Annotated in this window: 45 protein-coding genes (1 of these 45 only partly in view); 26 read left to right on the forward strand and 19 right to left on the reverse strand. The window is 68.9% G+C overall.

All coding sequences use genetic code 11. From position 1 onward, the window contains the following. Positions 1-151 precede the first annotated feature (151 nt). The 8 genes from dxs to ngcE form a co-directional block, all read right to left on the reverse strand. Positions 152-2,080, reverse strand: coding sequence for a 1-deoxy-D-xylulose-5-phosphate synthase (gene dxs / locus IEZ21_RS34220; protein WP_189325710.1), 1,929 nt, complete (start codon positions 2,078-2,080; stop codon positions 152-154). Positions 2,081-2,309: 229 nt separating this feature from the next. Next, positions 2,310-3,611, reverse strand: a complete 1,302-nt coding sequence (locus tag IEZ21_RS34225) for a sugar ABC transporter permease (RefSeq protein ID WP_189325711.1) — start codon at positions 3,609-3,611, stop codon at positions 2,310-2,312. Beyond that, positions 3,608-4,399: an ATP-binding cassette domain-containing protein gene (locus tag IEZ21_RS34230; RefSeq protein WP_189325712.1), complete on the reverse strand. Its 792-nt coding sequence runs from the start codon at positions 4,397-4,399 to the stop codon at positions 3,608-3,610. Before IEZ21_RS34230 ends, IEZ21_RS34225 begins: the two co-directional genes overlap by 4 nt. 217 nt (positions 4,400-4,616) lie before the next feature. Continuing rightward, entirely contained in the window at positions 4,617-5,720 is a 1,104-nt protein-coding gene (locus IEZ21_RS34235; RefSeq protein WP_189325757.1) for an ABC transporter substrate-binding protein, read from the reverse strand. Between the two features lie 133 nt (positions 5,721-5,853). Continuing rightward, complete coding sequence (locus tag IEZ21_RS34240; RefSeq protein ID WP_033325846.1) at positions 5,854-7,053, reverse strand: ROK family transcriptional regulator; 1,200 nt, start codon at positions 7,051-7,053, stop codon at positions 5,854-5,856. A gap of 196 nt (positions 7,054-7,249) precedes the next feature. Beyond that, positions 7,250-8,173 carry a carbohydrate ABC transporter permease gene (locus IEZ21_RS34245; protein ID WP_033325848.1) on the reverse strand — a complete coding sequence of 308 codons (924 nt, stop codon included), beginning with the start codon at positions 8,171-8,173 and terminating at the stop codon, positions 7,250-7,252. A 3-nt stretch (positions 8,174-8,176) separates the two neighbouring features. Then, positions 8,177-9,133, reverse strand: a complete 957-nt coding sequence (locus tag IEZ21_RS34250) for a carbohydrate ABC transporter permease (protein ID WP_189325713.1) — start codon at positions 9,131-9,133, stop codon at positions 8,177-8,179. A gap of 95 nt (positions 9,134-9,228) precedes the next feature. Continuing rightward, positions 9,229-10,680 carry an N-acetylglucosamine/diacetylchitobiose ABC transporter substrate-binding protein gene (gene ngcE / locus IEZ21_RS34255; protein ID WP_189325714.1) on the reverse strand — a complete coding sequence of 484 codons (1,452 nt, stop codon included), beginning with the start codon at positions 10,678-10,680 and terminating at the stop codon, positions 9,229-9,231. Positions 10,681-11,215: 535 nt separating this feature from the next. Here ngcE and IEZ21_RS34260 point away from each other — a divergent pair. Together IEZ21_RS34260 and IEZ21_RS34265 are read left to right on the forward strand one after the other, a co-directional pair. Beyond that, complete coding sequence (locus tag IEZ21_RS34260; RefSeq protein ID WP_189325715.1) at positions 11,216-15,025, forward strand: GH92 family glycosyl hydrolase; 3,810 nt, start codon at positions 11,216-11,218, stop codon at positions 15,023-15,025. Between the two features lie 159 nt (positions 15,026-15,184). Next, on the forward strand, positions 15,185-15,799 hold the full coding sequence (locus tag IEZ21_RS34265) for a Uma2 family endonuclease (RefSeq protein ID WP_189325716.1): 615 nt from the start codon (positions 15,185-15,187) through the stop codon (positions 15,797-15,799). Positions 15,800-15,858: 59 nt separating this feature from the next. Here the strand turns inward: IEZ21_RS34265 and IEZ21_RS34270 are convergent, their stop codons facing one another. Beyond that, positions 15,859-16,932, reverse strand: coding sequence for a lytic polysaccharide monooxygenase auxiliary activity family 9 protein (locus IEZ21_RS34270; protein ID WP_189325717.1), 1,074 nt, complete (start codon positions 16,930-16,932; stop codon positions 15,859-15,861). A gap of 422 nt (positions 16,933-17,354) precedes the next feature. Between IEZ21_RS34270 and IEZ21_RS34275 the strand changes: the two genes are divergently transcribed. The 4 genes from IEZ21_RS34275 to IEZ21_RS34290 all read left to right on the forward strand — a co-directional run bounded on the left by IEZ21_RS34275 (position 17,355) and on the right by IEZ21_RS34290 (position 27,106). Next, positions 17,355-21,041 carry a S8 family peptidase gene (locus tag IEZ21_RS34275; protein WP_189325718.1) on the forward strand — a complete coding sequence of 1,229 codons (3,687 nt, stop codon included), beginning with the start codon at positions 17,355-17,357 and terminating at the stop codon, positions 21,039-21,041. 71 nt (positions 21,042-21,112) lie between these two features. Next, complete coding sequence (locus tag IEZ21_RS34280) at positions 21,113-22,114, forward strand: response regulator transcription factor (RefSeq protein ID WP_189325719.1); 1,002 nt, start codon at positions 21,113-21,115, stop codon at positions 22,112-22,114. Between the two features lie 231 nt (positions 22,115-22,345). Further along, entirely contained in the window at positions 22,346-26,044 is a 3,699-nt protein-coding gene (locus IEZ21_RS34285; protein ID WP_189325720.1) for a S8 family serine peptidase, read from the forward strand. A 57-nt stretch (positions 26,045-26,101) separates the two neighbouring features. Beyond that, entirely contained in the window at positions 26,102-27,106 is a 1,005-nt protein-coding gene (locus IEZ21_RS34290; protein WP_189325721.1) for a response regulator transcription factor, read from the forward strand. Positions 27,107-27,174: 68 nt separating this feature from the next. Here IEZ21_RS34290 and acnA read toward each other — a convergent pair whose 3' ends face one another. Continuing rightward, on the reverse strand, positions 27,175-29,892 hold the full coding sequence (gene acnA, locus IEZ21_RS34295; protein WP_189325722.1) for an aconitate hydratase AcnA: 2,718 nt from the start codon (positions 29,890-29,892) through the stop codon (positions 27,175-27,177). Positions 29,893-30,310: 418 nt separating this feature from the next. Between acnA and IEZ21_RS34300 the strand changes: the two genes are divergently transcribed. The 7 genes from IEZ21_RS34300 to IEZ21_RS34330 all read left to right on the forward strand — a co-directional run bounded on the left by IEZ21_RS34300 (position 30,311) and on the right by IEZ21_RS34330 (position 36,007). Then, on the forward strand, positions 30,311-30,745 hold the full coding sequence (locus IEZ21_RS34300; RefSeq protein ID WP_189325723.1) for a VOC family protein: 435 nt from the start codon (positions 30,311-30,313) through the stop codon (positions 30,743-30,745). A gap of 423 nt (positions 30,746-31,168) precedes the next feature. Continuing rightward, complete coding sequence (locus tag IEZ21_RS34305; RefSeq protein WP_246568443.1) at positions 31,169-31,681, forward strand: hypothetical protein; 513 nt, start codon at positions 31,169-31,171, stop codon at positions 31,679-31,681. Beyond that, on the forward strand, positions 31,678-32,067 hold the full coding sequence (locus tag IEZ21_RS34310; RefSeq protein WP_246568435.1) for a transcriptional regulator: 390 nt from the start codon (positions 31,678-31,680) through the stop codon (positions 32,065-32,067). Before IEZ21_RS34305 ends, IEZ21_RS34310 begins: the two co-directional genes overlap by 4 nt. Then, the gene (locus IEZ21_RS34315) at positions 32,064-32,984 is read left to right on the forward strand and encodes an ABC transporter ATP-binding protein (RefSeq protein ID WP_189325724.1); all 921 of its coding nucleotides are present in this window, start codon (positions 32,064-32,066) and stop codon (positions 32,982-32,984) included. Before IEZ21_RS34310 ends, IEZ21_RS34315 begins: the two co-directional genes overlap by 4 nt. 11 nt (positions 32,985-32,995) lie before the next feature. Continuing rightward, a complete protein-coding gene (locus tag IEZ21_RS34320; protein ID WP_246568437.1) occupies positions 32,996-33,925 on the forward strand; it encodes an ABC transporter permease in 930 nt (309 codons plus the stop codon). A gap of 239 nt (positions 33,926-34,164) precedes the next feature. Further along, complete coding sequence (locus IEZ21_RS34325) at positions 34,165-34,404, forward strand: DUF4236 domain-containing protein (protein ID WP_189325725.1); 240 nt, start codon at positions 34,165-34,167, stop codon at positions 34,402-34,404. Positions 34,405-34,477: 73 nt separating this feature from the next. After that, positions 34,478-36,007, forward strand: coding sequence for a helix-turn-helix domain-containing protein (locus tag IEZ21_RS34330; RefSeq protein WP_189325726.1), 1,530 nt, complete (start codon positions 34,478-34,480; stop codon positions 36,005-36,007). A 7-nt stretch (positions 36,008-36,014) separates the two neighbouring features. On the opposite strand, the gene IEZ21_RS34335 is transcribed toward IEZ21_RS34330, so the two are convergent. Beyond that, a complete protein-coding gene (locus IEZ21_RS34335) occupies positions 36,015-37,463 on the reverse strand; it encodes a sensor histidine kinase (protein ID WP_189325727.1) in 1,449 nt (482 codons plus the stop codon). Further along, complete coding sequence (locus IEZ21_RS34340; RefSeq protein WP_033326239.1) at positions 37,460-38,128, reverse strand: response regulator transcription factor; 669 nt, start codon at positions 38,126-38,128, stop codon at positions 37,460-37,462. The genes IEZ21_RS34335 and IEZ21_RS34340 overlap by 4 nt, the downstream gene beginning before the upstream one ends. Positions 38,129-38,300: 172 nt before the next feature. Here IEZ21_RS34340 and IEZ21_RS34345 point away from each other — a divergent pair, with 172 nt between their 5' ends. Continuing rightward, complete coding sequence (locus tag IEZ21_RS34345; RefSeq protein WP_189325728.1) at positions 38,301-38,993, forward strand: PepSY domain-containing protein; 693 nt, start codon at positions 38,301-38,303, stop codon at positions 38,991-38,993. 224 nt (positions 38,994-39,217) lie between these two features. Here IEZ21_RS34345 and IEZ21_RS34350 read toward each other — a convergent pair whose 3' ends face one another. Continuing rightward, positions 39,218-40,699 carry an aldehyde dehydrogenase family protein gene (locus IEZ21_RS34350; protein WP_189325729.1) on the reverse strand — a complete coding sequence of 494 codons (1,482 nt, stop codon included), beginning with the start codon at positions 40,697-40,699 and terminating at the stop codon, positions 39,218-39,220. Positions 40,700-41,282: 583 nt separating this feature from the next. Here IEZ21_RS34350 and IEZ21_RS48025 point away from each other — a divergent pair. Continuing rightward, positions 41,283-41,516 carry an IclR family transcriptional regulator domain-containing protein gene (locus IEZ21_RS48025; RefSeq protein ID WP_246568439.1) on the forward strand — a complete coding sequence of 78 codons (234 nt, stop codon included), beginning with the start codon at positions 41,283-41,285 and terminating at the stop codon, positions 41,514-41,516. Positions 41,517-41,743: 227 nt separating this feature from the next. On the opposite strand, the gene IEZ21_RS34360 is transcribed toward IEZ21_RS48025, so the two are convergent. Together IEZ21_RS34360 and IEZ21_RS34365 are read right to left on the reverse strand one after the other, a co-directional pair. Then, positions 41,744-42,391, reverse strand: coding sequence for a response regulator (locus tag IEZ21_RS34360; protein ID WP_189325760.1), 648 nt, complete (start codon positions 42,389-42,391; stop codon positions 41,744-41,746). After that, entirely contained in the window at positions 42,379-44,046 is a 1,668-nt protein-coding gene (locus IEZ21_RS34365; protein ID WP_189325730.1) for a sensor histidine kinase, read from the reverse strand. The genes IEZ21_RS34360 and IEZ21_RS34365 overlap by 13 nt, the downstream gene beginning before the upstream one ends. A gap of 369 nt (positions 44,047-44,415) precedes the next feature. On the opposite strand from IEZ21_RS34365, the gene IEZ21_RS34370 reads away from it, so the two are divergent. The 8 genes from IEZ21_RS34370 to IEZ21_RS34405 all read left to right on the forward strand — a co-directional run bounded on the left by IEZ21_RS34370 (position 44,416) and on the right by IEZ21_RS34405 (position 50,942). Next, the gene (locus IEZ21_RS34370; RefSeq protein ID WP_189325731.1) at positions 44,416-46,056 is read left to right on the forward strand and encodes an AMP-binding protein; all 1,641 of its coding nucleotides are present in this window, start codon (positions 44,416-44,418) and stop codon (positions 46,054-46,056) included. Next, positions 46,053-46,391 carry a hypothetical protein gene (locus IEZ21_RS34375; RefSeq protein ID WP_189325732.1) on the forward strand — a complete coding sequence of 113 codons (339 nt, stop codon included), beginning with the start codon at positions 46,053-46,055 and terminating at the stop codon, positions 46,389-46,391. The genes IEZ21_RS34370 and IEZ21_RS34375 overlap by 4 nt, the downstream gene beginning before the upstream one ends. 142 nt (positions 46,392-46,533) lie before the next feature. Beyond that, on the forward strand, positions 46,534-47,586 hold the full coding sequence (locus IEZ21_RS34380; RefSeq protein ID WP_246568441.1) for a PDR/VanB family oxidoreductase: 1,053 nt from the start codon (positions 46,534-46,536) through the stop codon (positions 47,584-47,586). A 53-nt stretch (positions 47,587-47,639) separates the two neighbouring features. Next, positions 47,640-48,686 (forward strand): Rieske 2Fe-2S domain-containing protein, encoded by a 1,047-nt coding sequence (locus IEZ21_RS34385; protein WP_189325733.1) that lies wholly within the window; start codon positions 47,640-47,642, stop codon positions 48,684-48,686. After that, positions 48,683-49,399 carry an alpha/beta fold hydrolase gene (locus tag IEZ21_RS34390; RefSeq protein ID WP_189325734.1) on the forward strand — a complete coding sequence of 239 codons (717 nt, stop codon included), beginning with the start codon at positions 48,683-48,685 and terminating at the stop codon, positions 49,397-49,399. Before IEZ21_RS34385 ends, IEZ21_RS34390 begins: the two co-directional genes overlap by 4 nt. Before the next feature lie 35 nt (positions 49,400-49,434). After that, positions 49,435-49,716 carry a muconolactone Delta-isomerase family protein gene (locus tag IEZ21_RS34395; RefSeq protein ID WP_033326227.1) on the forward strand — a complete coding sequence of 94 codons (282 nt, stop codon included), beginning with the start codon at positions 49,435-49,437 and terminating at the stop codon, positions 49,714-49,716. Between the two features lie 28 nt (positions 49,717-49,744). Beyond that, a complete protein-coding gene (gene ligA / locus IEZ21_RS34400) occupies positions 49,745-50,101 on the forward strand; it encodes a protocatechuate 4,5-dioxygenase subunit alpha (RefSeq protein ID WP_189325735.1) in 357 nt (118 codons plus the stop codon). Between the two features lies 1 nt (position 50,102). Beyond that, a complete protein-coding gene (locus tag IEZ21_RS34405) occupies positions 50,103-50,942 on the forward strand; it encodes a class III extradiol dioxygenase subunit beta (protein ID WP_213089392.1) in 840 nt (279 codons plus the stop codon). Between the two features lie 7 nt (positions 50,943-50,949). Here IEZ21_RS34405 and IEZ21_RS34410 read toward each other — a convergent pair whose 3' ends face one another. Beyond that, positions 50,950-51,825, reverse strand: coding sequence for an LLM class F420-dependent oxidoreductase (locus IEZ21_RS34410; protein WP_189325737.1), 876 nt, complete (start codon positions 51,823-51,825; stop codon positions 50,950-50,952). A 12-nt stretch (positions 51,826-51,837) separates the two neighbouring features. Further along, the gene (locus tag IEZ21_RS34415) at positions 51,838-52,389 is read right to left on the reverse strand and encodes a TetR/AcrR family transcriptional regulator (RefSeq protein WP_189325762.1); all 552 of its coding nucleotides are present in this window, start codon (positions 52,387-52,389) and stop codon (positions 51,838-51,840) included. Between the two features lie 166 nt (positions 52,390-52,555). On the opposite strand from IEZ21_RS34415, the gene IEZ21_RS34420 reads away from it, so the two are divergent. The 3 genes from IEZ21_RS34420 (at position 52,556) to IEZ21_RS34430 (ending at position 55,210) form a co-directional block, all read left to right on the forward strand. Further along, positions 52,556-53,371 (forward strand): SDR family oxidoreductase, encoded by an 816-nt coding sequence (locus tag IEZ21_RS34420; protein ID WP_189325738.1) that lies wholly within the window; start codon positions 52,556-52,558, stop codon positions 53,369-53,371. 115 nt (positions 53,372-53,486) lie between these two features. Next, the gene (locus IEZ21_RS34425; RefSeq protein ID WP_189325739.1) at positions 53,487-54,212 is read left to right on the forward strand and encodes a YceI family protein; all 726 of its coding nucleotides are present in this window, start codon (positions 53,487-53,489) and stop codon (positions 54,210-54,212) included. Positions 54,213-54,262: 50 nt separating this feature from the next. Continuing rightward, positions 54,263-55,210, forward strand: a complete 948-nt coding sequence (locus tag IEZ21_RS34430) for a nuclear transport factor 2 family protein (RefSeq protein ID WP_189325740.1) — start codon at positions 54,263-54,265, stop codon at positions 55,208-55,210. An 89-nt stretch (positions 55,211-55,299) separates the two neighbouring features. Here IEZ21_RS34430 and IEZ21_RS34435 read toward each other — a convergent pair whose 3' ends face one another. Both IEZ21_RS34435 and IEZ21_RS34440 read right to left on the reverse strand, forming a co-directional pair. Beyond that, positions 55,300-56,790, reverse strand: coding sequence for a gamma-aminobutyraldehyde dehydrogenase (locus tag IEZ21_RS34435; RefSeq protein WP_189325741.1), 1,491 nt, complete (start codon positions 56,788-56,790; stop codon positions 55,300-55,302). Between the two features lie 110 nt (positions 56,791-56,900). Beyond that, positions 56,901-57,671, reverse strand: partial view of a YfhO family protein gene (locus IEZ21_RS34440; RefSeq protein WP_189325742.1) — the 3' end only. It continues 1,968 nt past the right edge of the window; the window shows 771 of its 2,739 coding nt (coding positions 1,969-2,739); the start codon falls outside the window, past its right edge; it ends in the stop codon at positions 56,901-56,903.

The following is a 57,671-nucleotide window of genomic DNA, read 5'->3' on the forward strand; positions in this document are numbered from 1 at the left end:
ATTCGCGCAGCCGCAGTGGCGCGCCGGTGTCGAGAGGTCGAGCGCGCGGAGGCCCGAAGGGGTGAGCACGGTCGGGCTCTCGACACCGGCTGGAGCGCCCCGGAGGCGAAGCAAAGAGTAAGAGCGCCGTCATACAGCCGTCATGCAGCCGTCAGTCGCGGGCCGGCTCCGCCGCGTCGATGCCGGCGGTCGGGCGCTCGGTGGGCCCGTCGAGCTTGGCGACCAGGCCGGTGACCTGGCGGGCGATGTCCGGGGCGGTCAGGCCGATCTCCGTCAGGACCTCCTTGCGGGAGGCGTGGTCGAGGAAACGTGGCGGGATACCGAAGTCGCGCAGCGGGATGTCGACGCCCGCGTCGCGCAGGGCCTGCGCGATCGCCGAACCGACGCCGCCGACGCGGGAGTTGTCCTCGACGGTGACGACCACCCGGTGCTGCTCGGCGAGCGGGGCCATGGCCTCGTCGACGGGCTTGACCCAGCGCGGGTCGACGACGGTCGTGGAGATGCCCTGCTTGTCGAGCAGGTCGGCGATCTCCAGGCACATGGGCGCGAGCGCGCCGACGGAGACGAGCAGGACGTCCGGGGCGTCAGTGCCGGGCGCGCGCAGTACGTCCATGCCGCCGATACGGCCCACGGCGGGTACGGCGGGACCCACCGCGCCCTTGGAGAAGCGGACCACGGTCGGCGCGTCGTCGACGTCGACGGCCTCGCGCAGCTGGGCACGGACCTGGTCGGCGTCGCGGGGCGCGGCGAGCCTGAGGCCGGGGACGACCTGGAGGATCGACATGTCCCACATGCCGTTGTGGGAGGCGCCGTCGGTGCCGGTGATGCCGGCCCGGTCGAGGACGAAGGTGACGCCGCACTTGTGCAGGGCCACGTCCATCAGGACCTGGTCGAAGGCACGGTTGAGGAACGTCGCGTACACGGCGAAGACGGGGTGCAGGCCACCGGTCGCCAGGCCCGCGGCGGAGACGGCGCCGTGCTGCTCGGCGATGCCGACGTCGTAGACGCGGTCGGGGTACGTCTTGGCGAACTTGTCGAGGCCGACCGGCTGGAGCATGGCGGCCGTGATCGCGACGATGTCCTCGCGCTCCTTGCCGAGCTTGACCATCTCCTCGCCGAAGACGGAGGTCCAGTCGGCGCCGGAGGAGGCGATCGGCAGGCCCGTGTCGGGGTGGATCTTGCCGACGGCGTGGAAGCGGTCGGCCTCGTCCTGGAGGGCGGGCTGGTAGCCGCGGCCCTTCTCGGTGAGGCAGTGCACGATGACCGGGCCGCCGAAGCGTTTGGCGCGGGCCAGCGCGGACTCCAGTGCCTCGATGTCGTGGCCGTCGATGGGGCCGACGTACTTCAGGCCGAGGTCCTCGAACATGCCCTGCGGGGCGATGAAGTCCTTGAGGCCCTTCTTGGCGCCGTGCAGGGTCTCGTAGAGGGGCCTGCCGACGACGGGCGTGCGCTCCAGCAGGTCCTTCCCGCGGGCCAGGAAGCGCTCGTAGCCGTCCGTGGTGCGCAGGGTGGCGAGGTGGTTGGCGAGGCCGCCGATGGTGGGGGCGTACGAGCGCTCGTTGTCGTTGACGACGATGACCAGGGGGCGGTCCCTGGCGTCGGCGATGTTGTTGAGCGCCTCCCAGGCCATGCCGCCGGTGAGGGCGCCGTCGCCGATGACCGCGACGACGTGGTCGTCCTTCTTCAGGACCTGGTTCGCCTTCGCGAGGCCGTCGGCCCAGCCGAGGACCGTGGAGGCGTGCGAGTTCTCGATGATGTCGTGCTCGGACTCGGCCTGTGAGGGGTAGCCGGACAGGCCGCCCTTCATCTTCAGCCTGGAGAAGTCCTGACGGCCGGTGAGCAGCTTGTGGACGTAGGACTGGTGGCCCGTGTCCCACAGCACCTTGTCCTTCGGGGATTCGAAGACGCGGTGCAGAGCGATGGTGAGCTCGACGACGCCGAGGTTGGGGCCGAGGTGGCCGCCGGTCTTGGAGACCGCGTCGACGAGGAAGGTCCGGATCTCCTCGGCCAGCTGGTCCAGCTGCTCCAGGTTGAGCCGGTCCAGATCGCGCGGTCCCGTGATACGGGTCAGCAGCGGCACCCGTGCCTCCTTGCATTAGAGCTGTTCGAGCTTTCGCCGGGCTCGTCGAGTCTAATGTCGCCCCCCGCACAGGGAAGAGCCCGGCACCGCCGTTGGTACCGGGCTCTTGTCCAGAGGAGACCGCGCCGACCCGCGCCCGTAAGGGGCGCGGGGAACTGCGCGATCAGCCACAAACAACCCGCAGCCGCCGAACTACGCGTCCAACCGAGCTATTGGGCGAACCCTGTTCCTACGCGCGGCCAGCGGTCCGCTGCGTCTTGCGTGTGACGGAGTCGATCACGACCGTGGCCAGCAGGACGCTGCCCGTGATCATGTACTGGATCGGCGTGGCGATGCCCTCGAGGGCGAGCCCGTACTGGATCGAGGTGATCACCATGACACCGAGCAGCGCGTTCCACGTACGGCCGCGACCGCCGAAGAGGCTGGTGCCGCCGATGACGGCCGCCGCGATGACGTTCATCAGCAGGTCACCGGCGCCCGCGCTCTGGTTGGCCGCGGCGATCTTCGAGGCCCAGAACAGACCGCCCACCGCCGCGAAGAACCCGGCGATGGCGAAGACCGAGATCCGTACCGCCGTGACGTTGATGCCCGCACGCCGGGAGGCCTCGACGCTGCCGCCGAGTGCGAAGATCTTGCGGCCGTAGCCCGTGCGGCGCAGCACGAAGTCCGTCAGCACCAGGACCACGAGGAACAGCAGCAGCGCCAGCGGCAGGCCCTTGTACTGGTTGAACATGATCGCGGCGGCGTACGCGACGATCGCCAGCAGTCCCGTGCGCAGCACGAGGTCGACGAGCGGCCGGGACGGGATGCCCGCGGCCTCGCGACGGCGGCTGTCCAGGAAGGACGTGACGAAGAAGACGGCGACCGCGATCGTGGCGAGCCCGTAGGCCGCCGCGACGTCCGAGAAGTAGTACGTCGTCAGCTTGCCGATCACACCGTCGCCGTCGAGGTTGATCGTGCCGTTCTCGCCCAGGAGCTGGAGCATGAAGCCGAGCCAGAACAGCAGGCCGGCCAGGGTGACCGCGAACGCGGGCGCGCCGATCCTCGCGAAGAAGAAGCCGTGGATGGCGCCCGCGACCGCTCCGCCGCCGAGGGCCATGAGCACGGCCAGCCATTCGTTCACGCCGTTCGTGACGCTCATAACGGCCGCGATGGCACCCGCGACACCGCTGACGGAGCCGACCGAGAGGTCGATCTCGCCGAGCAGCAGCACGAAGATGATGCCGACGGACATCATGCCGGTGGCGACCATCGCGACGGCGATGTTGTTGAGGTTCTCGGCGGACAGGAAGTTCGAGTTCAGGCTCTGGAAGATGATCGCGATGGCGATCAGGCCGATGACGACCGGGAGCGAGCCCAGGTCACCACCGCGGATCTTGCGCTTGAACTCGATGACGTAGCCGGCGAAGCCGCGTTCACGCACCAGCAGCCGTGGGTCGACGGCGACGTCCGCGCCGGCGGCGGCCTCCGGGTTCTCGACCGCTGTGCCGGTGGTCTTCGGGGCGGTGTCCTGTGTCTTGTCGATACTCACTTCTGCACCCCTCCGTTGCCGCGCGCCGCACGGCGGGTCACGGCGTTGTCCGTGGCGCCCGTGATGGCGGAGATGATCTCCTCCTGCGAGGTCGACTTGACCTCGAACACGCCGTTGTTGCGGCCGAGGCGCAGCACGGCGACCTTGTCGGCGACGGCCTTCACATCGGCCATGTTGTGGCTGATGAGGAGGACCGCGTGGCCGCGCTCGCGCAGCCGCTCCACCAGGTCGAGGACCTGCGCGGTCTGCTCGACACCGAGGGCCGCGGTGGGCTCGTCGAGGATGACCAGCTTGGGCTCGCCGAGCATGGAGCGGGCGATGGCCACGGTCTGCCGCTGGCCACCGGAGAGCGAGGCGATCGGGATGCGCACGCTGGGGATGCGGATCGACAGCGTCTGCAGCAGCTCGCGGGAGCGGCGCTCCATCTCGACCTCGTCGAGCACGCCGCGCCTCTTCAGCTCGCGGCCCAGATAGAGGTTGCCCACGACGTCGATGTTGTCGCACAGCGCGAGGTCCTGGTAGACGGTCGCGATGCCCAGGTTCTGGGCGTCGTGCGGCTTGTTGATCTGGACGGACCGGCCGTCCCACTCGATGACGCCCTCATCGATGGGGTGCACGCCGGCGATCGTCTTGACCAGCGTGGATTTTCCGGCGCCGTTGTCGCCGACCAGGGCGACCACCTCACCGGCGTGGACCTCGAGCTCTACGTCGGTGAGCGCCTGGACGGCACCGAACCGCTTGGAGACCCCGCGCAACGCCAGCACAGGCGTAGCGGACACGTAAACCATCTCCTTAGCCGCCTGACCCGGCGGAGAGGTAGTACAGAAGTTTTCGGGAGCTGTTCCGTCCGGCGCCCCGCGCGAGCTTGCGGGGCTGTTTGGTGGCGGGGCGCCGGAGGAGCTTTGAGTACGCGAGTCCCGTACGGGAATTCACCGGTCCCGTACGGGATTCGACGTAGCGAATTCCCGTACGCGGAAAGGGACTCGTGCGTACGTGATCGAGGACTTACTTGACGCCGATCTGGTCGCAGGCAGCCTTGAACTTGGCCGTGCAGATCTCGTCGACCGTGTAGATGCCGTCCTTGATGACAGTGTCGTTGATGTTGTCCTTGGTCAGCGAGACGACCGGGACGAGGACCGACGGGACGGCCTTGGTGGTCGGGCTGTCGACCTTCGTCTTGGCGACGGAGTCGAGCTTCTCGCCCTTGGCGAGCGCGACGGCCATCTCCGCGGCGATGTCCGCCTCCTGCGGGTAGGGCTTGTACACGCTCATGTACTGCTCACCCGCGACGATGCGCTGCACGCCCGCGAGTTCGGCGTCCTGGCCGGTGACCGGCGGGATCGGGTTGACTCCGGCGGCCTTCAGGGCGGTGATGATGCCGCCTGCCATGCCGTCGTTGGCGGAGTAGACGCCGACGATGTCGTTCTTGCCGATCGCGGAGATCGCGCCCTCCATGTTGGCGTTGGCGTTCTCCGGCTTCCATTCCTTGGTGTCGTACGACTTCTCGATGTCGACCTTGCCCTCGAGCTCGGACAGCGCGCCCTTCTTGAAGAGGGCGGCGTTCGGGTCGGTGCTCGCGCCGTTCATCATGACGATCTTGGAGGTGGGCGTGGCCTTGTCGCCGAGGGCCTCCAGGAGCGCCTTGCCCTGGACGCGGCCGACCTCTTCGTTGTCGAACGAGACATAGCCGTCGATCGGGCCCTGGGCGAGGCGGTCGTACGCGACGACCGGGATGTCCGCTTCCTTGGCCTTGTTGACGGAGTTCTCGATGGCCTTGGAGTCCACCGCGTCCACGATCAGCACGTCCACCTTGTTGGTGATCATCGTGTCGACCTGCTGGTTCTGCGTGGTGGCGTCCTGCTTGGCGTTGGCGTAGACGACCTCGCCCTTGTTGTTCGTGAGCTCCTTGACCTTCTTCTCGATCAAGGGCTTGTCGAACTTCTCGTAACGCGCGGTCTGGTTCTCCGGAAGGAGCAGACCGACCTTGATCGCGTCACCCTTGGCGGCGCTGGGCTCATCATTGTCGCCGCCGGCTTCCTCGGCGCTGCCACAGGCGGCCAGCGAGAGGGCCATCGCACCTGCGGCAACGGCATAGGCAGCACGACGCATACGCGTGTTCACTTCAGAAACCTCCCTGACGAGGCCGCGACACTGCGGCCGAGGTAACCGGAAGTCAACTCGGCCACATGTGCGACGTCAAGAAGTAAATCCTTAACGAGATGGCAACGGTGCCATCCGTTCTCTAAGTGAAGGCGGGAGTAGCCGCAGTGAGGGTTCCGTCCAAAAGGGTTGAATCCCCCATCTCGCTGAGTGCGAGAGCGAGAGCCCCGAGAACCTCCGCCCGGCCACCGAGCGCCCCTGGAAGAACGGACAGCTGGCGCGCCGCACTGGGGATCGCATAGCGGCCGACCGACTCCCTTATGGGCCCGAGCACCAGCTCACCGGCCTCGGCGAGATCACCGCCGAGGACCACCCGGCTCGGGTTGAGCAGGTTGCAGAGATTGGCGACTCCACTGCCGATGTGTCGGCCGACGTCGGCGATCACGCGACGGCAGCCAGGGTCGCCGTCCCGCGCCAGCCGTACGACGCCTTCCATGGTCAGATCCGTGCCGTGGCTGGACTGGAGCAGCGGCAGTACGTAGCGCGCGGCCGCGAAGGTCTCCAGGCAGCCCCGGTTTCCGCAGCGGCAGACGGGGCCGGACTCGTCAAGAGTAATATGACCGATTTCTCCCGCCGTGCCACCCGGGCCGCGGTAGATCCGGCCGTCGATGACCAGGCCGGCGCCGACACCGCTGGCGACCTTGATGTACGCCAGGTCCCTGACGCCCCGGCCGCTCCCCCACACCAGCTCGCCGAGGGCGCCGAGGTTGGCGTCGTTGTCCACGTGCACCGGCACGCCGAGCCGTGCCCGCAGCTCCTCGGCGGGCTTGGTGCCGGTCCAGCCCGGCAGGATGGCGGTGGAGCCGAGGGTGCCGGACTCCACGTCGATCGGGCCCGGCACGCCGAGGCCGACGCCCGCGATCTTGCTGCGGTCGACGTCGGTGGCCGCGATCAGCCTGCTGACCAGCTGTTCGGCCCGGTCGAGGCCCTGGGCGGCGGAGGCATCCACGTCGAGGGGTTCGGATTCCTCGGCGAGCACCTGATGCGCGAGGTTCCCTATTGCGACGCGCAAATGCGTGTGCCCGAAATCGACCCCTATCACGATGCCGGCGTCGCCGCTCAGGCTGACGCTGCGGGCTCGCCTGCCGCCCGCCGATGTGGGCGTGACCTCGACCGTTCCGCCTTCCTTGAGCTCGCGGACGATGTTGGAGACCGTCGCCGCGGACAGGCCCGTCGTCCTCGCGATCTCCGCCTGCGTGAGCGATCCGGCCAGGCGCACCGCGCGTACGACCCGTTCGAGATTTGCTCGGTGCAGCGACGACTGCGACCCGGGAGTCTCCACGACGACCTCCTGCGTACGGGGTCGCCTCGGCGAGACCCCGTCTATGTGCAACTAGTGAACTCTAAGCTGAGCTGTTGGGGCTGCCTCCCGTCAAGAGGTTGAGCGGAGGGGCACATGCCAGAGCACGCATACACACAAGGGTGGCCCCGACACCAATCCGGGACCACCCTCGCAAAGCGAACCAGCCGCCGAACCCCTACTTCAGTGCGCCGGCCGTCAGGCCCGCGACCACCTGGCGCTGGAAGATGATGTACGCGGCGAGGACCGGCAGCATGGCCATGACCAGGCCTGCGAAGAGTCCGGACCAGTCGCCCTTGTAGCCCTGGCTCACGGCGAGCTGCACGAGGCCCTGGGTGAGGACCTTGCGGTCCTCATCGGTGTTCAGAACCGTCGGCAGCAGGTACTGGTTCCACTGCCCCAGGAAGTTGAAGATGCTGATACTGATCAGGCCGGGCTTGGCCATCGGCAGCATCACCTGGAAGAACGTCCGCGTGTGCGAGGCACCGTCCACGAAGGCCGCCTCGGCCACCGAGGTCGGCAGCGTACGGAAGAACGCCGTCATGAAGAACACGGTGAACGGCAGCGAGTACGCGATGTAGACCAGGATCAGCCCGGGCAGCGTGTTCAGCAGCGAAAGGTTCTGCATGACGTAGAACAGCGGAACCAGCGCCAGGATGATCGGGAAGCTCATTCCTCCGATGAAGAGGAAGTAGATGAAGCGGTTCCCGGGAAACTCGAAACGCGCCAGGACGTACGCCGCCATCGAACCCAGCAGCATCGTGCCGACGAGCGAGAACCCCACCACGATCAACGTGTTGAGGAAGTAGTCGCTCATGTTCGCCTCGGTCCAGGCCCGCGACCAGTTCTCGAAGTGCAGCGAGTCCGGCAGCGCCCAGGGCGAACTGAAGATGTCCCGGTCCGTCTTGAACGAGGTCATCACCGCCCACAGCAGCGGCATCACCACCATGAACGCCCAGAGAATGAGCATGCCGTGCGAGAAGAAGTTGAGGGTCCGGCCCTCGGACGGCTTCTCCAGCGGCCCTGGTACGGCCGTCGTCTTGGTGACGGGCGGCCGCTCGTCCGGGGTGGCGTCGGCGGGAGGGGTGTCGGTCGTCTTCATAGGTCAGTACTCCAACCGCTCGCGCCGGCCCAGCCTCATCACGACCGCCACGAACAGCAGCGTCACGATGAGCAGGGCGACACCGATCGTCGTCGCATAGGCGGCCTGGCCGTCGCGGAACGCCTTCTGGTAGACGTACAGCGGCAGAATCGTCGTCGAATAGTCGGGGCCACCGCCGCTCGGCCCCACGGTCATGATCTGCACCACCGCGAAGGACTCGGCGCCCAGCGCCAGGATGCCCATGTACGCCCAGCCGGACTGCACGGTGTCCCAGAGCAGCGGCAGGGTGATCCTGAAGAACGTGGTGATGCGGTTCGCGCCGTCGAGGAGTGCCGCCTCGTAATAGTCCTTGGGAATGGACGCCATTCCGGCGGAGAAGAGCACCACGAAGAATCCGACGGAGCACCAGACGAGAACCGCGAAGACACACCACAGCGCGAGATCGGGATCGCCCAGCCAGTTGGGCTGGACCATCTCGACATCGAAACCGAGCCATCTGAGCGCGGACCCGACCGCCTTGAGCGCGGAGTTGATCGCCCCGCTGTTGGGGTTGTACGCGAACTGGAACAGCAGCGCGACGATCGCGATCGACAGCACCTGCGGGAAGAAGTAGACGACCTTGTAGAAGGACGAGCCGCGTACGCCCGCGATCACGGCGTTCTTCCTGCGCCGTCCGCCCACGTTGAGCATGAAGGCGAAGAACAGCGCCAGAGTCAGCGTCACCAGCGGCAGCAGCACCACGAACATCACGCTGTGCTGGAACGACTTCCAGAAAACCTCGTCATCCAGCATTCTCGTGAAGTTGGCGAAGCCCACCATCTTGAACTCGGGGCTCAGACCGCTCCAGTCCGTGAACGAATAGTAGATGGACTGGATGAAGGGCCAGATGACGAAAAGGATGTAAATCGCCAGAGGGGCCGCCAAGAACCCCACGATGAAACGGTATTTACCGTGCTGCATTCCTACCGACCCGATCTTCCCGCGGGCGCTGCCGCCGACGCCACGACCATCGAGAGCGGGGAACCCCGGTCACGCCCCGGAGTCCCCCGCCACGCTCACTGGTGCTTGTAGTGCTGGATGGAGTCGTCCTTGGCCGCCTCGTCGGCGTACCCCTGGATCTTCTTGATCGCCTCGGCCGGGGTGAGCCGCCCGGCCATCATCTCGCCGAGGCCTCCGACGCCGATCTTCTCCTTCTGCAGCGCCACGTACCAGTCCTGGAGGCGCGGGTTGACCACGTTCTCGCCGGCCTTCTCCAAGGCCGCGACACCGGACTTCAGACCCGGGGTCAGCTCGATACCGTCGGTGCCGCCGTTGAACGCGGACAGTGACTTGACGGACGTGGTGAAGTTCTTCGACGACTCCTCGCTGAGCATGATGCGCAGCTGCTCCATACCGCCATCGGGGTTCTTGGACTTCGCGGGGACGATGAAGGGCTCACCGCCCGACGCCCAGATGGTGCCGAAGGGCATCTTGTCCGAGCTGTCGATGCCGGTGGGCGCGGACACCGCGAGGTTGAAGTCCTTCGGCATGGTCTTCGCCGCCTCGTTCTCCACCCACGAGCCGTTCGGGATGAAGAGCGCCTTGCCCTCGGTCCAGGCCGTCTGCGACTGGATGTGGTCCAGGCCCGGCGTGCCCTCGAGGATGTAGCCCTTCTTGTAGAGCTCGTAATACGCCTCGAAACAGGTCTTGACCGCCGGGTGCTTCCAGGCGTTCGGCTCCAGGTTGTCGATGGCGTCGAGAGTCTCCGGGCCGCCGACCTTGGCGATCATCGGGTAGAGCGAGAAGGGGATGTAGTACGGGTGCTTGCCCGCGTACGTCCAGCCCGCGATGCCCTTCTTCTTCGCCTTCTCGCAGACCGTGAGCATGTCGTCCCAGGTCTCCGGGTACGTGGCGTCGAGCGAGTCCAGGGCCTTCTGGGAGTACCACACTCCGTACACGGTGTACGCGTAGTACATGATCCAGACCGGGTCACCGTCGAACTGCCCCATCTCGACGATGCCGGGCCGCAGTGTGTCCCGGACCTTCTTGTTCGGGTCGTCGACGGACGGCGCGTCCAGCAGCGGGGTGAGGTCGGCGAGCTGCTTCTTGCCGACGAGGACGCCCATGTCCATCTGCTCGGCACCGGAGTTGTCGATCAGATCCGGCGGGGAACCCTGGTTGAAGCGCGGCTGGAGGACCGACTGGATCTTCTGGGTCGAGGAGAACTTGACCTTCGCGTCGGGGAACTTCTTCTCGTAGACCGCCTTGGCGTCCTCGGCGTACTTCGTGCCGAAACCGCCGTCGAAGATGACGATCTCCAGCGGCGCGGTCTCATTGACGGCAAGCGGGTTCTCCGCGCTCTTCTTGCCCTTGTCGACCTTCTCCTCGCTACCGCTGTCACCACCGCTGGCGCACGCGGACAGGAAGCTCATCGTGGGCACGGCGATCAGGCCGAGCGCTGCGGACCGCTTGATCAGATCGCGGCGGCCGACACCTTCACGGCCGCTGTGGGCGGAAGTGGATCCCATGCTCAAGTCCTCGCCTTCTCCAGGACTCAGGCGGTGAACCGGATCCTCCCGGGCACCGCGATGATGTGCTGTGTTTTCCCGGCGACACATGACCGAAAGCGGCTGCGTCGCGGGCCGGACCCCCGGCCCTGAGGCCGGGTAAGACGACATACTCGGTGCACCCCTGCGAGGGGTTTCGACTGAACTCGGGCCGTGCGGACTCGGGTCGTGCCGGGTCGCCCACGGACGGACGAGCGACCATGCGGATGCTGACAGGTATAGTCCACTTCCCGAGGCAGGGGCAAGATCGAATGCAGGTTCGGTCAGCAGTCTTTCCCGAGTTGAGATCTCGCGGATATATGACACGCCCTTGGATTCCCCGCGCGCCTGTCGAACCTCTCCTGACCTCGGCCAATTGAGTGGTCCCGGCAACTTGCGACTCTTCACATCGCATACACCTCTTTCAACACCCTTGACACCACTGGCCACTTGACGCCCTACTGGTCCCCGCACAGCGAATTGACAACGTTGTCCACTTCGCGAGGGATTCTGGTAGATGCAGCGCAGATCTCGGCACAGATGGGGTTCCACGGCAATTCTGGGAGCGACGGCATTAGCGCTGGTGGTGGCCTCGCAGGGCGCCGCCGTCGCCCGACCCGGCCAAGCGGCGGCGGCCGAGGGGAAGTTCGCGTCCTCCTTCGAGACGGACGATCCGGCTCCCGACTGGCTCAACACGGTCGATACGGCACCCGACGGTACGAAACGCTCCTCGGGCGTGGACGGCGGCTACAGCAGCGGCATCCCCGGCAATGTCACCGACCATGTCACCGACGTCCGGGCGAGCGCCGAGAACACCGGCGGCGGCGAGGTCAAGGAGAACCTCGTCGACGTCGAGCCCAGCACCAAATGGCTGACCTTCGCGCCCACCGGCTGGGCCGAGTTCGACCTGGACGCCCCGGTCAGACTGGTCACCTACGCGCTGACGTCGGCCAACGACCACGACGAGCGCGACCCCGTGGACTGGACCCTGAAGGGCTCCACGGACGGCAAGGACTGGAAGACCCTCGACAGCCGCACCGGCGAATCCTTCGGCGAGCGGTTCCAGACCAAGTCGTACGACCTCGCCGAGCCGGCCGAGTACCAGCACTTCCGGCTCGACATCACCAAGAACAACGGCGCCTCCGACGCCCTACAGCTCGCCGACGTGCAGTTCTCGACCGGCGGCGACGATCAGGAGCCCACGCCCAGGGACATGCTCTCCCTCGTGGACCGCGGCCCGAGCGGCTCCCCGACCGCCAAGGCGGGCGCCGGCTTCACCGGCAAGCGGGCCCTGCGGTACGCGGGCACGCACAAGGCGGACGGCCGCGCGTACTCGTACAACAAGGTCTTCGACGTCAACGTCCGTGTCGGGCGGAACACCCAACTGGCGTACCGGATCTTCCCGTCGATGGCGGACGGCGACCGCGACTACGACGCCACGAACGCCTCCGTGGACCTGGCCTTCACGGACGGCACCTATCTGAGTGACCTGCGCGCCACCGACCAGCACGGGTTCGCGCTGACACCGCAGGGGCAGGGCGCGGCGAAGGTCCTCTACGTCAACCAGTGGAACAACGTCGTCTCGCGGATCGGCTCGGTCGCGGCCGGGAAGACGGTGGACCGCATCCTGGTCGCGTACGACTCCCCCAAGGGCCCCGCGAAGTTCCGCGGCTGGCTGGACGACGTGGCGCTGCGGTCCGTAGCTCCCGAGAAGCCCAAGGCGCATCTGTCCGACTACGCACTGACGACCCGCGGCACCAACTCCAGCGGCGGCTTCTCCCGCGGCAACAACTTCCCCGCCACGGCCGTGCCGCACGGCTTCAACTTCTGGACGCCGGTCACCAACGCGGGCTCGCTCAGCTGGCTGTACGACTACGCACGTGCGAACAACGCGGACAACCTGCCGACCATCCAGGCGTTCAGCGCCAGCCACGAACCCAGCCCCTGGATGGGCGACCGGCAGACCTTCCAGGTGATGCCGTCGGCCGCCTCCGGCACCCCGGACACGGGACGTGAGGCCCGGGAGCTCGCCTTCCGGCACGAGAACGAGACGGCGCGCCCGTACTACTACGGGGTCCGCTTCGAGAACGGCCTCAAGGCGGAGATGGCGCCGACGGATCACGCAGCCGCCCTCCGCTTCACCTATCCCGGTGACGACGCGAGCGTCCTCTTCGACAACGTCACCGATCAGGCGGGCCTGACGCTGGACAAGGAGAACGGGATCGTCACCGGCTACTCGGACGTGAAGTCCGGACTGTCGACGGGCGCGACACGGCTCTTCGTGTACGGGACCTTCGACGCACCCGTGACCGACGGGAGCTCGTCCGGCGTCAAGGGCCATCTGCGCTTCGACGCGGGCTCCGACCGCACCGTGACTCTCCGCCTGGCGACCTCCCTCATCAGCGTCGACCAGGCCAAGGACAACCTCCGCCAGGAGATCCCCGACGGCACGTCCTTCGACACGGTCAAGTCGCGCGCCCAGAAGCAGTGGGACCGGATCCTCGGCAAGGTGGAGGTGGAAGGCGCGACACCGGACCAGCTGACGACGCTGTACTCCAGCCTCTACCGGCTGTACCTGTACCCCAACTCCGGCTTCGAGAAGGTCGGCTCGAAGTACCAGTACGCCTCCCCCTTCTCGCCGATGCCCGGCCCGGACACCCCGACGCACACCGGGGCGAAGATCGTCGACGGCAAGGTGTACGTCAACAACGGCTTCTGGGACACGTACCGGACGACCTGGCCGGCGTACTCGCTGCTGACGCCAGGCCAGGCAGGCGACATGGTCGACGGTTTCGTGCAGCACTACAAGGACGGCGGCTGGACCTCGCGCTGGTCCTCGCCCGGGTACGCGGACCTGATGACCGGCACCTCCTCGGACGTGGCCTTCGCGGACGCGTACGTCAAGGGCGTCGACTTCGACGCCAAGTCGGCGTACGAGGCGGCCCTGAAGAACGCGACCGTCGTCCCGCCCTCGTCCGGAGTCGGCCGCAAGGGGATGGGCACCTCGCCGTTCCTGGGCTATACGAGCACGGACACGCACGAGGGCCTGTCGTGGGCGCTGGAGGGTTACCTCAACGACTACGGCATCGCGAAGATGGGCCAGGCCCTCTACAAGAAGACGGGCGAGAAGCGTTACAAGGAGGAGTCGGACTACTTCCTCGACCGGGCCCAGGACTACGTCAACCTCTTCGATCCGAAGGCGGGCTTCTTCCAGGGCCGTGATGAGAAGGGCGACTGGCGGGTCGAGTCCTCCAAGTACGACCCGCGCGTGTGGGGCTACGACTACACGGAGACGAACGGCTGGGGTTACGCCTTCACCGCACCGCAAGATTCACGCGGCCTCGCGAACCTCTACGGCGGCCGTTCCGGCCTGGCCGAGAAGCTCGACGAGTACTTCGCCACGCCCGAGACGGCTTCGCCGGAGTTCGTCGGCTCGTACGGCGGCGTCATCCACGAGATGACGGAGGCGCGAGACGTACGGATGGGCATGTACGGCCACTCCAACCAGGTGGCCCACCACGTGAACTACATGTACGACGCGGCCGGCCAGCCCTGGAAGACCCAGAAGAACGTCCGCGAGGTGCTGTCGCGGCTGTACACCGGCAGCGAGATCGGGCAGGGCTACCACGGCGACGAGGACAACGGCGAGCAGTCGGCCTGGTTCCTGTTCTCCGCGCTGGGCTTCTATCCGCTGGTGATGGGCAGCGGCGAATACGCTGTCGGCTCCCCGCTGTTCACCAAGGCGACCGTGCATCTGGAGAACGGCAAGGACCTGGTGGTCAAGGCCCCGAAGAACAGCGCGAAGAACGTGTACGTGCAGGGGTTGAAGGTCAACGGGCGTACGTGGACGTCGACTTCGCTCCCCCACTCGCTGATCTCCCGCGGCGGGGTTCTGGAGTTCGACATGGGATCGAAGCCGTCGTCGTGGGGCACGGGGAGGAACGCGGCACCGCCGTCGATCACAGACGACGACAAGGTGCCGTCGCCGCGGGCCGATGTCATCGAGGGAGAAGGGCCGTTGTTCGACAACACCTCGGCGACGGGTGGGGCGGCGACCTCCGTCGATCTGCCAATCCCCAAGGGAGCGAAGGCAGTTCAGTACACGCTGACGTCTTCGGAACGGGCGAAGGCTCCGAAGGGCTGGACCCTGCAGGGCTCGTCCGACGACGGCACCACATGGAAGGACCTCGACAAACGCTCCGGCGAGTCCTTCGCCTGGGACAAGCAGACCCGCGCGTTCTCGGTCGCCAAGCCGGGGACGTACGAGCGGTACCGGCTGGTCCTTGACGGCGAGGCGACGCTGGCGGAGGTGGAGCTGCTGGCCTGAGGCACGCTCCTATGGGCTTCCCCCCACGGGAGAGGGGCGGGCGCGGAGGAACTCTCCGCGCCCGCCGCGCGTCAACGGCGTGCCATGGCAGTCTCACTTCGGGTGACGCTAACGTCGTACACGAGACCAAAACGCGCCTCAGCGTCCACACTCGCGCCCATGGGAGCAGTGATGACCACACCCCAGCAGGGACCGGCCACCGAGGACACCTGGATGTTCCCGCCGGCCGAGGGCTGGACCTTCGACCAGGTCAAGCACTTGGAGCTGCCCTTCGACTGGGAACTCGTGGACGGAGTGATCGTGGCGCGTGGGCAGACGAATGTCTGGCACAACGAGGTACGGGACGGCCTCGCCGACGCTCTCAAGGCAGCCCGCGTCCAGCCCTACCGGGTCTTGACTGAGCAATGTGTGATGGTGGACGGCCACAACACACCCAAGCCCGATGTGATCGTCTATGACCCCCGGAAACTGAACTTCTTCGAGGCCGAGTGCATCCCGGCAGAGAAGCTCGCCCTCGCCGTGGAAGTCGTCTCCCCCGGCTCCCGCCAGGACGACCGGGTGCGCAAACCCGCGCAGTTCGCTGCGAACAAGGTCCCGTGCTACTGGCGCGTGGAACTGGACCGGGACCACCAACTCGCGGTGCACGAGTACTGGCTCAACGCGGACACGCGCTCGTACTTCCCCGCTCCCATGCACCCGGTGCACCACGGCAAGCTGATCACCGAGGTGCCGTTCCCGGTCGAGATCGATCTCGAAGCGCTCGTCGGATTCTGATCCCGCGTGCGGCTGGCGGACCCGGCGAAGTACCTCCACCGGGTCCGTCACGAGTGGGGTCAACCGACCCGGCAGGGATATGTCGTCGCCGGATCACCCCCGGAGCCCTCGACCGTGTACCCGAACGTCGTGCTCTCTCCCTGATCCAACTCCCCGTTCCAGTCGGTGTTGTGGACCATCACGTTCTGCCCGGAGTAGGTCGCGTTGCCGCTCCACAGGCTCTCGACCTTCTGACCGCTGGGCAGCGTCCAGTCGACCATCCAGCCCAGCATCGGGACGTCGCCGGTGTTGGTGACGGTCACCTCGGACTGGTAGCCGCCGTTCCAGCTGCCCGTCGTCTTGCGGGTGGCCGTGCAGGTGCCCGGCACCGGCTCGGTGGGGTTGCCCGGCTGCTTGATGCCGGTCACCTCGCCGTTTCCGCCGTCGAAGACGACGTCGGAGCAGGAGTAGAAGGTCTCCTGGCTGTCGGAGCGCTGCCAGACCATGTAGATGATGTGGCGTCCGTCCTTGCCCTCCGGAAGCTTGCCGGACCAGGAGTAGTTGGCCTCGACCGTGCCCGGGCTGCCGTTGAGCGGCGGGTGGTCGACACTCAGGAACGGCTGTTCCTCCATGTCGTTCCACGTGAGCGGCTTGGTCGGGTCGAAGCCGTCCTTGGTGATGTAGACGTAGAACCAACCCGGGTGCGCGGCCCAGGCGTTGTACGAGAAGTCGACGGTCGCGCCGGAGGTCAGATGCGTCAACGGCCAGTCGCTGCTCGGGGTGTTGAAGCCGGTGAAGTTGGTGTTGCCGCCGCTGCACAGCTCGCCGTCGGGCACGAAGCCGCGGGTGCGGCCGGCGCCGTCCGAGCGGAGCACCGAGAACCAGTTGTAGAACGGCGTCGTGCCGCTGACCTGCTGCGCCGCCTTGCAGGCCGGGTTGACGGGCTTGATCTCGCCGGTGTCGGTCAGGCCGTCCTGCCAGCACAGGAAGGTGCGGCTGCCGGGCTTCATGGGGGTGCCGTGGGCCTCCGCCTCGCCGCCGGACGCGACCACGAGGCCGAGCGCGGGGGCGGTGACGACGAGGGCGAGCAGCACAAGGAGCCATGCTCTGATGCGAGTTGATGCCGGTGATGGAAGTAATCGAGGAATGCTCATGACGACGTACGTCCCTTCGCGCTGCGGATGTGGGGTCGCTGCGGTTCTGTGAGGACGTGCGGGTGAGGTGGGAGGGCCCCGGTGGCTTGGGCAGGTTCCGGTCCGCCCCTCCACGCCCATATGGGAGCGCTCCCACCTCACTCAGGGTGAAGGTAGCGCCGAGCGGCCGACTTGTAAACGCCTGGCGCGCAAGGGCCTCACCTCGGCGAGTTGGGCCCGCCCTCCGGGCACACGACGGGAGTTCGACGACAAGACCTGACGAAGACCTACGAAGGCGCCAATTCCCCTGGCCGAAGGGGGCATTGGCACTCCTCGGCCACAGCAATCCCTTGAGTCGCTTTGCGGGCAGCGCTCACTCTGATCACCTGGCTTCCGCTCACCAGGCCGGAAGCGTCGTCAGCGTTCAGGGGAGGACGCCACCCATGCGAAGACTCCACGCCCTCTGGGCTGTGGCAGGAGCGGCAGGACTACTCGCGGGCGCGATCACGCCCGCGGCGGCCGGTTCCGGATTACCGGTCACCGCACCGGACGCCACGCCCGTGCAGAGCGGCGCCAAGACCGGTGCCACGAACACGCAGACCGTCACCCTCATCACCGGCGACACCGTGTCGCTCACGACCAGCCCGGACGGCAAGTACGCCGTGGACGTACAGCGTGGCGAGGGCCGTGAGGCCGCCACCTTCCTGTCCAGCGAACGCGACGGCGATATCAGCGTCTTGCCCTCCGACGCGCTCCCGCTGATCCAGGCGGGCCGCCTCGACCCCGCCCTGTTCAACATCACCCAGCTGGTGAAGCAGAGCTACACCGACGCCCAAGCCGGGGCCACCCCGGTCATCGCGACCTACACCAAGGGCAGTGCGACCCCCGACGGCGCGCGTCGCACCCTCGCGCTCCCCGGGATCGACGGCGCCGCACTGAGCGCCGAGAAGTCCACCGCGTTCTGGGCGGACATCGCCCCCGCGCTCGGCACCGAACCGACCTCGAAGGCCGCACGCCTGCTCGGTGAGGGCATCGAGAAGATCTGGCTGGACGCCAAGGTGGAGGCGTCCCTCGATGTGAGCGTTCCGCAGATCGGCGCGCCCGAGGTGTGGCAGTCCGGCTACGACGGCAAGGGCGTCAAGATCGCCGTCCTGGACACCGGCGCGGACACCGGACACCCGGACCTCGCGGGCAGGATCGCCGAGTCACGCAGCTTCGTGCCCGACCAGGCCGTGCAGGACGGTCACGGCCACGGCACCCACGTGGCGTCCACGATCGTCGGTTCGGGCGCGGCTTCGGACGGCAAGCTCAAGGGCGCGGCGCCCGGTGCGGAGCTGCTGGTCGGCAAGGTGCTGGGCAACGACGGTCGCGGCCAGACCTCCTGGATCCTCGAGGGCATGCAGTGGGCGGCGAACTCGGGAGCGAAGATCGTCTCGATGTCGCTGGGCGGTACCGCGTCGGGCTCCTCCGACGTGCTGAGCGAGACCGTGGACGAGCTGTCCGCGTCCACAGGCACCCTCTTCGTGGTCGCCGCCGGCAACACCGGCCCGGCGGAGGGGACCATCGGCACGCCCGGCATCGCCGACTCCGCGCTGACGGTGGGCGCGGTCGACAAGTCCGACAAGCTGGCCTCCTTCTCCAGCCGGGGCCCGCGCCTCGGTGACTCCGCGATCAAGCCGGAGATCACCGCGCCGGGAGTGGGTATCACGGCGGCCCGCGCCGCCGACACCAACATGGGCACGCCCGTCGACGACAATTACACGTCGGCGAACGGCACTTCGATGGCGACTCCGCATGTCTCGGGCGTCGCCGCGCTGGTCGCCCAGGCGCATCCGGACTGGACGGGCCAGCAGATCAAACAGGCCCTCGCCAGCACCGCGAAGACCAGCCCGGACACCACCGTGTTCGAGCAGGGCGACGGCCGGGTGGACGCCGTGCAGGCCGTCGAGCAGGGCGTCTTCGCGACCCCGGCGCTCAGCTTCGGCACGTACAAGGACAGCGACAGCGACACCGAGACCGACAGCAAGGACATCACGTACACCAACACCACTGACAAAGCAGTGGAGTTGAAGCTCTCCTCGTCCCTCACCGCGGCCACCCCGGCCACGGGCCTCGTGACCGTCCCGGCGAACGGCACCACCACCGTCGCGGTCACGGTCGCCCCCGCCGACCAGGCCGAGGGCCGGTACACGGGCCACATCACCGCGAGCGCCGACGGCGTCCGGGTCACCACGGCCGTCGGCTTCGAGAAGCAGCCGAAGACCTACCGCCTGAAGGTGTCGCTGGTGAACCGCGGCGGCAAGCCGTCCACCTCGTCATCGATCTTCATGTTGCAGGAGCTGAACGGCGCGTACCCGGCAACGAGCGGGTACATCGGCAGCGGCTACACCCTCAACGTGCCGGCCGGCACGTACTCCACGGCGGCCTGGATCCCGGAGCGGGACGCGGGCGGACTGGAGGTCGCCACCTCGGTCGTCGGTGATCCCGAGATCAAGGTCGACAAGGACACCGAGGTCGTCCTCGACGCCCGCAAGGCCGTCGAGATCAAGCCGAAGACCAAGGAGGACTCCGAGTTCCAGGGGTTCACCACCAGCTGGCACCGGGAAGGTCCGGGTTCCGCCCTCAGGGTGACGTACCTTCAGAACTGGTGGACCGACCGCGTCTACGTCACTCCGACCGAGAAGGTCACGGAGGGCATGTTCGAGTTCGTCTCCAAGTTCCGGCTGGCCGCCAAGGAGTTGACGGCGAGCGTCACCAGTCCCGAGAAGTACGCGCTTCCCCTCGACTACGCACAGACGCGGAACGGCCTCCCGGCGGGGTTCAGCGGCGAGCGGAAGGTGCGGGCGGTGGCCGCCGGCAGCGGCAGCGCGGCCGACTTCGAAGGGCTCGACGTCAAGGGCAAGGTGGCGGTCGTCCGGCTGCCGACCGGGAAGACGGCGGACGAGGCGCTGGCCAACGCGACCAAGGCCGGGGCCGGTTACGTGATCGCGTACCGCGAGACGCCCGGGTACTGGATCTCCTGGGTGGACAGCGCGACGATCCCGCTGATGGTCGCCACCGGCGAGGACGGCGCGAAACTCGGGGCACTGCTCGACAGCGGGAAGAAGGTCACGCTGAAGCTGGACGGCACGGCGGTCAGCCCGTACGTCTACAACGTGATGTTTCCGCAGACCGGCGCCATCGCGAAGAACCAGACGTACTCCCTGAACAGCTCCAACACCGTGCGGCACAAGGTCCGTTACCACGGGGGCAAGGCCGGCCAGGTCGGCAAGGACGCCGTCTACCGGTACCGCCCCGCGCAGTCCTCCGCCGTCGAGGCCAGCTACAAGACGCCACTCGGTACGGAGCGCACCGAGTACTACAACGTCTCCCCCGACACCCGTGTCTGGCACGCCGTCTACCCCGACGTGAATGCGAACCTGTCCCAGTGGAACACCCTGCGGACCTTCGACAAGGCGGGCCGGGTACCCACCGAGGACTGGCTGCGCCAGGTCGTGCGCCCGGCGTCCAGTGAGCAGTACGGCGTCTCCCAGCGCACCGGCGACAAACTCACCCTCAAGATAGCGGAGTTGAGCGATGCCGCACCCGGTCACTACGCGTACGTGGACAATGCCCAGGACACCGCGCAGGGCGCGCTGTACGCAGACGGGAAGCTGATCGGCAACTCCGTGCGCGGCGGTTACGGAACCTTCGACGTCCCGGCGGCGAAGACCGCGTACCGCTTCGTTCTCGACGCCCAGCGCACGGCCGACTGGGCGGCGTACTCCACGAGCACCCACACCGAATGGTCCTTCGCTTCGGCGCGCACGGAACAGCAGACGGCGCTGCCGCTGCTCTCCGTCGATTACGACGTGGACCGGCTGGACCTCCTGAACCGGGTCGAGTCCAAGGGGAGGTCGGAGGTCGGACTCTCCGTCCGGGACCAGCACAAGAGCATCACGACCGGTCAGCTGAAGGCCTGGGTCTCCTACGACGACGGCACGACCTGGAAGGAGGTGAAGGTCCGGCACGGCAGGGCGGAGCTCAAGCACCCGAAGGGCGCCGAGTTCGTGTCGCTGCGCGTGCGGGCCGCCGACCGGGACGGCAACGCGGTCGACCAGACCGTGGTGCGGGCGTTCGGCCTGAAGTAGACGGCCTGAAGTAGACGGCATCCCAGGCCGGTACCAACAGCCTTAACAAACATTGCCTACCGTGCCGAGCCATGGCGAACACGGCATACGACACGGCAGACCAGACCCCTGCCGCGAGCCCCTGGGCCGCGGTGGGGGTCTCCGCCTTCGACGAGCTGGTATACCGGGCGATCCTCCACCAGCCCGATGCCGGCGCGGCCGGCTGGGCGCTCCTGACCGGCGCCTCGCCGGCCCGGGTGCGCGAATCCTGCACCCAGCTGCTCACGGTCGGGTTGCTCCAGCCGCCGGATTCCATGGGGGGATTACGCGCGATCGACCCGAGAGTGGCGGTCCGCGGGCTGATCAGACGGCGCGAGACGGTGTCCGAACTGCTCGCCGCCACCGCCGAGGAGATGGCTACCGCGTACGAGGCCGGGCTGCTGCGCGAGGAGCCGTCCCGGCTGATCGAGGTCGCTTCCGGCGAGGGTGCCATCGCCGCCCGCCTGGAGGAGATGTACGCGCGCGCCGAGCACGAGGTGTGCCTCTTCGACACGCCTCCGTATCTCGCACCGCCCGTCCGGCAGCTGGATCTCCAGACCGATCTGCTCAGACGCGGGATCGTCTCCCGCGGGATCTACGCGGCGCCCGCCCTGGAAGAACCGAACGTCCTCTCCCGCACTTGGAGGATGGTCGAACTCGGTGAGCAGGCGCGGGTATTGCCCTCCGTGCCGGTCAAACTGCTGGTGGTCGACGGGTGTCGGGCGATGCTCCCGCTGACCTCCTCCGCGGCGGGCGGCTACTGCGCCGTCGTGGTGTGGCACTCGGCGGTGACCGAAGCCCTGCAGAGGCTTTTCGAGATGGCCTGGCAGCAGGCGACGCCGCTCGGCCAGCCGGTCGGCGACGGTGAACTCCCCGAGGGAGAACGGACGTTGGTCAGGTTGCTGGCGGCCGGGATGAAGGACGAGGCGGTGGCCCGCCATCTGGGGGTGAGCCTGCGGACCCTGCGGCGGCGGGTGAGTGAGCTGCAGGAGCGGCTGGGGGCGGCGAGCCGGTTCCAGCTGGGGGTGCGGGCCTCGCAACGCGGCTGGCTCTGATCGCGAAGGGCCGCACCCCGTGTGGGAGTGCGGCCCAACTTCCCTACAAGAGCGCCTACTTGCGGTCATTGCGGTCAGGCTGACCGTCAACAGCCTTGGCCGAAGGGGGCATTGGCACGCCCCGGCCACAGGAATCCCTTGAGCCGCATTCCCCACAGCGCCCACCCTGATCACTGGCTTCCGTTTACCAGGCCGGAAGCGATTTCAGTGTTCAGGGGAGGAAGTCCACACATGCGAAGACTCCACGCCCTCTGGGCCGTGGCAGGAGCGGCCGGACTGCTCGCGGGGGCCATCACCCCCGCGATGGCCGGCCCCGAGTCCCCGGTCACCGAGCCGGGCGCCACGCCCGTGCCGAGCGTCACCGCGCCAGGCACCACCAGCACGCAGACCGTCACCCTCATCACCGGTGACACGGTCACCCTCACCACCGCCGCCGACGGCAAGTCCGCCGTCGACGTCCGACGCGGCAAGGGCCGCGAGTCCGCCACCTTCCTGTCGAGCGAGCAGAAGGGCGAGGTCAGCGTCGTACCGGACGACGCGATCCCGCTGCTTCAGGCGGGCCATATCGACCCGGCCCTGTTCAATGTCACCCAGCTCGTCAAGCAGGGATACGCGGACTCGAAGACCGGCGCCATCCCGCTGATCGCCACCTACCGCCAGGGGAACACCATCCCCGAGGGCGCGCGCAGGACGCTGTCCCTGCCCGGCATCGACGGCGCCGCGCTCAGCGCGAAGAAGTCGACCGCCGAGAAGTTCTGGGCGGACGTCGCCCCCGACGCCGAGAACACGGCCGCCGAGCCCACGGCCAAGGCGGCCAGGCAGCTCGGCGAGGGCATCGACAAGCTCTGGCTGGACGCCAAGGTCAAGGCGTCCCTCGACGTCAGCGTCCCGCAGATCGGCGCCCCCGAGGTGTGGCAGGCGGGCTACGACGGCAAGGGCGTCAAGATCGCCGTCCTGGACACCGGCGCGGACACCGGACACCCGGACCTCGCGGGCAAGATCACGGAGTCGAAGACCTTCGTGCCCGATCAGGAGGTGCAGGACGGCCACGGCCACGGCACCCATGTCGCGTCCACGATCGCCGGCTCGGGCGCTGCCTCCGACGGCAAGCGCAAGGGTGTGGCGCCGGGCGCGGAGCTGATGGTCGGCAAGGTCCTCAACAACGCGGGCTCCGGCCAGTCGTCGTGGATCATCGCCGGCATGCAGTGGGCGGCGGAGTCCGGCGCGGACATCGTCTCCATGTCCCTCGGCGGTACGGCCTCCGGCCCCTCGGACCCGCTGAGCGAGACGGTGGACGAGCTGTCCGCGTCGACCGGCACCCTCTTCGTGATCGCCTCGGGCAACTCGGGCCCGCGGGAGCAGACCGTCGGTACGCCGGGCATCGCCGACTCGGCGCTCACGGTCGGCGCGGTCGACAAGTCCGACAAGCTGGCCTCGTTCTCCAGCCGTGGACCGCGCCTCGGCGACTCCGCGGTCAAGCCGGAGATCACCGCGCCCGGCGTGGCCATCGCCGCGGCCCGTGCCTCCGGCACCGCCATGGGCACGCCGCTCGACGACAACTACACGGCCGCGAACGGCACTTCGATGGCGACCCCGCACGTGGCGGGCGCGGCGGCGCTGGTCGCGCAAGCCCATCCGGACTGGACGGGCGAGCAGATCAAGCAGGCCCTGGCCAGTACCGCGAAGACGAACGCCGACAACTCCGTGTTCCAGCAGGGAGACGGCCGCGTCGACGCCGTACGGGCGGTCACGCAGAAGGTCTTCGGGACCTCGACGCTGAGCTTCGGCAAGTACGAGGACGGGGACTCGGAGGTCGACAGCAAGAACATCATCTACACCAACACCACTGACGTGCCGGTGGAGTTGAAGCTCGCGTCGAGCCTCGACGGTGTCACCCTGGGGGCCGGCACCGTGGCCGTGCCCGCCAAGGGCACCGCCACGGTCCCCGTCAGTGTCGACCCGGCGAAGGCGGCCCAGGGCCGGTACTCAGGCCACGTCACCGCGACCGCCGACGGCATCCTGGTCACGACGGGCGTCGGCTACGACAAGGCACCGAAGACGTACGACCTGAAGGTCTCCCTCGTGGGCCGCGACGGCAAGCCGACCACCGGGGGGTCGCTCTACACGTTGCAGGAGCTGAACGGCGCCTACGCCAACGCCTACGGCTCCGTGGGCGCCACCGGGACCTGGGAGGTCCCGGCCGGTACGTACTCCATCGCCACCTGGATCCCCGACAAGGACGCGGGCGGCGTGGCCGTCGGCACGTCGGTCGTCGGCAATCCCGAGATCAAGGTCGACGGGGACACCGAGGTCACGCTCGACGCCCGCAAGGCGGTGGAGATCAAGCCGAAGACCAAGGAGGACGCCGAGCACCAGGGCTTCAGTACCTCCTGGCACCGCGAAGGGCCCGGCAGCTCCTGGGGGTTGACGTACAGCCAAGGCCCCTGGACCGAGCACATCTATGTGGCGCCGACCGAGAAGGTCACCGAGGGATCCCTCGAGTTCTACTCCAAGTTCCGTTTGTACGCGAAGGAGTTGACGGCGAGTGTCACCAGTCCCGAGAAGTACGCGCTGCCGCTCGACTACGCCAACACGTACAACGACTTCCCGGTGAAGATCACCGGCGACCGCAAGGTGCAGGCGGTGGACGCGGGCGCCGGTACGGCGGCCGACTTCGAGGGGCTCGACGTCAAGGGCAAGGCTGTGGTGGTCGGGGTCGCCGCCGACACGTGGGGGCCGGACGAGGCGATGGCCAACGCGGCGGAGGCGGGCGCGAGTTATCTGATCGCGTACCGCAAGAAGGCCGGCCACTGGCTCACGGCCGTGGACAGGGCGACGATGCCCGTGATGATCACCACCGGCGAGGACGGCGAGAAGCTCACCACCCTGCTGAAGAGCGGCAAGAAGGTCACGCTCAAGCTGGGCGGCACAGAGGTCAGCCCGTACGTCTACAACGTGACCCTCCCGCAGTCCGGATCGATCTCGCCGGACCAGACGTACACCCTGGACCGCTCCACCACGGCGAAGGTGACGAACCGTTACCATGCGGGCAGGGCAGGCGAGTTGGGGGCGGACACGGTCTACACCTTCCGCCCCTGGCAGCTGGTCGCGGTCGAGACCAGCGACTACATGCAACTCGGCCGGGAACGCACCGAGTACTTCAACGTGAGCCCCGACACCCGCGTCTGGCACACCGTCTACCCGTCCTGGGAGGCGAACGGGGGCCAGTGGAACACCCTGCGGACCTACGGCAAGGCGGGCACCCAGCCGAGCGAGGACTGGCTGCGCCAGGTCGTACGCCCGGCGACGAGCACCGAGTACGGCCTCTCGGAGCGCACCGGCGACAAACTCACCGTCTACGTACCGGAGTTGAGCGACGCGACGCCAGGTCACTACGGGTACGTCAGAGACGTCAACGACACCGCGCAGGGCAAGCTCTACGCGGACGGTCAGCTGGTCGGCGACTCGACGGTCGGCGGATACGGCGTCTTCGACGTCCCGGCGGCGAAGGCCTCGTACCGCTTCGTGCTCGACACGCAGCGGAAGGCCGACTGGACGCCGTACTCGACGAGCGCCCACACCGAATGGTCCTTCGCCTCGGCACACACCGACGAGGCGACGGCGTTGCCCCTGCTCTCCGTCGACTATGACCTGGACGGGCTCGACCTCCTCAACCGCGCCGAATCCAAGCGGAAGCTGGACCTCGGGCTCTCCGTCCGGGATCAGGAGGGGAACGTCAAGGCCAAGTCCCTCAAGGCCTGGGTCTCGTACGACGACGGCGCGTCCTGGAAGGAGACGAAGGTCCGGAACGGCAAGGCCGAGATCAAGCACCCGAAGGGCACGGAGTTCGTGTCGCTGCGCGTGCAGGCCTCCGACGGCGCCGGAAACCAGGTCGATCAGACCGTACTGCGGGCGTATGGCCTGAAGTAGGAGCGCCGCCAAAAGCGGTGCGACAGCTTTAACAAAGATCGTCTACCGTGCCGGGCCATGGTGAACACGGCATACGACTCGGCACTCAGACAGACCCCTGCCGCGAGCCCCTGGGCCGCGGTGGGGGTCTCCGCCTTCGACGAGTTGCTGTACCAGGCGATTCTCCATCAGCCCGATGCGGGCGCGGGTGGCTGGGCACGGCTCACCGACGCGTCCCCCGCCCGGGTGCGCGAGGCCTGCGACCGGCTGCTCTCACTCGGTCTTCTTCAACCGCCCGATTCCACCGGCGGGTTACGGGCCGTCGATCCGCGTGTGGCGATCCGCGCCCTGATCCGGCGGCGCGAGACCGAGTCCGAGCTGCTCGCCGCCACCGCCGACGAGATGGCGACGGCGTACGAGGCGGGGCTGCTGCGCGAGGAACCGTCGCGCCTGGTCGACGTCGTGTCGGGCGAGGGCGCAAACGCCGCGCGCCTGGAGGAGCTGTACGCGCGCGCCGAGCACGAGGTGTGCGTCTTCGACACTCCTCCGTATCTCGCCCCGCGCACCCCGCAGTTGGACCTCCAGGCGGATCTGCTCAGCCGTGGCATCGTCTATCGCACGGTGTACGCGGCCACCGCCCTGGAGGACCCGGACGTGCTGTACCACGCCTGGAAGATGGTGGAACTCGGCGAGCAGGCCCGGGTGCTGCCCACCGTGCCGATCAAACTGCTGGTGGTCGACGGCCGCACGGCGATGCTGCCGCTGACCGCGTCCGCCGCGGGCGGCTACTGCGCGGCGGTGGTACGGCACTCGGCGGTGACCGAAGCGCTGCAGAAGCTCTTCGAGCTGGCCTGGCAGCAGGCGACGCCGCTCGGTCAGCCGGTCACCGACGGCGAACTCACCGAGGGCGAGCGGGCGTTGACGCGGCTTCTCGCCGCCGGGATGAAGGACGAGGCGGTGGCCCGGCACCTGGGGGTGAGCCTGCGGACGCTGCGTCGGCGGGTGAGCGATCTGCAGGAGCGGCTGGGTGCGGCGAGCCGATTCCAGCTGGGGGTACGGGCGGCGCAGCGGGGCTGGGTATGACGGCATGACGCGAAGGGCCGCACCCCCGTTTCCAGGGATGCGGCCCCTCAACTGCCGTACGGGACTGCCTACTTGCGGATCAGCGAGCGCAGCACGTACTGCATGATCCCGCCGTTGCGGTAGTAGTCCGCCTCCCCGGGGGTGTCGATGCGGACGACCGCGTCGAACTCGACGCCCGTGTCCGTGGTGACCTTGACCGTGCGGGGCGTGCGGCCCTCGTTCAGTTCGGTCACGCCGGTGAAGGAGAAGGTCTCCTCGCCGGTCAGGCCCAGGGACTCGGCCGTGGCGCCCTCCGGGAACTGGAGCGGGAGTACGCCCATGCCGATGAGGTTCGAGCGGTGGATGCGCTCGTACGACTCGGCGATGACAGCCTTGACGCCGAGCAGCGCCGTGCCCTTCGCGGCCCAGTCGCGGGATGAGCCAGAGCCGTACTCCTTGCCCGCGAGGACGACGAGCGGGATGTCCTGCTCGATGTAGTTGCGGGAGGCGTCGTAGATGAAGGAGACGGGCGCGTCCGGCTGGGTGAAGTCGCGGGTGTAGCCGCCCTCGGTGCCCGGCGCGATCTGGTTGCGCAGGCGGATGTTGGCGAACGTGCCGCGGATCATGACCTCGTGGTTGCCGCGGCGGGAACCGTAGGAGTTGAAGTCGCGACGCTCGACGCCGTGCTCCGTGAGGTACTTGCCCGCCGGGGTGTCGGCCTTGATCGCGCCGGCCGGGGAGATGTGGTCGGTGGTGACCGAGTCGCCCAGCTTGGCGAGGACGCGGGCGCCGGTGAAGTCGGTGACCGGCGTGGTCTCCATCGTCATGCCCTCGAAGTACGGGGGCTTGCGGACGTATGTCGACTGCGGGTCCCACTCGAAGGTGTTGCCGGTGGGGATCGGCAGCGCCTGCCACTGGGCGTCGCCCGCGAAGACGTCGGCGTAGGACTTGTTGAACATGTCCTCGCCGATGGCGTTCGCCACGACGTCGTTGACCTCGGCCTCGGTCGGCCAGATGTCCTCGAGGTATACGGGCTTGCCGTCCTGGTCGGTGCCCAGCGCGTCCTTGGTGATGTTCACCTTCATGGAGCCGGCGAGGGCGTACGCGACGACCAGCGGCGGGGACGCCAGGTAGTTCATCTTGACGTCGGGATTGATCCGGCCCTCGAAGTTGCGGTTGCCGGACAGCACCGAAGTGACCGCCAGGTCGTGCTCGTTGACCGCCTTGGAGACCTCCTCCGGCAGCGGGCCGGAGTTGCCGATGCAGGTGGTGCAGCCGTAACCGACGAGGTTGAAGCCGACCTTGTCGAGGTACGGGGTCAGGCCCGCCTTGTCGAAGTAGTCGGTGACGACCTTGGAGCCGGGGGCGAGGGTGGTCTTGACCCAGGGCTTGCGCGTCAGGCCCTTCTCGACCGCCTTCTTGGCCACCAGTGCGGCGGCGACCATGACGTACGGGTTCGAGGTGTTGGTGCAGGAGGTGATGGCCGCGACCGTCACGGCACCGTGGTCGATCTCGTACGTCGAGCCGTCGGGGGCGGTGACCGTGGTCGGACGGCTCGGCGCGCCGTTGGGGGCGACGGCCGGGGCGTCGGAGGCCGGGAAGGACTCCTGGCCCGCCTCGTCCACGGTGTCCACGTAGTTGCGGACGTCGGTCTTGAACTGCTCGGCCGCGTTCGCGAGGACGATACGGTCCTGCGGGCGCTTCGGGCCGGCGATCGACGGGACGACCGTCGACAGGTCGAGCTCCAGCTTCTCGGAGAAGTCGGGCTCGGCGGCCGGGTCGAGCCAGAGGCCCTGCTCCTTGGCGTACGCCTCGACGAGCGCGAGCTGCTGCTCGCTGCGGCCGGTGAGCTTCAGGTACTTGATGGTCTCGGCGTCGATCGGGAAGATCGCGGCGGTGGAGCCGAACTCCGGCGACATGTTGCCGATGGTGGCGCGGTTCGCGAGGGAGGTGGCGGCGACGCCCTCTCCGTAGAACTCCACGAACTTGCCGACGACGCCGTGCTTACGGAGCATCTCGGTGATGGTCAGCACGAGGTCGGTGGCGGTGGTGCCGGGCTTGAGCTCACCGGTCAGCTTGAAGCCGACGACACGCGGGATGAGCATCGAGACGGGCTGGCCGAGCATCGCGGCCTCGGCCTCGATACCGCCGACGCCCCAGCCAAGAACGCCGAGGCCATTCACCATCGTGGTGTGCGAGTCGGTGCCGACGAGGGTGTCGGGGTACGCCTGGCCGTTACGGACCATGACCGTACGGGCCAGGTGCTCGATGTTGACCTGGTGGACGATGCCGGTGCCGGGCGGGACGACCTTGAAGTCGTCGAAGGCGGTCTGGCCCCAGCGCAGGAACTGGTAGCGCTCGCGGTTGCGGCCATACTCCAGCTCGACGTTCTGCGCGAAGGCGTCGTGCGTGCCGAACTTGTCGGCGATGACGGAGTGGTCGATGACCAGCTCGGCCGGGGAGAGCGGGTTGACCTTCGCCGGGTCGCCGCCGAGCTCCTTGACGGCCTCACGCATGGTGGCGAGGTCCACGACACAGGGCACGCCGGTGAAGTCCTGCATGATCACACGGGCGGGGGTGAACTGGATCTCCTGGCTCGGCTGGGCCTGTGAGTCCCAGCTGCCGAGGGCCCGGATGTGGTCGGCGGTGATGTTCGCGCCGTCCTCGGTCCGGAGGAGGTTCTCCAGCAGCACCTTCAGGCTGTACGGAAGGCGAGCCGAGCCTTCCACCTTGTCCAGCCGGAAGATCTCGTACGACTCGTCGCCCACGTTCAGTGTGGCGCGGGCGTCGAAGCTGTTCGCCGACACGACAGTCTCCTTCATTCATGTGCGCGTACCACCGCATCCTGCCGCCACGTCGGTTGGCCGATCAGCTAAGGTAAGGCTAAGTTAGGCAACCCTTACCGATCTGGCGACTGAGGTACGCCTCGGCAGATATCTCGATGTCGAGATAACTCTAGTACATGACCGTCGCTCGGTCATGCCCGGAGGTCGGTTGCGCTGCCTCCTCGAAGACCGATCGTCGTCACCGAGGGTTGACGACCAGTGGTTTCGTCTCGCTGAAATTCGAGTGACGCGGGGCACCGGTGTCCCATCTCATACGAATTGGCCCCCGCCTCAGGCAATCCGGCCCGTTGGCGCTGCTCATGTCCCGCGAGACCTCGACCCGCGCGGCGGTGACACCCCGGAGGGTTCGGTCAACAGCACGCGCCACTACCGTGGACCGATGGCATCGATCAAGCAGTTCCAGGTCACCTTCGACTGCGCGGAACCTGAGCGCGTCGCTCGTTTCTGGTGCGAGGTGTTGGGGTACGTCGTACCGCCGCCACCGGAGGGGTTCGCCACTTGGGGCGATTACGATCGCTCGCTGCCGCCCGAGCGTCAGGGTTCAGGGTTTGCCTGCATGGATCCCTCGGGTGTGGGCCCGCGGATGTACTTCCAGCGCGTTCCCGAAGGCAAGGTCGTCAAGAATCGGGTGCATCTTGACGTGCGGGTCGGCACCGGGCTCGTGGGTGAAGAGCGCCTCGCCGCGCTCGAGGCCGAGTGCGCACGACTGGTCGCGCTCGGCGCGGTACGCGGGCGACTACTGCTTGCCGATGACCACAACGAGTCGTGCCAACTGATGCAGGACATCGAGGGCAACGAGTTCTGTCTCGACTGAGGGGCCGCGAACGCGCCCTCGCTCTGCCCCTGGGCGTTCTGCCCCCTGGGCCAAGACGAAGAAGCGTCCCCGATCTGCCAGGGCGCCGTGGCGCAGGTCGCCCGAGTACTGCCCGGCGCGCGGCTACGCCGTCGACTGTTCTGGCGCTGCGCCCTGGTCCGGCACCAGCACCAACTGGCCACGCAACTGAGATTTTCCGTCCTCGCCCGCAGTGGCCGGCAGCAGTGAGACATCACGAAGGCCGACGTCTCGCTTCGTCTGTCCAACCCCAGGCCAGCGCCCGACAGCAGGCCACGCTCCCAGAGGCAGGACAGGACAACTGCTCTGTCACACCGACCCCGCGTACTCCCGACTTGCCTTCCGGGAAAGTCAGGAGTAACTTTCCCGATGGGAAAGTCGAATGAGGCTCGTCACGGGGAGGCGATGGCCGTGAGCACACCGATGGATGCCGAACAGGCCTGGAAGGATCTGCAGCGTATCCGGGTGCCGCAGGAGCGGGTGTACGACGAGTTCGAGCGCTCCGTGTCCGGCGGGCGCGGCATGACCTACGGCATGGCCGCGCTCATGTGGGTGTTCCTTGCCGGCGTGGGCATGGACCTGCCCCAGTGGGGCGTCGGACTGTTCGTGGCCGCCTACGTCGGCCTGTTGAGCGTGCTGGTAGTGATGAGCAGCCGCAGGAGCCGGATGCAACTGCACCACACTCGCTGCCCCGGGCGTATGTGGGCCGCGTTCGGTGCGGCGGCGGTGCTGGTCGGCGGGACGATCGTGCTGTCGGACCACCTGACCGAGCCACTGGAGCCGATCTACGCCGGCCCCATCCAGGCCACGGCCGCGGTGGCCGTGTACCTGCTCTCCCTCGGTCCCGCCAACCGCTGGGCGGCCGACTCGGTGCGGAGCGGCGGCGAACCGGCGGCCGACGAGGAGGCGGGCCGATGAGTACCCCCGTCGGCTTCGACGAGCTGATCCATCCCTCCACCCGGCTGTCGGTGGTCGCGCTGCTCGCCACCACCGAATGGGCGGACTTCGCGTTCATCCGCGACAGCCTCTCACTCAGCGACTCCGCGCTCTCCAAGCAGCTGCACACCTTGGAAGAGGCCGGATACCTGGAGATCCACAAGGAGGGCGGCGGCCGCAAGCGGCGTACGAAGGTACGGCTGACGGACCGCGGCCGCACCGCCTTCGAGGGGCATGTGGCGGCGCTCCGGGCGATCGTCGAGGGCGCCGGGCCCGCGGCGACGCCCGGCCCGCCGGCGGACGACGCTCCCACGACGGCCGCGACCGGGGCGGCACAACCGCAGCACCCCGCGGAGACAGGACGATGAAGACGCTCACGCCCGCCCAACCCATCGTCCAGGTACGCGAGTTGACCATGGCGTACGGCGACGTCGACGTCCTTCGCGGCATCGATCTGGACATCCACCGCGGCGAAGTCTTCGCACTGCTCGGGCCCAACGGCGCCGGGAAGACCACCACCGTCGAGATCCTGGAGGGCTTCCGGCAGCGCTCCGCCGGGGAGGCCCGGGTCCTCGGTGCGGATCCGGAGCGGGGCGACGACGCCTGGCGCGGCCGCATCGGACTGGTCCTGCAGTCCTGGCGCGACCACCGCCGCTGGCGGGTCGCCGAGCTGCTGGCGCACTTCGCGACGTACTACCCCGACCCGCGCGACCCCACCGAACTGCTGGCCCTGGTCGACCTCACCGACCAGGACGACCAGCAGGTGGACCGGCTGTCCGGCGGCCAGCGCCGGCGGCTGGATGTCGCGCTCGGCATCGTCGGCCGCCCCGAGCTCCTCTTCCTGGACGAGCCGACCACCGGCTTCGACCCTCAGGCGCGGCACGAGTTCCACGTCCTGGTCGAACGGCTGGCCCGCGACGAGGGCGTCACCGTCCTGCTCACCACACACGACCTGGTGGAGGCCGAGCGGCTCGCCGACCGGATCGCCATGCTGGTCGGCGGCCGGATCCGGGCCTGTGGCACCCCGTCGGAACTGGCCCGGCGGGCCGCCGCACAGGCCGAGGTCCGCTGGACGGCCGACGACGGGACGTCCCACCGCGAACGTACCGAGGACCCCTCTCGGCTGGTCTGGGAACTCCACCGGGACGCGGACGGCCCGATCGCCGGTCTGGAGGTCCGCCGCCCGACGCTGGAGGACACGTATCTGCACATGGTGCATCGGGAGGACGACGGCAGGGACGCGGTCGTGGACGGGGCCATGGACGGGGAGGCGCAGGCCGTATGAGGGGGACACATGTGGCGAACAAGATGGACAGGGCCGACGTGGCGGACGTGAGTGACGCACCGGGCGGGACGAAGCAACCGCGCCGCCCCACCCGCCGCTACTGGCGTGCCGGCTTCCTTCGCGGCGGCATCGAGCTGCGGCACCTCCTCCGCAATCCCAAGGAGATGTCCGGCCATCTGACCAATGTGGTCGTCGCGCTGCTGATCGCCGCCTACATCAGTGATGATGTGCCCGGCACCGATACCCCGATGGCCCATCTGGTGCTCGCGGGCTTCGCCGCCTATGGGCTGTTCCAGATCGGGCTGATCAACCTCCCGCAGATGCTCGTGACCGAGCGGGAAGAGGGCGCCCTGCTGCGGCTGCGCGCCACGCCCGGCGGGATACCGGCCTATCTCGTCGCCAAGTGCCTGCTGGTGGTCGTCACAGCTGTCGGCACGCTGACCCTGCTCCTGGTAACCACGGCGCTGCTGGTGGATGGGCCGCTGCCGCACGGGCCGGGCGGCTGGCTGACGCTGCTGTGGGTCACCACGCTCGGGCTGCTCGCCGTCGTACCGCTGGGCGCGGCCATAGGCGCCGTGCTGCCCAACCCGCGCGAGGCGCTGGCGTTGATCATGCTGCCCGTGATGGGGCTGCTGATCACCTCCGGAGCGATGTTCCCGCTCACCATGATGCCCGGGCCGGTCCAGCAGGTGGCCTCGGTCTTCCCCCTCAAGTGGATGGCGCAGGGCCTGCGCTCGGCCCTGCTGCCGGACGCCGCACGGGCCGCCGAGCCGGCCGGCTCCTGGGAGCTGCCCATGGTCGCTCTGGTGCTGACCGCCTGGGCAGTCCTCGGGTTCCTCCTCGCGATACCCCTCCTGCGCCGCGCCGCCCGCCGCGAGTCCGGCTCCCGCCTGAGCGCGCGCCACCGCAAGGCGGCACAGAGCGGGGCGCTGCCTGCGTAGGCGCTCCGCTGGGGGCGCGGTTTGAAGCTGCGGGTGCGTCGTGGCTGGTCGCGCCCACGCGGCGGAGCCGCATATCGATACAGCCCCGCGCCCCTAAGAGGCCTGCGGCCTCCTTAGGGGCGCGGTACCGCACCGGACTTCACCAGGCCGCGTAGGCAGGCCCGAACAGCGGTAGCCGTGCCGGGGCGGCGTGCCGGCCGGTATCCGGGGTACCCATCGGTGAGCGAAAGGAGGCGGACATGCCCCTCACGTTCCGCAAGAGTTTCCGGATTCTGCCGGGGGTGCGGTTGAACATCAACCGGCGCTCCTGGTCCATCACCACGGGCGGCCGGCACGGGCCGCGGCACACGCGCAGCAGCACCGGGCGCCGGACCACCTCGTTCGATCTGCCCGGCCCCTTCGGGTGGCGCAGGACACGGACCGCCACCCGGCGTCGCCGTGGAGCCGGCCTCACCGGGCGTCACTGGGGCCGCTCCTGAGGAGGTGTCACTCCCATCACTCCAATGGACCCCCTGAGATTTCGACATCTCATATCCGAGATAGCCTGCCGCCATGGACGACGACTACCTCGTACGCATCGGCAAGCTCATCCGTGACGCCCGTCAGCACCGGGGCTGGACACAGACGCAGCTGGCCGCGGCGCTCGGCACCAGTCAGAGCGCCGTGAACCGCATTGAGCGCGGGAACCAGAACATCAGTCTTGAGATGATCGCCCGAATCGGTGAAGCCCTGGACAGTGAGATCGTCTCGCTGGGGTACGCGGGTCCGATGCATCTACGCGTGGTCGGCGGCCGTCGGCTCTCCGGCTCCATCGACGTGAAGACCAGCAAGAACGCGTGCGTGGCGCTGCTGTGCGCGACCCTCCTGAACAAGGGGCGCACGGTGCTGCGCCGGGTGGCCCGCATCGAGGAGGTGTACCGCCTGCTGGAGGTGCTCGGCTCCATCGGGGTACGCACCCGGTGGATCAACGACGGGGTGGACCTGGAGATCGTGCCCCCGGCAGACCTCGACCTCGGCACCATCGACGCGCAGGCGGCCCGCCGTACGCGCTCGATCATCATGTTCCTCGGCCCGCTGCTGCACCGTATGGACCAGTTCAAGCTGCCGTACGCGGGCGGTTGCGACCTCGGTACGCGGACGATCGAGCCGCACATGATCGCGCTGCGCCGGTTCGGTCTGGACATCACCGCCACCGAGGGGCTCTACCACGCCCGGGTGGACCGGTCCGTCTCCCCCGGCCGGCCGATCGTGCTGACCGAGCGCGGGGACACGGTGACCGAGAACGCGCTGCTCGCCGCCGCGCGTCACGACGGCACGACCGTCATCCGCAACGCCTCGTCCAACTACATGGTCCAGGACCTGTGCTTCTTCCTGGAGGCACTGGGCGTACGGGTGGAAGGCATCGGCACGACGACGCTGACCGTGCACGGCATGCCGAACATCGACGTGGACGTGGACTACTCGCCCTCGGAGGACCCGGTCGAGGCGATGAGCCTGCTGGCCGCCGCCGTCGTCACCGAGTCGGAGCTGACGGTGCGTCGGGTGCCGATCGAGTTCCTGGAGATCGAGCTGGCGGTCCTGGAGGAGATGGGCCTCGATCACGACCGTACGCCGGAGTACTTCGCGGACAACGGCCGTACGCGCCTGGTGGACCTCACCGTCCGGCCCTCCAAGCTGGAGGCGCCGATCGACAAGATCCACCCGATGCCGTTCCCGGGCCTGAACATCGACAACGTCCCCTTCTTCGCGGCCATCGCGGCCTCCGCGCAGGGCAAGACCCTGATCCACGACTGGGTCTACGACAACCGCGCGATCTACCTCACCGACCTCAACCGCCTCGGCGGGCGCCTCCAACTCCTCGACCCCCACCGGGTGTTGGTCGAGGGCCCGACGCGCTGGCGCGCCGCCGAGATGATGTGCCCACCCGCGCTGCGCCCCGCCGTGGTCGTTCTGCTGGCGATGATGGCGGCCGAGGGCACATCGGTGCTGCGGAACGTGTACGTCATCAACCGGGGGTACGAGGATCTGGCGGAGCGGCTCAACACGGTGGGAGCGCAGATCGAGATCTTCCGGGACATCTGAGTACGGCTCAGTCGTCCTGCGCGGCCATCCGGCCGGTGAGCGGCAACCTCAGTTCGAACAAGGCGCCTCCGCCGGGGGCGTCGGTGACCGTCAATGTGCCTCCGTGGCGTACGGCGATGTCCCTGGCGATGGCGAGGCCCAGGCCGGCGCCGCCGTCGTCTCGGGCTCGGGATTCGTCGAGGCGGACGAAACGTTCGAAGATACGGTCGCGGTCGGCGAGAGGGACGCCCGAGCCGTCGTCGGCGACCTGGAGGACCGTCTGGCCGGCGTCCGTGCGCAAGGTGACGGCGACGCGGTCGCGGGCGTGGCGGCGGGCGTTGTCCAGGAGGTTGCCGAGGACACGGCAGATCTGGTTGCGGGAGCCGCGCACCTCCACGGACCTGACGCTGTCGAGGGTCACTCCGTCCCGGGAGGACACCTCCTCCGCCACGACCTTCGCCAGGTCGAAGCGCGCGTCCGGCGGGGGCCGCTCCCCCGCGTCCAGGCGGGCAAGCAGCAGCAGGTCGGCGGCGAGGCTCTGCAGTCGTACGGTGTCCTCGACGGCCCCGTCCAGGTCCAGCAACTCCGGGTGCGCGGCGCCCACTTCGAGCTGGGTACGCAAGGACGCGATGGGGCTGCGCAGCTCGTGCGAGGCGTCGGCGACGAACGCGCGCTGCCGTTCGACCGAGGTCTCCAGGGCGGCGAGGGTCTCGTTCGTCGTGCGGGCCAGGCGGGCGATCTCGTCGTGTGTGTCCGGCTCGGGGACGCGTCGGGAGAGGTCCTCGGATGCGGTGATGGCCGCCATCTCGGCGCGGATGCCCTCGACGGGGCGCAGCGCCCGCCTGGTGACGGCGTACGTCACCCCGCTGACCGTCAACAGCAGCAGGGGCAGCCCGATGAGCATCGTCGTCAACGCGGTGCTGACAGCCTCCTCTTCGGTGGCGAGCGGGGCGCCCGCGTAGACGGTGAGCAGGACACCTCCCGGCGTGATCACGTCGACCGCGGCGAACCGGTACTTCGCCGTCGCCCCTTCGACGGTCGCGGTGCCCTCGCCGTACCAGGTCTCGTCGGCGATCTCCCCGGCGGAGAGGGTGCCCCCGTCCTCCGCCGCGCGATCGCCCTCCGCCTTGTCGTCGGCGTCGTCGTTGGTCTCGGAGTTCAGCCGGTCCGAGGCGACGGCGGTCACGTTCATGGCCTCGACGTCCTCGCCGGCCGCGACGGGCTTCTCGTTGCGGTCCAGGACCTCGACGGGGTTCTCGTCGCCGTCCGGCAGGTTCAGCTCGTCGTACGCGAACCCGTTCGCCAGCGCCGAGGCGGCGTTGCGGGCCATGGCGTCGGCCTCGGCATCCGCCTTGTCGGTGAGGGTGACCCGCAGCGAGAGCAGTACGGCTGCGCCCGCGGCGACCACGGCTATGGCGACGACGACGGTCGCGGCGAGGGTGGCGCGGGCCCGGACGGAGCCGAGAAGACGCTTCACGGGCGGGCCTCCAGCCTGTATCCGGCCCCGCGTACGGTCTTGATGAGCGCGGAGCCGACCTTGCGGCGGAGCGTGCTGATGTAGACCTCGACGATGTTCGGGTCGCCGTCGTACGCGAAGTCCCAGGCGTGCTCCAGGATGTCGGACTTCGACACGACCTCACCGGCTCTCATCACGAGCTGTTCGAGGACGGAGAACTCCTTTGCGGTCAGGGTGATCTCGTCCTCCGCGAGGAACACCCGCCGGGCGGCGGTGTCGACCTTCAGATCGCCGACCGTGTGCACGGGCGAGGCTCCGCCCGCCGGCCCGCGCCGTCTGAGCAGCGCCTTCACGCGGGCCACCAGGACGACGTAGGAGAACGGCTTGGTCAGGTAGTCGTCGGCGCCCGTGTCGAGGCCCTCGGCCTCGTCGTACTCGCCGTCCTTGGCGGTGAGCATCAGGATCGGCACGTCCTGGCCGGCGGCGCGCAGGGCGGCGCACACGCGGTAGCCGTTCATGCCGGGCAGCATGATGTCGAGGATCACCAGGTCGTAGACCCCCTCGCTCGCCCTGTGCAGGCCATCGACTCCGTCGTGGACGACGTCCACGGCGAAGCCCTCGGCCGTCAGTCCCTTGGCAAGCGACAGGGCCAGCCGCTTTTCGTCTTCCACGATCAACAGGCGCATGCCTTCAGCTTGGCAAACCGAACCTGAAGCGGTCTTCAGGTGGCTTCAGGTTCGCTTCAGCGTCGATCGGCCAGATTGGTTCCCGTCGAAAGCAGATGAGGCAGACAAGCCAACTGCAACCGCCAACAACATCCGTCACTGGTTGCAACCAGTCGCATTCCGGAGGAATCTCATGCAGCGCAACGTCGTCATCGCCACCATCGCGGCCGCCGCCCTGATCGGCGGCGGCACCGCGACCGCCATCGCGGTCACGGGTGACGACGAGACGGTGGCAAAGAAGACCGTGGCGGTGTCGAACGACGACAACAACCGCGACGGCACCAACAACACCGACGGCACCGCCCAGGACAGCGCCGAGGACCAGGCCGCCCGCGACAAGGACGAGGACGCCGAGGACAAGGCCGAGAACGCCGCCGACGCGAAGGCCGGGCAGAGCACGGCCGCCGACGTGATCAGGGCGGCGCTGCAGCACACGACCGGTACGGCGGTCTCGGCCGACCTGGACGACGAGGGCACGACCCACGTGTGGGAGGTCGACGTGCTGACCGACGGCGGTGCCTGGCACAGCATCCAGATCAACCCTGCCAACGGCAAGGTCCTCGGCTCGCACACCGAGAAGGACAACGACGGTGACGACGCCGCCGAGACCGCGCAGATCCGTGCCGCCCTGAAGGGCAGCTCCGTGACCGCCGCGGAGGCCGCCGAGGCCGCCGCCGCCAAGGGCACGGTGACCTCCGTCGACCTCGACGAGGAGAGCACGGACCAGGCTTGGGAGGTCGACACCACCGCCGCCGACGGCACCGGCAGCGACTGGCGCGTGAACCCCGACTCCGGCAAGGTCACCGCCGACCGCTCGAACGACTGACCAAGGCACACGAACCACCGGGAGGAGTGACCCCGCCGCCCCCGTCGGCCGACGGTCACTCCCCCAGGAGGACCGCGTCTCCCTCCCCCTCACACCGGGAGACCGACTCCTCCTCCCCCGGGAAGGCCGAAACCTCCACTCCCCCCGTGAGGAAGGACGCCTTCCCCACCCCCACAGGTAGGGGCACCCGACACCGGGTGCCCCTACCGCCACGTGCGGGCTTCTCAGCCCTGCGTCGTGATGGTGTGCGGCTCCGTGAACGAGAGCAGGCCGTCCGGGCCCATCTCGCGTCCGATGCCGCTCTGGCGGAAGCCGCCGAAGGGAGCTCGGTCGTCGCATGCGACCGCGTTGGCGTGGTTGATCCAGGTGGTGCCGGTGCGCAGCCGTTGCGCGAGGGCCGCCGCGCGGGCGGGATCGCCGCTCCAGACCGAGGAGCACAGTCCCGACCAGTCGTTGTTGACCTGGTCCAGTACGGAGTCGACGTCGTCGAAGGGCAGGATCGGCAGGGCGGGGCCGAACTGTTCCTCGGTGACGATTCTCAGGCCCGGGTCGGGATCGAGGACGAGGGCGGGGCGCAGGAAGTGTCCTCCTGAGGAGGCGGCGCCCGGGGCCAGGGTGCCCAGTTCGCGGATCTCGGCTCCGGCGTCGGCCGCCTCGGTCAGCATGGCGGTCACCTTGTCGCGCTGGGCGGCGCTGTTGAGCGGGCCCATGGTCGAGGCGGGGTCGGTTCCCGGGCCCACGCGCTGGGTGTCGAGGGCAGTGGCGAGCGCGTCGACGAGTTCGTCGTAGCGGGAGCGGTGGACGTACAGCCGTTTGACGGCCATGCAGACCTGACCACTCGTCAGGAACGCACCTTGGACGAGCCGTCCGATGTGCTCCTGGTCGAGTACGGCGTCGTCGAGGACGATCGCGGGGTCGTTGCCGCCGAGTTCGAGGGTCACCGAGGCGAGGTTCTGCGCGGCGGCGGCCATGATGTGCTTGCCGGCGGCCGTGCTTCCGGTGAACACGATCTTGCGGACGCGGGGATCGGTGAGCAGCGGGGCGACCGCTTCGTTGCTGCCGGTCACGACGTTCAGGACGCCGGCGGGGAGTCCCGCCGCGAACAGTTCCAGGGTTCGCACCATGGCCAGCGGCACGGTGGGCGGGGGCTTGACCACGGCCGTGTTCCCGGCCAGCAGCGCGTACGGCAGGCTCGCTCCGAGGATCGCGATCGGCCAGTTGAACGGCACGATGACGGTGACCACACCCATGGGGAGCCGGTGGATGTGCGAGGTCAGCGGCGGGCCGTCGAGGTGCCTTACCCGGTCGAGGGAGTCGACCAGGTCGATGGCTGCCCGGGTGCGGGCGACGAAGACGCTCATCTCGATCTGGCTCTCGAGGGAGATCTTGCCGTTCTCGCGGGTCATCAGCGCTGCCCGGTCGGCCGCGCTGTCGTCGAGCAGGGTGAGCGCCTCGCCCATGATCTCCGCTCGCCGACGGGCGGGCATCGCGGCCCAGCCGGGGAACGCCGCGTCCGCGGCCGCGACCGCCGCGCGGGCCTGGTCGGGGGTGGCCGCGGCGGCGTGGCCGACGATCCGGCTGGGGGCGGCGGGGTCGTGGACGGCTGTCCAGTCGTCGGACTCGACGGTCTTGCCGTCGATGAGCAGTCCGCTCCGGAAGGCTTCCGGCCGGGTCTGAGCTGGATCTGTTTCGAGTTTCTCGGACATGCGGCTCTCCAAGCGGTCAAGGAATCAAGTGATCAAGGAATCAAGTGCGCTGCGCTGTCAGCGGACAGAAATCCGTATGACGGACATGCTGAGGTCAGAGGCACTGCGGTGCCTGGGTGTGTCCCTCCCTCCTCCTGTTGAAACTGCGGAATGCGGCCCTGTCCGCATCGCGGACGCCCGCTGGTCCGAGTGGAAAGCGCAAGCGGATCGCAGCCGAGGAGCCACGTGCCACGTAGGAGAGCAGGACCGGACTTCATCGAGGCGCTGGCCCGGGGCCTGGAGGTCATCGCCGCGTTCAAGCCCGGACAGCCGGCCATGTCGCTGTCCCAGGTCGCCGGCGCGACCGGACTCGCCAGGCCGACCGCCCGCCGGATCCTGCTCACCCTCGAGGAACTCGGCTATGTCCGCTCGTACGAGGCGGGTTTCTCGCTGCCCCCGAGAGTCCTCGAACTCGGGGTCGCCTACGTGCGCTCCATGGGCCTGTGGGACATCGCACGGCCCCACATGGAGCACCTGGTGGAGCGGACCGGCGAATCGTGCTCCGTGGCCCAGCTCGGAGGAACGCGAAGCGGTCCTGCGGGAGGTGCGGGCCCGCGGATGGGCACTGACCGACGAACAGCTGGCGCCCGGCATCCGGTCGGTCGCGGCCCCGCTGCGGGACGGTTCCGGCCGGGTCGTCGCGGCGCTCAACGTCAACGTTCACGCAGCCGAGGCGTCGGTCGAGCGGCTCGTCGGGGAGCATCTGCCGCTGCTGCTGCAGACCGCCGGGGACATCAGCGCGGATTTCGCCCGCGTCGCCGCGGTGCCGCACGTCTGACAATGGGGACTCGGCCGTCGAGCATGCTGTCCTCCTGAGCTGGGAACCGGTACGGCGATTCCCTGAGCGTAGGAACGCTCCGGGCTCGAAGGATCCTTCCGATGACGGCACCTGACGGCGACCTGTGTCCCGGTCTGTCCGGGACATCCGTCGCGGTCGGCAGGGCAGTCGGCCTCCGCGGCCCTTTGTGACGGTCAGGCCCGCGACGCCACGGGCCATACGACCGGTCAGGCCCGCGGCGGCACCAGCCCCTGCCGTACCGCGAACAGCGCGGCCTGGGTCCGCGAGTTGAGCCGGAGTTTGCGCAGTACGTTGCTCACGTGGGTGCGGGCGGTGCGCTCGCTGATGACCAGCTCGTCGGCGATCTGCTGGTTCGAGCGCCCCTCGGCGACCAGGACGAGGACGTCGCGTTCCCGGCTGGTGAGCGCGGCGAGCCCGGTCGGTGGCGAAACGATCTCCTGGGTGAGTCCCCTGGCCACCTCGGGGTCGAGGAAGACCTCGCCCCGGGCGGCGGCGCGGATCGCGGCGACCACCTCGCCCGCTTCGGCGTCCTTGAGGAGGTAGCCGGCGGCTCCCTGCGCGAGCGCCGCGTGGACGCGTTCCATCTCGCCGAAGCTGGTGAGCACCACGACCCGGAGACCGGGGTGGCGCTGCTTGATCACTCCGATCGCCGTCGCCCCGTCCATCCTCGGCATGAGCAGGTCGATCAGCACCACGTCCGGCAGTTCCCGGTGCGCGGCCATCGAGTCAAGGCGGGTGAGCGCCTCCTGCCCGTCGGCGGCCTCGGCGGCCACCTCCATGTCGTCCAGGACCTCGAGATAGGCGCGGATTCCGCGGCGTACGACGGCGTGGTCGTCGACGATCAGGACCCGGATCGGGCGGGGTTCGTCGCTTCCCGGAGCGGGACCGCCCGCGGAGTGCTCCGGGAGTTCTCCGGGGCCGTGGGGGGCGAATCCGGCACCCGTACGGGGAGGGGTATGACGACGCGCACGGTCGTACCGCTCTTCGCGCCGGATCTGATCCTCATGGTGCCGCCCCATCGTTCCGCCCTTTCGCGCATGGTCGTCAGTCCGTAGCCGTGGTACCGGGCCGTCCCGGCCGTCCGGCCGGCCTTCGCTTCCGGGGCGGCCTTTCGCCCGCCGGATTCCGTGAGTCCGCGCCCGTCGTCGCGGACGCTCGCGGTCAGGGTGTGGTCGTGGACGCCGAGGCGGATGGTGACGGTGGTGGCCTCCGCGTGCTTGACCACGTTGTGGATGGCCTCCGCGACGATCCGGTACATGTCCTCGGCCGGTTCCGGTTCGATCACGTCCAGCTCCTGATCGCACTGGAGCCGGATGCTGAGACCCGTCCGGTTCTCGGTGCTTTTGACGAGCGCGCTCACCGCGTCCTCAAGGCCGAGCCGGGCGGAGGAGGGCGGCCGCAGCTCGTGCACCATCGCCCGCAGGTCGGCGAGTACGGTCCGGGAGAGGGTTCCGACCTCGTCCGCGAACTTCTGGACGGCCGGCGCGGGAACCGGCCCGCCGCGGCTTCCCAGCACTCCGGCCGCGTTGGCCTGCATGCCGATGGAGAACACCTGCTGGACGATCGAGTCGTGCAGATCGCGGGCGAGGCGCTGGCGCTCGTTACGGCGGGCCCCTTCGCGTTCGCTCTGCAGCAGCGTGGCGTAGTCGACGGCGAGGGCGGCCTGTTCCGCCATGGCGGCGAGGAACTCCAGCGTGCGGCTGCCGATCTCCTGCCCGGGTGCGAAGTACGCGTTCAGTACGCCCTCGGGACGGCCGCGCGCCATCAACGGAACGCTGACGAAGGAGTCCCAGTTCAGCTCGCCGAGGTAGGAGTGCAGCGGTTCCCAGGCAGGGTCCTCGCGGATCTGGGCCCACCGGTGGGGGACGACGACGGGTTCGCGTTCCTTCAGGGTGTCGAGCATGACCAGCCTGGCGCCGCGGTCGCGGCACTCCAGCAGACGGTCGAGGAACGAGTCCCAGTGCCGTAGCCCCGCGGAGCCCATCAGCCGCAGTTCCCGGCCCGTGTCGTCCAGGGTGAGGATCTGTGCGCCGGCCAGTCCGTCGGCCTGCACGATCTGCTGGGCCACGGCGTCCAGGGTCGAGCCGAGCGACCCCTCCGAGGCCAGCGCGATCGACGTCCGGGCGATCGCCACGAGCCTGCGCTGCCGGTGCGATTCGTCGGTCACGTCGCGGAACGACACGACGGTGAACTTCGGGTCGGACGCCAGCGTGCGGGCCCGGTAGGCGAACTCGCGCCGGGCTCCGGAGTCGGGCACCCAGTGGGCCACCTGCTCGTCCGACCGTTCGTCGGAGTGCTCGTCCAGCAGCCCCGCCCAGCAGGCGTCGGCTTCCTCCCCGAGGGCGAACGGGGCCGGCGCGCCGAGCAGTTCGGCCTCCGTACCCGCGCCGCACAACGCGACCGCCGCCGGGTTCAGCCGGACGAACCGGCCCACACAGTCCAGTACCGCGAGGCCATCCGGCGCGACGGCCGCGATGTCGTCCCACCCCACGAGCGGCGTACCTGGCATGACCGGTCTCCTCACCATCGTCATCATCGACGAGCGACGAACCCCGCCCCGAAGGCCACTGCGCCATGTCGACACATCGACGAAGCGGGAGGGCTGGTGAGCGAACCGGGGACGACTCGCGGTCGGCTCAAGCATCGTAGCCCGGCGGATTCGGGCCGGGCCTACGTCATTCGACCTGTTCACCGCCCGGTCGAAACGCCGAGCCGGTCGCGTCATTGCTCGCGTTCCCGCGCGGCCGAGACCTGCCTACGTTGGGGAGGGCGCCCCGTGGATCCCCACACTCCCGCGCCGGATCCACGGGGTCGCACACGAGACGTGTCCGGCCGCGCGGTCTGTCCGAGCCCCCCGAGGACGAGGAGGTCTGAAGGTATGGACGTGTCCATCGGCACGATCTGGGAGGCGGTCTCCCGTGCGCTTCCCGATGCCGTCGCCATCACCGAGCCCGGTCGTGAGACCACGTACCGGGAGTTCGACGAGCGCGCGTCCCGGCTGGCCGCCGCGCTGGACGTGGCCGGGGTACGGGCGGGCGACACCGTGGCCTGTTACCTGTACAACGGCGCCGCCTACCTGGAGACGGTCTTCGCCGCCTTCAAGCTCGGTGCCGTGCCGGTGAACGCCAACTACCGCTACACCGGCGAGGAACTCTCCGAACTCCTCACCGACGCCGACGCCGCAGCCCTCGTCTTCAGCGGCACCCTGGCCGACCGGGTCACGCACGCCGCCGGTCACGTACACACGCTGAAACTGCTGGTGAGGGCGGGCGATCCACCCGCCGACGGTCCGGCCGGTCCCTCCGTGCCCGAACTGGAAGACCTGCTGGCGGCGCACGCACCGCGCGAGCCGCAACCGCGTCCCGGATCGGACCGGCTCTTCATGTACACCGGCGGGACCACCGGCAAGCCGAAGGGCGTCGTATGGCGGCAGAGCGATCTGCTGCGCGCCCACGTGGTCCCGTTCTACCACCCGCTCGGGGTCACCGAACTCCCGGCGACCCTCGACGAGGCCGTGACCATCGCCGTCAAGGCACATCACGGGGGCTGGTCCCCGACCACCATGCCCGTCGTGCCGCTGATGCACGCCACCGGGCTGTTCAACACCATGGGCGCCCTGATGGTGGGCGGCCGGGCGGTCACCGCGCGCCAGGGCGGCCTCGACCCGGAGCACGTCTGGCGCACGATCGCCGAGCAACGGGTCGAGACGGTCATCGTCGCGGGCAACGCCGTGTGCCGGCCGCTCGTCGACGAACTCGTGCGCGCGGAACAGACGGGACCGCCGCACGACCTGCGCTCCGTACGCAGAATCCTCAGCTCCGGCACCGCTCTCAGCGATGTGCTCAAGAGGCAACTGCACGAGCGTGCCGAGCTCACGGTCATCGACGCCATCGCATCGAGCGAAGGAGGACCTTTCGCCTTCGCGATCACCTCGTCCGTACGGGACCTGCCCGCCCGCTTCTTCCCCGTGCCCGCGACGAGGGTGATCGGTGCCGGTGACCGGTTCGTCGAACCCGGCAGTGACGAGGCCGGGCGCCTCGCCTACTGCGGGCCCATGCCGCTCGGCTACTACAAGGACGCCGAGAAGAGCGCGACGACGTTCCGCACCATCGACGGGGTCCGGTACGCGATCCCCGGCGACCTCGCCCGCCTCGAGGCCGACGGCGCGATCCGGTTCCTGGGACGCGGCTCGGGCTTGATCAACACGGGCGGGGAGAAGGTGCACCCGCAGGAAGTGGAGAACGTCCTGCTCTCGCACCCCGCGGTCACCGACTGCGTCGTGGTCGGCGTCCCCGACGAGACCTGGGGGGAACGGGTGGCGGCCGTCGTGGCGGTCCCGCCGGACACGACCGTCACCGGCGAGGAACTGCGCGACTGGGTACGGCGGAGCCTCGCCGGCTACAAGGTGCCGCGATCCGTCGTCGTGACGGACGCTCTGCCGCGGACCCCGACCGGCAAGCTCGAAGTCGCCTGGGCCAGGAAGACGGCCCAGGACTCCGGCGCGGGCGACGGATCATGACGGTCGAGTGCGAGACGGGTGGCCGTGGGGCCACGCACATCTGGGTTCCCTTCCGCGACACGTCCCTCTACGTGGAGTTCGCGGACGAGACGAGCGAGGCGGGCGAGACGGCCCGTACGTCCGATCGCCGGGACCTGCTGGCCGACGTCGTCCCCCAGGACGGCATCACGCGCGACGACCGCTACGGCGCACCGATGTGGCGCATCGACGTCCAGCGGCTGCATGCCGTCGTGGAAGCCCTCTGGAACGAGGACGACCGCCAAGTGCGGATCCACCTCGACCAGGCTCCGCGGCTCGACAGGGACGCCGGGACGCCCGGCCCGCGCGACGGATGACGTAGTCCGGGCCACGACCATACGCCGCCCCGGTCCGGTCATTCGAGCGATGACCTGGGCATTTCCCATGGCTAGCGTCGATCGTGCCGCCGCCGAGCGCGGCCGAGGTGAACCTGCCGACCGTACCGAGGAGATGACGAACTTGACGAGCCCCTCAACCGCCGCCCCGGACACGCGCCCCCTCGGTACCACCGAAGCCGCAGCGCCGTCCGCGGCGCGGCGCGGCACCGAGTTCGAGGGCACCGTCACCGTGGTGACCCGGCAGACGGTGGCGGAAGGTGTCGTATCGCTGGAGCTCGCGCCGAACTCCGGCGAAGCCGAGCCGCTGCCGCCCTGGCAGCCTGGAGCGCACATCGACGTCGTCCTGCCCACGGGCGTCACCCGTCAGTACTCGCTGTGCGGCCCGGTGGATCCGGCGGGGAACACGGCCCGCTGGCGCATCGCGGTACTCCGGGAGCCCGACGGACGCGGCGGCTCGCAGTGGATCCACGACCACGTCGAGGAGGGCGACGAACTCCGCGTGCGTGGCCCCCGCAACAACTTCCTCCTGCGGCCCGCCACGAAGTACCTGTTCATCGGCGGCGGCATCGGCATCACCCCCCTGCTCCCGATGATCGCCGAAGCCGAGGCCGCAGGGGCCGACTGGTCCCTCCTCTACGGCGGCCGAACGCGCGCCTCCATGGCGTTCCTGCCCGAACTGGAAAGCTACGGCGACCGCGTGTCCGTACGGCCGCAGGACCAGTACGGACTGCTCGACCTCACCGGCTTCCTCGGCGACCCCGACCCCTCGGCCCTGGTGTACTGCTGCGGCCCCGCGGGGCTCATCGACGCGGTCGAGGCGTACTGCGCCACCTGGCCGGCCGGGTCCCTGAACGTCGAGCGGTTCGCCGCGGCGGCCGGGCAGCAGCCCGTCGGTGGCGAGGCCGAGCAGCCGATCGAGGTGGAGTTGCGGGCGTCCGGGATGACGCTGACCGTGCCGCCCGGCCTGCCGGTCCTCAAGGCCGTGGAGCAGGCGGGCATCCCGGTCCTGTCCTCCTGCGAGGAAGGCATCTGCGGCTCGTGCGAGACCGCCGTCCTGGAGGGCGAGGTCGACCACCGCGACTCGCTGCTCACCGAGGACGAGCGGGCCGCGAACGACACGATGCTGATCTGCGTCTCCCGCGCGCGGGGCGGGCGCCTCGTCCTGGATCTCTGACACACGCCTCTGACACACCGTCAACTCGGTGTACCGCCGAAGAAAGGACCGCCATGACACTGACACAGCACGTGCGCAACGGCTGGTACCTGGGAGCCTGGTCCGACGAGATCGGCCGGACGCTCAAACAGCGCTGGATCGCGGACATCCCGGTCTGCTTCTACCGGCTGCCCGACCAGAGCGTCACCGCCGTCGAGGACCGCTGCCCCCACCGCAAATACCCTTTGTCCTTGGGTCACTTGGACGACGAGGGCACGCTCCAGTGCGACTACCACGGCTACCGCTTCGACGGGCAGGGCGTGTGCGTCGGGGTCGCCGAGCAGGCCGACCGGCCCAAGGCGGCGCTGCGCCGGTTCCCTCTGGTCGAGCGGGACGGCGCGATCTGGATCTGGCCCGGTGATCCGAAGCTCGCCGACGAGAGCCTCCTGCCCGACACCTCATGGCTGACCGCCCCGGAGTGGACCCATGTGCACGGCGTCGTCCCGCTGAAGGCGCGGCACATGCTGCTCCTGGAGAACCTGCTCGACCTCACCCACGAGACGTTCCTGCACCCGACGAGCATCGGCAACGCCGCCGTCGCCGCGACCCCGATCGACGTGACCGTGGACGGCGACCGGGTCGCCTTCAGCCGCCGCATGGTCGGCATCGAGGCCCCTCCGTTCTACGAGAAGTCCTGCGGGCTGACCTCGCCGGTGGACCGCTGGCAGGACGGCGACTTCTACCCGCCGGGCATCTTCGTCCTCAACATCCGCGTCGCGGCCACCGGCACCGAGGAGCCGGAGGGCTTCCACATGAAGGTGCTGTACGGGATGACGCCGGGACGCGGCAACGAGACGCACGACTTCTACGCCCTGGGCCGCGACTACCTCATCGACGACCAGGAGCTGACGAAGTTCCAGCACGAGCAGCAGCTCGCCGTGATGCAGGAGGACGTCGACGCCCTGGAGGCGCAGGAGGTCATGTACGCCACCGACCCGGGCGGCACCGCCGAGTCCAGCATCAGGTCCGACCTCGCCGCACTCCGCGGACGCCGCGCGGTGACGAAGATGCTCGCCCGCGAACAGCAGAGTGGCGGCACGCGGCCCCGGGCGTCCGTATGAGCGGCCGCCACGTCTTCGTACTGCTCCACGGAGCCTGGCACGGCGGCTGGGTGTGGCAGCGCGTGGCCCCGGCGCTGCGCGCGGCCGGGCACGAGGTGCACACTCCCACGCTGACCGGGGTGAGCGACCGCGCCCATCTGCTCAGCCCGCAGGTCGGGCTGACCACGCACATCGAGGACATCGTGGCGCTGATCAAGGCCCACGACGCACGGGACGTCGTACTGGTCGGGCACAGTTACGCCGGCCAGGTCGTCACCGGGGTCGCGGACCGGATCCCGGACCGGCTGGCGCGGCGGGTCCACCTCGACGCCTTCGTCGGCGCCGACGGTGAGGCGGCGATCGATCTGCTGCCCGCTCAAGTCGCCGGGCACTACCGGGAGTCCGTGGCCGGACCCGGCTTCGGCTGGCTCATCCCGGTGCGCTCGCTGAGCGTGCTCGGCGTCGAGGAGCAGACGGACCTCGACTGGCTCGGCCCCCGGCTGACCCCGCACCCATGGCTGACCTACACCGAGCCGCTGCGTCTGACCGGTAAGGCGGACCAGGTCCCCGGCGTCTTCGTCGAATGCACCGACTGGATGCGGGTGTTCACCCCGCACGCCGAGCGGGCCGCCGCCCGCGGCTGGCCGGTCCACGAGATCGCCACCGGCCATGAGGCCATGGTCACGGCTCCCGGTGAACTGGCCGAACTGCTGTTGGAGATCGCGGCAGCCTGACCCGATCCGTGACCCGATCCGTGAAGGGACGCCCCATGGAATTCCTCGTACGCACCGAGAACACCCTGCCCCCGGACACCCCCGACGACGTACGCGAGGCCCTGCGCAAGGGCGAGCGCGAACGGGCCATGCAGCTCAGGGAGGCCGGCATCCTCAAGCGGCTGTGGCGGGTTCCGGGCCGCAACGCCACGATCGGCCTGTACGAGGCGGCCGACCCGGCTCAGCTGCACGACGCGCTCGCCTCCCTGCCGATGTGGAAGTGGATGGACATCACCGTCGAGGCACTCGCCACCCATCCGCAGGAGAAGGCGCCTTGACCGGCAACGACACGGGAGAGGAAACGGGATGTCCAGCAGCACACCCCAGGTCCCCGGCACCTACGTCTTCGACGCCGCGGAGAACCGCCGCGGCCGAGCACTGAACCGGCTCTGCGGGTCCCTCAAGGAAGCCGAGAACCGGGAGAGGTTCAAAGCCGACGAGGCCTCGTACTGCGAGGCGTACGGGCTCACGGTCGCGCAGCGGGACGCCGTCCTCACGCGGGACTGGAACCGGATGATGGAGCTGGGCGGCTCCATCTTCTACGTCTTCAAGCTCGCCATGGTCGACCAGAAATCCATGCAGTACCTCGGCGGGGTGTTCACCGGCATGACCACCGAGGAGTTCGCGGAGGCGCTGAAAGCGGGAGGGCGGAACTTTGGCTGAGGTGATCTGGGGTCTGGCCACCTCGCACGTGCCGTCGATCGGTGCGGCCATGGACCACGGGAAGACCGAAGACCCGTACTGGAAGCCGCTGTTCGACGGCTACGCACCGGCGCGGAAGTGGATGGCCGAGCACACCCCCGATGTCGCGATCGTCATCTACAACGACCATGCCAACGCCCTCGACATGAGTGTCACCCCGACCTTCGCGCTCGGGACGGCGGAGTCGTACCGAGTGGCCGACGAGGGATGGGGCAGCCGCCCCGTGCCGGCGGTCATCGGCGCGCCCGAGTTCTCCGACCATCTCGTCGAGAGCCTGATCGACAGCTCCTTCGACCTGACCGTCTATCAGGAACTCGATGTCGACCACGGCCTGACCGTTCCGCTGTCGGTGTACTGCCCGGACCCCGGCGAACGCTGGCCGTGCGCGGTGGTGCCCCTCCTGGTGAACGTCATCCAGTACCCGCAGCCCACCGCCGCGCGCTGCCTGGCCCTCGGTCGCGCGCTCGGCGAGGCGATCCGGTCCTTCCCCGAGGACCTCAGGGTGGCGGTCTTCGGTACCGGCGGCATGTCCCACCAACTCGCGGGCGCCCGCGCGGGGTTGATCAACCAGGACTTCGACCGGATGTACCTCGACGCGATCGAGCACGACCCCGACAAGCTGGCCGTACTGACGCGCGAGGAGTACATCCGCGAGGCCGGCTCCGAGGGCATCGAGATGATCATGTGGCTGATCATGCGCGGCGCGCTCGGGCCCCGGATCCGACGCGTGCACGAGACGTACCACGTGCCCGCGTCGAACACGGCGGCCGGAATGGTCCTGTTCGAGAATCTGAGCCGGTGACGTGCCGTCAGCCCAGCTCGGCCACCGCCCGTGCCGCCGGGGCGGCATGCCGCTCGATCCACTGGGCCGGGGCGTCCTCCGGCGGCGCGACAATGGCCTCGTCGATGCCCAGAGCGGCGTAGCCGGCCATGGCCTCGGGGAAGCCGTCGAGCACGCCGCTGGGGTCGATGTAGAGGACGGTTTTGCGGATGGCCGCGTAGTCACGGCCGACGTCCTCGCAGTGATCGCGCAGCACGTTCAGCTTGTGCCCGACCTCCGCCGGGCTGGAGCCGAAGAGGTTGCAGGCGTCCGCGTACTGGGCGACGAGCCGCAGGGTCTTCTTCTCCCCACCGCCACCGATCATGATCTCCGGGTGCGGGGTGCTCACCGGCGCCGGTACGTTGAGCGTTTCGGCCAGCTGGTAGTGCTTGCCCTCGAAGGGGCCGTTGTTCTGCGGGTCCCACATCTGCCGGCAGATGCGCAGGGTCTCCTCCAGCCGCTCGAAGCGCTCGGCGACTGGAGGGAACGGGACGCCCAGGGCCGTGTGTTCGCGCTCGTACCAGGCGGCGCCGGCACCGAGGAAGGCCCGGCCGCCGGAGAGTACGTCGAGAGAGGTGACGATCTTGGCCAGCAGGCCGGGGTGACGGTACGTCACTCCCGTGACGAGCAGGCCCAGTTGTGTCGTGGAGGTGTGCGCCGCGAGGTAGCCGAGGGTGGTGTAGCCCTCCAGCATGGGCTCCGTCGCGGTGAGCCCGTATGCCTCCATCTGGAAGTAGTGGTCCATGACGGAGAGTCGGCTGACGCCTGCCGCCTCCGCCGCAGCGCCCACCGTGGCCAGCTCGGGGCCGAGGGCGGCTGGGCCGTCGGTGTGGTTGAAGCGGGTGATGTGTACGCCCAGTCGCATGGGGTCTCCAATTCAGCCGGCGCGGTACCGAAGCCCGTCGAGGAGCAGATCGAGCATGCGGCCCGCACGGTCGCGTTGTCCTTCGTCACTGGTGATCAGGAGGATGCCGCCGAGGGCGAATCCGACGTCCAGAGGATCGATGTCCGAGCGCAGAGCGCCCGCCTTGGCCCCGGCGTCCAGCAGCGTGCTGATGGCCGTGCTGAGCCGGTCGAGACTCTCGGCGAACGGATCGGCGCCGGAGGCGATGACGGCCTTCAACGCCTCCGCCATGCCCTCCTTGGTGGTCAGGTAGTCGATGAACCGGTCCATCCACAGCCGCATCGCCTGGTCGGGCGGGAACTGGTCGAGCAACTCCGTGGCGCTGTCGCAGACCCGGGCGAGCTCGTTGCGGTAGGCGGCCTCCACCAGCGCCTCACGGGTGGGGAAGTGCCGGTAAAGGGTCCCGATACCCACACCGGCGTCCCTGGCGATGGCCTCGAGCGAGGCGTCGAGGCCCCGTTCGGAGAAGGCCCGCACAGCTGCGTCGAGCAGACGCTCCCGGTTGCGCCGCGCGTCGGCACGCATTCCGCGTGTGTTGCCGGTCACAGCAATCCTTCCTCCTGGACAAGCGGAGGCTCCTCCATTTAAGGTTTCAATCAAATCCGGAGGCTCCTCCGTTTTGAGCGTAGCAAACCAGGAGCACTTGTCTGACCCCGCTTCTGATCCACCCCTGTTTCCACGAAGGATTTCCATGTCCAAGATCTGGTTCGTCACCGGTTCGTCCCGCGGCCTGGGCCGCTCGTTCGTCGAGGCGGCACTGGAGCGCGGCGACAAGGTCGCGGCGACCGCACGGAACACCGAGTCCCTGACGGACCTCGCGATCACCTACGGCGACCAGCTGCTCGCGCTGGCGCTGGACGTCACAGACAAGGCCGCCGCGTTCGACGCGGTCAAGCAGGCCCACGCGCACTTCGGGGGCCTGGACGTCGTCGTCAACAACGCCGGTTACGGCCACTTCGGCATGGTCGAGGAACTGACCGAGGCCGAGGCGCGCGATCAGATGGAGGCCAACTTCTTCGGCGTGCTCTGGGTCACCCAGGCCGCCCTGCCCCTGCTGCGCGCCCAGGGCGGTGGCCACATCGTGCAGGTCAGCTCGGTCGGTGGCGTCCTCGCCATCCCCAGCCTCGGTGTCTACGCCGCCTCCAAGTGGGCCGTCGAGGGGCTGTCCGAGGCGCTGGCCGGAGAGGTCGCCGGGCAGAACATCAAGGTCACCTTGGTCGAGCCGGGTCCGTACCCCACCGACTGGCCCGGCGCCTCCGCGGCCCGGTCCGAGCCCAACCCGGTCTACGACGGGGTCCGCCAGGCCCTGACCGAGGGCCTGGACCTGTCCGACCTGGGCGACCCCAAGGCCGTCGGCCCGGCACTACTGAAGATCGTGGATGCCGAGAACCCGCCGCTGCGGGTGTTCTTCGGCCGGCCGCCGATCCAGATGACCAAGGACCACTACGCGCAGAAGCTGGCCACCTGGGCCGAGTGGGAGCACATCTCGCTCGCCGCCCACGGCTGAGCCGCACCCTCAAGACCCCGACCCCTCCCCCTCGTACGCCGGACAGCTACGGCTACCCATAAACAAATACTTGAAAGTTCAGTTGAAATCCTCAAACAAAAGCTAGGAGAACACCATGGCAGGCAGCATCCGCAGGCACTGGAAGCGCTGGCTGATCGCGGGCGTGGCTGTCGTCGCCGTACTGGGCATCGGAGGCCCGTACGTCTACATCAACTACATCGCGGACGAGCCACCGGCCGCGCTCTCGCTCGACAGTTCCCCACCGGGGTCGGAAGCGTCCCCCGACGGATCCTCCGGGTCCGGAGAGCAGGCGAGGGACGGCGTCGAGGGCTCATGGCGGGTGAGCAGCGGATCGCAGGCCGGTTACCGCGTCGACGAGGTCCTCTTCGGCCAGAACGTCACCGCCGTGGGCCGCACCGAAGAGGTCACCGGAGACCTGGAGATCGAGGGCACCCGCGCCACCAGCGGCACCATCACCGTCGACCTGGCCTCGGTGGCGAGCGACTCCGACGAGCGTGACGCCCAGTTCCGCGGCCGGATCATGAACACCGAGCAGTTCCCGGAGGCCACCTTCGAGCTCACCGAACCCGCTGACTTCGGCTCGGCCCCGGACGTCGGCGAACAGGTCACCGCCGAGGCCACGGGTGAGCTGACCATCCACGGCGAGACCAACCCCGTCACCTTCGAGCTCACCGCCCAGCGCACCGCCGACGGCTTCCGCACCAACGGCTCCATCCCCCTCACCTTCGCCGACTACGGCGTCGACGCACCGAACTTCGGCGGGATCACGGTCGAGGACGAGGGAACCGTCGAGTTCCTCCTCGCCTTCACGCCCGCCTGATCCCCATCCCTTCGTCTTCGTTTCCCCGCACAGCATTGGAGAACACCGTCATGCGCAGCACCCACCTGTCCCGCAAGGCCGTCGCCACCCTGGTCGCCGCCGCGACCGTCGGAGCCGTGGCCGGCTTCACGCCCGCCGCCACCGCCTCCGCGCCCTCACACGGCGGGGCCACCGCCGACGCCCGGCACACCAGCCCCGTCACGCAGGAGCGCAACAAGCGCGTCGCCGTCCACGTGCTCAAGCGGCTCTTCGAGCACGGTGACCTGTCGGCCGCCGACCGCCACATCCGCCCCGACTACATCCAGCACAACCCCAACGCGGCCGACGGCACCGAGGCGCTCAAGGACTTCGTCCGCTTCGAGACCGCGCGGTACCCGGACCTGACGTACAACGTCAAGCGGGTCCTCGCCCAGGGAAACATGGTCATCGTCCACGGCAACGTGATCAACGAACCCGGCACCCGCGGCGTAGCCCTGGTCGACATGTTCCGCTTCGACCCGAAGAGCGGCATGATCGCCGAGCACTGGGACATCCTGCAGGACGTGCCGGCGAGCACCGTCAACGGCAACGACATGTTCGGCACGGTCAGCCACCCGCGCACGAACCAGCCGGGCCCGCGCTGGCTGACGCCCTTCAGCCAGAAGGTGGCGACCAAGTACTTCGACACGCTCCTCGTCGACAAGAACCCCGACGCGGTCCGGTACCTGGCTCCGGAGTACTACCAGCACAATCCCACCATCCCCAACGGCTCGGCCGGCCTGCGCGAGCAGTTCACCAGCTTCTTCCAGCAGTTCCCGAACCTGATCGTCGAGCGCAAGCGGGTCATCGCCGAGGGCGACATGGTGGCCATCCACGCCCACTACCGCCTCAGCCCCGAGGACCGCGGCCAGTCCGTCGTGGACATCTTCCGCGTCGGCAGGAACGGCAAGATCGTCGAGCACTGGGACGTACTCCAGGACGTGCCGGCGACCTCCGCCAACGACAACACGATGTTCTGAGCCGATCCCTGGGCCGATCACCCACCTGTTCCGACAGGGTTCCGAATTCCTCGACACCGACGTCGTGGTCGATGGCCGTCTGTGGTGGGTCAGCGGCTGGTGAAGACCACGTCGTGCCAGGACTTGTGCCGCTCGCCGGTGTTCTCCGACATGACGTGCTTGATGTTGGTGTACTCGTCGAAGGAATACACCGACATGTCCTTGCCGAAGCCGGAGGCCTTGTAGCCGCCGTGCGGCATCTCGCTGATGATCGGGATGTGGTCGTTGATCCAGACGCAGCCGGCCTGGATCTCGCGGCTGGCGCGTCCGGCGCGGAAGACGTTGCTGGTCCAGGCGGAGGCGGCAAGGCCGTACGGCGTGTCGTTGGCCAGGCGGATGGCGTCGTTGTCGCTGTCGAAGGGCAGGCAGACGAGGACCGGGCCGAAGATCTCCTGCTGGACGATGGCGGAGTCCTGTGCGGCGTCGGTGATGAGGGTGGGCTCGTAGTAGGCGCCCTGGCCCAGCGGCCCGTCGGGGATCCTCCCGCCGCGCACGATCGTGGCTCCGGCCTCACGCGCGTTCTCCACCATGGCGGCGACCTTGTCACGCTGCCGGAGGGAGATCAGCGAGCCCATGTCGGTGGCGGGGTCGTCGACCGGGCCCAGGCGTACGCCGTCCATCAGCTCGGCGACGCGGGCCACGAACGCCTCGTACAGGGGGCGTTGGACGTAGGCGCGGGTGGCGGCCGTGCAGTCCTGGCCGGCGTTGATGAGGGCTCCGGCCACGGCGCCGCGGGCGGCGGCCTCCAGGTCGGCGTCGTCGAAGACGACGAAGGGGGCCTTGCCGCCGAGTTCGAGATGGACTCGCTTGGCCAACCCGGCGGCTTGCGCGGCGACTTGGCGGCCGACCGCGGTGGAGCCGGTGAAGGAGACCATGGCGATGTCGGGGTGGGTGACCAGGGCCTGCCCGGCGACGGGGCCGCTGCCGGTGACGATGTTGATCACGCCGTCGGGGATCCCGGCCTCCTGCGCCGCTTCGGCGAACATCACCGAGGTGAGCGGGGTGAGTTCGGACGGCTTCAACACGACTGTGTTGCCGGCGGCGACGGCGGGCAGCACCTTCCAGGCGGCCATCTGCAGCGGGTAGTTCCAGGGGGCGATGGAGCCGATCACGCCGATGGGTTCGCGGCGGACGGTGGAGGTGTGGTCGCCGGAGTACTCCGCCGAGGCGCGGCCTTCAAGGTTGCGTGCGGCGCCGGCGAAGAACCGTACGTTGTCGATGCTGCCGGGGATGTCGAAGCCGCGGGTCAGCCGGATCGGTTTGCCGCCGATACGGCTCTCGGTGTCGGCGAACTCCTCGCTGCGGGCCTGGAGTCGGTCTGCCCAGCGCAGCATGGCCTCGGAGCGTTCGGCGGGGGTGGTGCGCGACCACTCGGCGAAGGCGGCGCGGGCGGCGGCGACCGCCTCGTTGACGTCCTCAGGGCCTGCCAGGGTGTCGGTGGCCAGGACCTCGCCGGTGGCCGGGTTGGTCACCGAGTGCTGCTCGCCGGACGTGCCGGAGCGGCGCTTGCCCGCGATGAACTGTTGTCCGCTGGTCTCCATCAGTCACTTCTCCGATTGGTCTCGGGGCTGGAGCTCTGCGCGCCCCACAGGTCGCCGAGCGTATAGCCGTGCGGGCACGTCCACGAACCTCTGATCGACACCTGAGCCTGTCACCGCCGGAGGACTGCGCCGAGCCGCCGCGCCCTTCGAAGAAACGCGGCCACGCACAGCAGCACCACCGCCCCCGCGCTCACCGCCGATGCCGCGCGCAGGCCGGGTGGGCGGAAGGAGCAGTGGAGTTGGTGCTCGGAGGCGTCCGGCAACGGGACCGCGATCAGACCCAGGCGGCTCTGCGGGGCGCGCATCGGGCCGCCGTCGACCGCGCAGCGCCAGCCCGGTGTGCGGGCGGTGGCGATGACGGCCGTGCCCTTGGAACCGGGCGGGAGTGTGGCGCGTACGCTGTGGCCGCCCGCCGTGACATGGGTGGCGCCCCGGGCTCGTAGGTCCGCGATCGCCCGCCTGAGTTCGGCGGGGTCCAGGCAGGCCAGGGGTGAGCGCGGCAGTTCGGTGTCCTGGAAGACCGTGGCGATGGTGACCGTGACACGGCCGTCCGCCGGGACGGTGCCGAGCGGCTTGGTGGCCACCGCCTTCTCGGGGCGCTCGCCCCAGAGGCGTACGGACCTCCCGCCGGAGCCCGCGAGCATCGCGTCGGTCCAGGAGCCGTCGACGTACAGGCGGCTGCCGGGGCGGCATCGGGCGGTGATCCGGTACGGGGCGCCCGCGACGGTCAGCCGGTACGGGCCTGACGCGCGCCGCGGCTCCGGACCGTGCGCACCGGCGAAGGAGATCCGCGGCAGCTCGTACACCTGGTGTCCCAGTGCCGCCTGCTGGTGGGCGAACGACGAGGAACCGGGTGGCAGTTGAGGTGCGGCGCGTGGGTG

Source organism: Streptomyces flaveus, from assembly GCF_014647675.1.
Lineage (GTDB): Bacteria > Actinomycetota > Actinomycetes > Streptomycetales > Streptomycetaceae > Streptomyces > Streptomyces flaveus.

Excerpts from the sequence above, each read along its gene's own strand:
- ligA (WP_189325735.1), top strand. The coding sequence starts at position 49,745 with ATGTCCAGCAGCACACCCCAGGTCCCCGGCACCTACGTCTTCGACGCC.
- IEZ21_RS34410 (WP_189325737.1), bottom strand. The coding sequence starts at position 51,825 with ATGCGACTGGGCGTACACATCACCCGCTTCAACCACACCGACGGCCCA.
- IEZ21_RS34375 (WP_189325732.1), top strand. The coding sequence starts at position 46,053 with ATGACGGTCGAGTGCGAGACGGGTGGCCGTGGGGCCACGCACATCTGG.
- IEZ21_RS34420 (WP_189325738.1), top strand. The coding sequence starts at position 52,556 with ATGTCCAAGATCTGGTTCGTCACCGGTTCGTCCCGCGGCCTGGGCCGC.
- IEZ21_RS34330 (WP_189325726.1), top strand. The coding sequence starts at position 34,478 with ATGGACGACGACTACCTCGTACGCATCGGCAAGCTCATCCGTGACGCC.
- IEZ21_RS34265 (WP_189325716.1), top strand. The coding sequence starts at position 15,185 with ATGGGAGCAGTGATGACCACACCCCAGCAGGGACCGGCCACCGAGGAC.
- IEZ21_RS34285 (WP_189325720.1), top strand. The coding sequence starts at position 22,346 with ATGCGAAGACTCCACGCCCTCTGGGCCGTGGCAGGAGCGGCCGGACTG.
- IEZ21_RS34310 (WP_246568435.1), top strand. The coding sequence starts at position 31,678 with ATGAGTACCCCCGTCGGCTTCGACGAGCTGATCCATCCCTCCACCCGG.
- IEZ21_RS34305 (WP_246568443.1), top strand. The coding sequence starts at position 31,169 with ATGGCCGTGAGCACACCGATGGATGCCGAACAGGCCTGGAAGGATCTG.
- IEZ21_RS34275 (WP_189325718.1), top strand. The coding sequence starts at position 17,355 with ATGCGAAGACTCCACGCCCTCTGGGCTGTGGCAGGAGCGGCAGGACTA.
- IEZ21_RS34290 (WP_189325721.1), top strand. The coding sequence starts at position 26,102 with ATGGTGAACACGGCATACGACTCGGCACTCAGACAGACCCCTGCCGCG.
- IEZ21_RS34235 (WP_189325757.1), bottom strand. The coding sequence starts at position 5,720 with ATGCGTCGTGCTGCCTATGCCGTTGCCGCAGGTGCGATGGCCCTCTCG.
- IEZ21_RS34385 (WP_189325733.1), top strand. The coding sequence starts at position 47,640 with ATGACACTGACACAGCACGTGCGCAACGGCTGGTACCTGGGAGCCTGG.
- IEZ21_RS34350 (WP_189325729.1), bottom strand. The coding sequence starts at position 40,699 with ATGTCCGAGAAACTCGAAACAGATCCAGCTCAGACCCGGCCGGAAGCC.
- IEZ21_RS34345 (WP_189325728.1), top strand. The coding sequence starts at position 38,301 with ATGCAGCGCAACGTCGTCATCGCCACCATCGCGGCCGCCGCCCTGATC.
- IEZ21_RS34395 (WP_033326227.1), top strand. The coding sequence starts at position 49,435 with ATGGAATTCCTCGTACGCACCGAGAACACCCTGCCCCCGGACACCCCC.
- IEZ21_RS34270 (WP_189325717.1), bottom strand. The coding sequence starts at position 16,932 with ATGAGCATTCCTCGATTACTTCCATCACCGGCATCAACTCGCATCAGA.
- IEZ21_RS34230 (WP_189325712.1), bottom strand. The coding sequence starts at position 4,399 with ATGGTTTACGTGTCCGCTACGCCTGTGCTGGCGTTGCGCGGGGTCTCC.
- IEZ21_RS34280 (WP_189325719.1), top strand. The coding sequence starts at position 21,113 with ATGGCGAACACGGCATACGACACGGCAGACCAGACCCCTGCCGCGAGC.
- IEZ21_RS34340 (WP_033326239.1), bottom strand. The coding sequence starts at position 38,128 with ATGCGCCTGTTGATCGTGGAAGACGAAAAGCGGCTGGCCCTGTCGCTT.
- IEZ21_RS34435 (WP_189325741.1), bottom strand. The coding sequence starts at position 56,790 with ATGGAGACCAGCGGACAACAGTTCATCGCGGGCAAGCGCCGCTCCGGC.
- ngcE (WP_189325714.1), bottom strand. The coding sequence starts at position 10,680 with ATGGGATCCACTTCCGCCCACAGCGGCCGTGAAGGTGTCGGCCGCCGC.
- IEZ21_RS34315 (WP_189325724.1), top strand. The coding sequence starts at position 32,064 with ATGAAGACGCTCACGCCCGCCCAACCCATCGTCCAGGTACGCGAGTTG.
- IEZ21_RS34365 (WP_189325730.1), bottom strand. The coding sequence starts at position 44,046 with ATGCCAGGTACGCCGCTCGTGGGGTGGGACGACATCGCGGCCGTCGCG.
- IEZ21_RS34390 (WP_189325734.1), top strand. The coding sequence starts at position 48,683 with ATGAGCGGCCGCCACGTCTTCGTACTGCTCCACGGAGCCTGGCACGGC.
- IEZ21_RS34250 (WP_189325713.1), bottom strand. The coding sequence starts at position 9,133 with ATGCAGCACGGTAAATACCGTTTCATCGTGGGGTTCTTGGCGGCCCCT.
- IEZ21_RS34260 (WP_189325715.1), top strand. The coding sequence starts at position 11,216 with ATGCAGCGCAGATCTCGGCACAGATGGGGTTCCACGGCAATTCTGGGA.
- IEZ21_RS34425 (WP_189325739.1), top strand. The coding sequence starts at position 53,487 with ATGGCAGGCAGCATCCGCAGGCACTGGAAGCGCTGGCTGATCGCGGGC.
- IEZ21_RS34325 (WP_189325725.1), top strand. The coding sequence starts at position 34,165 with ATGCCCCTCACGTTCCGCAAGAGTTTCCGGATTCTGCCGGGGGTGCGG.
- IEZ21_RS34430 (WP_189325740.1), top strand. The coding sequence starts at position 54,263 with ATGCGCAGCACCCACCTGTCCCGCAAGGCCGTCGCCACCCTGGTCGCC.
- IEZ21_RS34370 (WP_189325731.1), top strand. The coding sequence starts at position 44,416 with ATGGACGTGTCCATCGGCACGATCTGGGAGGCGGTCTCCCGTGCGCTT.
- IEZ21_RS34300 (WP_189325723.1), top strand. The coding sequence starts at position 30,311 with ATGGCATCGATCAAGCAGTTCCAGGTCACCTTCGACTGCGCGGAACCT.
- IEZ21_RS34245 (WP_033325848.1), bottom strand. The coding sequence starts at position 8,173 with ATGAAGACGACCGACACCCCTCCCGCCGACGCCACCCCGGACGAGCGG.
- IEZ21_RS34415 (WP_189325762.1), bottom strand. The coding sequence starts at position 52,389 with ATGCGTGCCGACGCGCGGCGCAACCGGGAGCGTCTGCTCGACGCAGCT.